Source organism: Phocaeicola paurosaccharolyticus JCM 15092, from assembly GCF_000613805.1.
GTDB classification, from domain to species: domain Bacteria; phylum Bacteroidota; class Bacteroidia; order Bacteroidales; family Bacteroidaceae; genus Phocaeicola; species Phocaeicola paurosaccharolyticus.
Genome location: NZ_BAJR01000026.1, coordinates 1 through 47,057, shown reverse-complemented (window position 1 = coordinate 47,057; position 47,057 = coordinate 1). Strand labels below are relative to the sequence as shown.

The 47,057-nt window shown below is 38.7% G+C and carries 34 protein-coding genes, 1 tRNA gene and 2 pseudogenes; 18 read left to right on the top strand and 19 right to left on the bottom strand.

Annotated elements, in window-relative coordinates; all coding sequences use genetic code 11:
- Together JCM15092_RS16660 and JCM15092_RS10720 are read left to right on the top strand one after the other, a co-directional pair.
- The coding region (locus tag JCM15092_RS16660; protein ID WP_024994665.1) for a transposase at window positions 1-643 on the top strand (643 nt) is incomplete at its 5' end.
- 70 nt (window positions 644-713) lie between these two features.
- Complete coding sequence (locus JCM15092_RS10720; protein ID WP_439645910.1) at window positions 714-1,697, top strand: ISAon1 family transposase; 984 nt, start codon at window positions 714-716, stop codon at window positions 1,695-1,697.
- Window positions 1,698-1,840: 143 nt separating this feature from the next.
- Here JCM15092_RS10720 and JCM15092_RS10715 read toward each other — a convergent pair.
- The 3 genes from JCM15092_RS10715 to feoB all read right to left on the bottom strand — a co-directional run bounded on the left by JCM15092_RS10715 (window position 1,841) and on the right by feoB (window position 4,694).
- A tRNA-Cys gene (locus tag JCM15092_RS10715) sits at window positions 1,841-1,912 on the bottom strand.
- Window positions 1,913-2,000: 88 nt separating this feature from the next.
- Window positions 2,001-2,189, bottom strand: a complete 189-nt coding sequence (locus tag JCM15092_RS17100; protein WP_148296647.1) for a DUF1206 domain-containing protein — start codon at window positions 2,187-2,189, stop codon at window positions 2,001-2,003.
- 30 nt (window positions 2,190-2,219) lie between these two features.
- Window positions 2,220-4,694: a ferrous iron transport protein B gene (gene feoB, locus JCM15092_RS10710; protein WP_024994663.1), complete on the bottom strand. Its 2,475-nt coding sequence runs from the start codon at window positions 4,692-4,694 to the stop codon at window positions 2,220-2,222.
- 152 nt (window positions 4,695-4,846) lie between these two features.
- Here feoB and tilS point away from each other — a divergent pair, with 152 nt between their 5' ends.
- Window positions 4,847-6,130, top strand: coding sequence for a tRNA lysidine(34) synthetase TilS (gene tilS / locus JCM15092_RS10705; RefSeq protein WP_024994662.1), 1,284 nt, complete (start codon window positions 4,847-4,849; stop codon window positions 6,128-6,130).
- A gap of 121 nt (window positions 6,131-6,251) precedes the next feature.
- Window positions 6,252-7,328 carry an endo-1,4-beta-xylanase gene (locus tag JCM15092_RS10700; protein ID WP_024994661.1) on the top strand — a complete coding sequence of 359 codons (1,077 nt, stop codon included), beginning with the start codon at window positions 6,252-6,254 and terminating at the stop codon, window positions 7,326-7,328.
- A 71-nt stretch (window positions 7,329-7,399) separates the two neighbouring features.
- On the opposite strand, the gene JCM15092_RS10695 is transcribed toward JCM15092_RS10700, so the two are convergent.
- Together JCM15092_RS10695 and JCM15092_RS10690 are read right to left on the bottom strand one after the other, a co-directional pair.
- On the bottom strand, window positions 7,400-8,641 hold the full coding sequence (locus JCM15092_RS10695; RefSeq protein WP_024994660.1) for an alpha/beta hydrolase: 1,242 nt from the start codon (window positions 8,639-8,641) through the stop codon (window positions 7,400-7,402).
- A 73-nt stretch (window positions 8,642-8,714) separates the two neighbouring features.
- Entirely contained in the window at window positions 8,715-9,824 is a 1,110-nt protein-coding gene (locus JCM15092_RS10690) for an alpha/beta hydrolase-fold protein (RefSeq protein ID WP_084488543.1), read from the bottom strand.
- 250 nt (window positions 9,825-10,074) lie between these two features.
- Here JCM15092_RS10690 and JCM15092_RS10685 point away from each other — a divergent pair, with 250 nt between their 5' ends.
- Complete coding sequence (locus tag JCM15092_RS10685) at window positions 10,075-11,538, top strand: carboxylesterase/lipase family protein (protein WP_024994658.1); 1,464 nt, start codon at window positions 10,075-10,077, stop codon at window positions 11,536-11,538.
- Between the two features lie 95 nt (window positions 11,539-11,633).
- Here JCM15092_RS10685 and JCM15092_RS10680 read toward each other — a convergent pair whose 3' ends face one another.
- From JCM15092_RS10680 to dnaN, 6 genes and pseudogenes are all read right to left on the bottom strand, one after another.
- Window positions 11,634-13,334 (bottom strand): trypsin-like peptidase domain-containing protein, encoded by a 1,701-nt coding sequence (locus tag JCM15092_RS10680; protein ID WP_034541909.1) that lies wholly within the window; start codon window positions 13,332-13,334, stop codon window positions 11,634-11,636.
- A 16-nt stretch (window positions 13,335-13,350) separates the two neighbouring features.
- A complete protein-coding gene (rlmB, locus tag JCM15092_RS10675) occupies window positions 13,351-14,106 on the bottom strand; it encodes a 23S rRNA (guanosine(2251)-2'-O)-methyltransferase RlmB (RefSeq protein ID WP_024994656.1) in 756 nt (251 codons plus the stop codon).
- Window positions 14,107-14,117: 11 nt separating this feature from the next.
- Window positions 14,118-15,785 carry a DNA repair protein RecN gene (gene recN, locus JCM15092_RS10670; protein WP_024994655.1) on the bottom strand — a complete coding sequence of 556 codons (1,668 nt, stop codon included), beginning with the start codon at window positions 15,783-15,785 and terminating at the stop codon, window positions 14,118-14,120.
- A 6-nt stretch (window positions 15,786-15,791) separates the two neighbouring features.
- Window positions 15,792-16,981, bottom strand: a pseudogene (coaBC, locus tag JCM15092_RS15810) (bifunctional phosphopantothenoylcysteine decarboxylase/phosphopantothenate--cysteine ligase CoaBC).
- Between the two features lies 1 nt (window position 16,982).
- Window positions 16,983-17,759 carry a 3'-5' exonuclease gene (locus tag JCM15092_RS10660; RefSeq protein ID WP_024994654.1) on the bottom strand — a complete coding sequence of 259 codons (777 nt, stop codon included), beginning with the start codon at window positions 17,757-17,759 and terminating at the stop codon, window positions 16,983-16,985.
- Window positions 17,760-17,773: 14 nt separating this feature from the next.
- Window positions 17,774-18,901, bottom strand: a complete 1,128-nt coding sequence (gene dnaN, locus JCM15092_RS10655; RefSeq protein WP_024994653.1) for a DNA polymerase III subunit beta — start codon at window positions 18,899-18,901, stop codon at window positions 17,774-17,776.
- Window positions 18,902-19,064: 163 nt separating this feature from the next.
- Here dnaN and JCM15092_RS10650 point away from each other — a divergent pair, with 163 nt between their 5' ends.
- Complete coding sequence (locus tag JCM15092_RS10650; RefSeq protein WP_024994652.1) at window positions 19,065-19,436, top strand: DUF3127 domain-containing protein; 372 nt, start codon at window positions 19,065-19,067, stop codon at window positions 19,434-19,436.
- Window positions 19,437-19,617: 181 nt separating this feature from the next.
- On the opposite strand, the gene rho is transcribed toward JCM15092_RS10650, so the two are convergent.
- Entirely contained in the window at window positions 19,618-21,654 is a 2,037-nt protein-coding gene (gene rho / locus JCM15092_RS10645; RefSeq protein WP_024994651.1) for a transcription termination factor Rho, read from the bottom strand.
- 392 nt (window positions 21,655-22,046) lie between these two features.
- Between rho and JCM15092_RS10640 the strand changes: the two genes are divergently transcribed.
- From JCM15092_RS10640 to JCM15092_RS10585, 12 genes and pseudogenes are all read left to right on the top strand, one after another.
- The gene (locus JCM15092_RS10640; protein ID WP_024994650.1) at window positions 22,047-22,424 is read left to right on the top strand and encodes a RidA family protein; all 378 of its coding nucleotides are present in this window, start codon (window positions 22,047-22,049) and stop codon (window positions 22,422-22,424) included.
- Window positions 22,425-22,513: 89 nt separating this feature from the next.
- On the top strand, window positions 22,514-23,704 hold the full coding sequence (locus tag JCM15092_RS10635) for a hypothetical protein (RefSeq protein WP_024994649.1): 1,191 nt from the start codon (window positions 22,514-22,516) through the stop codon (window positions 23,702-23,704).
- A gap of 95 nt (window positions 23,705-23,799) precedes the next feature.
- Window positions 23,800-24,537 carry an MBL fold metallo-hydrolase gene (locus tag JCM15092_RS10630; RefSeq protein ID WP_024994648.1) on the top strand — a complete coding sequence of 246 codons (738 nt, stop codon included), beginning with the start codon at window positions 23,800-23,802 and terminating at the stop codon, window positions 24,535-24,537.
- 2 nt (window positions 24,538-24,539) lie between these two features.
- A complete protein-coding gene (locus tag JCM15092_RS10625; protein WP_024994647.1) occupies window positions 24,540-24,920 on the top strand; it encodes a VOC family protein in 381 nt (126 codons plus the stop codon).
- A 17-nt stretch (window positions 24,921-24,937) separates the two neighbouring features.
- The gene (locus JCM15092_RS10620) at window positions 24,938-25,753 is read left to right on the top strand and encodes a DUF3805 domain-containing protein (RefSeq protein WP_024994646.1); all 816 of its coding nucleotides are present in this window, start codon (window positions 24,938-24,940) and stop codon (window positions 25,751-25,753) included.
- Window positions 25,750-27,615: an ABC-F family ATP-binding cassette domain-containing protein gene (locus tag JCM15092_RS10615; protein WP_024994645.1), complete on the top strand. Its 1,866-nt coding sequence runs from the start codon at window positions 25,750-25,752 to the stop codon at window positions 27,613-27,615. Before JCM15092_RS10620 ends, JCM15092_RS10615 begins: the two co-directional genes overlap by 4 nt.
- A gap of 375 nt (window positions 27,616-27,990) precedes the next feature.
- Complete coding sequence (locus JCM15092_RS10610; protein WP_439645909.1) at window positions 27,991-29,865, top strand: rhamnogalacturonan lyase; 1,875 nt, start codon at window positions 27,991-27,993, stop codon at window positions 29,863-29,865.
- Window positions 29,866-30,191: 326 nt separating this feature from the next.
- Window positions 30,192-33,428, top strand: a complete 3,237-nt coding sequence (locus JCM15092_RS10605; RefSeq protein ID WP_024994643.1) for a SusC/RagA family TonB-linked outer membrane protein — start codon at window positions 30,192-30,194, stop codon at window positions 33,426-33,428.
- A 22-nt stretch (window positions 33,429-33,450) separates the two neighbouring features.
- On the top strand, window positions 33,451-35,415 hold the full coding sequence (locus tag JCM15092_RS10600) for a RagB/SusD family nutrient uptake outer membrane protein (protein ID WP_024994642.1): 1,965 nt from the start codon (window positions 33,451-33,453) through the stop codon (window positions 35,413-35,415).
- 30 nt (window positions 35,416-35,445) lie between these two features.
- Window positions 35,446-38,280 carry a SusC/RagA family TonB-linked outer membrane protein gene (locus JCM15092_RS10595; protein WP_024994641.1) on the top strand — a complete coding sequence of 945 codons (2,835 nt, stop codon included), beginning with the start codon at window positions 35,446-35,448 and terminating at the stop codon, window positions 38,278-38,280.
- 26 nt (window positions 38,281-38,306) lie between these two features.
- Window positions 38,307-40,024, top strand: a pseudogene (locus JCM15092_RS15805) (RagB/SusD family nutrient uptake outer membrane protein).
- A gap of 65 nt (window positions 40,025-40,089) precedes the next feature.
- Window positions 40,090-40,887, top strand: coding sequence for a hypothetical protein (locus tag JCM15092_RS10585; protein ID WP_024994640.1), 798 nt, complete (start codon window positions 40,090-40,092; stop codon window positions 40,885-40,887).
- A 152-nt stretch (window positions 40,888-41,039) separates the two neighbouring features.
- On the opposite strand, the gene JCM15092_RS10580 is transcribed toward JCM15092_RS10585, so the two are convergent.
- From JCM15092_RS10580 to JCM15092_RS10550, 7 genes are all read right to left on the bottom strand, one after another.
- A complete protein-coding gene (locus JCM15092_RS10580; RefSeq protein WP_024994639.1) occupies window positions 41,040-41,456 on the bottom strand; it encodes a DUF3788 family protein in 417 nt (138 codons plus the stop codon).
- A 155-nt stretch (window positions 41,457-41,611) separates the two neighbouring features.
- Entirely contained in the window at window positions 41,612-42,382 is a 771-nt protein-coding gene (locus tag JCM15092_RS10575) for a hypothetical protein (protein ID WP_024994638.1), read from the bottom strand.
- Window positions 42,379-42,759, bottom strand: a complete 381-nt coding sequence (locus JCM15092_RS10570; RefSeq protein ID WP_024994637.1) for a GntR family transcriptional regulator — start codon at window positions 42,757-42,759, stop codon at window positions 42,379-42,381. The genes JCM15092_RS10575 and JCM15092_RS10570 overlap by 4 nt, the downstream gene beginning before the upstream one ends.
- 11 nt (window positions 42,760-42,770) lie before the next feature.
- Window positions 42,771-43,619 (bottom strand): hypothetical protein, encoded by an 849-nt coding sequence (locus JCM15092_RS10565; protein ID WP_051532539.1) that lies wholly within the window; start codon window positions 43,617-43,619, stop codon window positions 42,771-42,773.
- On the bottom strand, window positions 43,600-44,448 hold the full coding sequence (locus JCM15092_RS10560) for an ABC transporter ATP-binding protein (protein ID WP_024994635.1): 849 nt from the start codon (window positions 44,446-44,448) through the stop codon (window positions 43,600-43,602). The genes JCM15092_RS10565 and JCM15092_RS10560 overlap by 20 nt, the downstream gene beginning before the upstream one ends.
- A gap of 197 nt (window positions 44,449-44,645) precedes the next feature.
- Window positions 44,646-45,113 carry a DUF4625 domain-containing protein gene (locus JCM15092_RS10555; RefSeq protein WP_024994634.1) on the bottom strand — a complete coding sequence of 156 codons (468 nt, stop codon included), beginning with the start codon at window positions 45,111-45,113 and terminating at the stop codon, window positions 44,646-44,648.
- Window positions 45,113-47,057: TonB-dependent receptor (locus JCM15092_RS10550; protein WP_024994633.1), on the bottom strand; the 1,945-nt coding region annotated here is incomplete at its 5' end. The genes JCM15092_RS10555 and JCM15092_RS10550, both read right to left, overlap by 1 nt.

Here is a 47,057-nt window from a genome sequence, read left to right as displayed (position 1 = left end):
CTTGTCACAGATTAATGAATGTGATATTGTCATACAAACATTCTTGGATGAATATAAATCTGTTATTGATAGTTTCGATCTTTCTACTTTACATAGGTATAAAAGAAAGAAGAATTCACGTTCTAAAAATGCTCCAAAATTTGATGTTGAACAGTATGCTTATTGCTTGTGGGGAGTAAATGTTTTTAATATCCCAGGCTTGAAAGACAGTGCAGTAATGCAACTGTTAGGTGAACTCGGGCATGATTTCGTAGAAAAATTTGAAACAGCTGAAAATTTTTGTAGTTGGTGCAATCTCGTTCCAAATAATAAAATATCCGGAGGGAAAATATTATCAAGTAAGCTGCCAAAGAGAAAAAATCTTGTTGGCCAAATATTTAGAATTGCAGCTTCGCCGTTATCACGTGACAAGGGTGAAATGGGAAATTATTATAGACGAATGAAAGCTAAAAGTGGAGGTATACAAGCAAATGTTGCGACTGCACATAAGATTGCAAAAATATTCTTTACCATCGTAAAAAAGAAGATAGAATATGATCCTTGCAAAGTTGGAATAGACGAAAAGGAATTAATTAAAATCAAAATGGCCAGATTAGAGAATACTTTAGAAAAGCTGAATAGGAAACTTGCGGAAGCTAGTTAAAAAAACATAACATATTTATGTATATGTCTGATTATCCATTTGTTATAAAACTGTTCTATGGAAGCTATGGATCGACTCTCGAGCCATAAGCATTAGCTCATTGGCTGAACACTATCGATTAGATGCCAAGCAACTTGAATCACAATATAAGAATCATCTTAGTAATTACAGAGAATGGGAACAACTTCCTCATGCACAAGATTGGATCTTATTCGAGAAGAATATTGGTGCTTATGTAGGACTTGACGAAACGAGCCTTTCACGTGGCGAGCTATATACCATTCTTATCAATAAGGAAGCTAAAGGCAAGAAAGGAAGCATTATTGCCATGATTAAAGGAACAGATGTGAAAACCGTATCGAATGTGCTACTAAAACTATCGCGAAAAAGACGTTTTCAGGTACGTGAGATTACTTTAGACATAGCTTCTAACATGAATCAGATAGCACGAGTTTGTTTTCCTGGTGCTAAGCAAGTGATAGACCGCTTTCATGTACAGCAATTGGCTTTTGAAGCCGTACAGGAAATGCGCATTAAAGCACGCTGGGAGGCAATGGATAAAGAAAATATAGAGATTAGCCATTCCAAAGCTTGTGGAATCCAATATAAACCTTCTGTTTTTGAAAACGGAGACACAAATAAACAACTTCTTGCCAGAAGCCGTTACCTTCTATTCAAAAAAGAAACAGCTTGGAACAGCTCCCAAAGTAAACGCGCAACTATCTTATTTAGGGAATACCCTGACATAAAGAAAGCATATTATTTAAGTATGCGGTTAGGGCTTATTTATCATCAGTCAAGGCATGCTGACGTGGCTTTAACAAAGTTAGCACATTGGTATGATGAAGTAGACAAATCAGGATTCCTCTCTTTTGGTACAGTTGCAAGAACGATACAAACACATTATCTAAGAATCGTTGCTTTCTTTAGAAATCGTGCAACCAATGCGGCCAGCGAATCTTTTAATGCTAAAATCAAACAATTTAGAGCGCAACTCAGAGGAGTGAGAGATATTTCTTTCTTCTTATTCAGATTATCCAAAATTTATGCTTAAATCTTCAATCCCTCATAATTTCGGTATGATCCCTTAAATGGTGCTACGTGCGTGAGAGAGCGTAAAACGCTGATTAACAGTATAAAACGCAAAAAGCGGGTGATATTTCTATCACCCGCTTTTTGGCGGTTTTTGCCTTATAGAGGTTCCTGGCGGATTCGAACCGCCGTACACGGTTTTGCAGACCGCTGACTAAGCCACTCATCCAAGGAACCATGTTTCGCTATCGTTATAGCGTCGATTGCGGATGCAAAGGTACAACTATTTTTCAATCCTGCAAGTCTTGATTCAAAAAATATGGCATCAATGACAGCAATTTTTACGTTTGGGAGAGCAATCCTTCTTGAGATTACGCAAGGCACAATCGGAGGTACAGCCCTCACAAGGGTTCTTATTGTTGTTTATGTCCCTGAAATATTGGACGATACGATATATGGCATATGCTATGCAACCGAATGCCACTATCATTACTATTATCTGCTGTATTCCCATAATCAATAAATTTTTTATACTGACTTTTTATCAAAAAAACAACTTACCCACATTAAACACTATAAACGAGACTATCCAGGCTAGGGTAGTGGTGTACGTGGCGGCAAAGAGTGCCCATTTCCAACTGCCTGACTCTTGCTTTATAGCGGCAAGGGTGGCAATACATGGGAAATATATCAATACAAAGAACATAAACGACAGACCTGCTATAGGAGTGATATCTATCCTCTGAGACAGATTTGCATTCTCTCTATGATCTTCATTGGTGTAGAGAACACCGAGTGTACTTACTACAAGCTCTTTTGCTCCTACTCCTGAAAGAAGACCTATTCCAAGCTTCCAGTCGAATCCTAATGGTTTGATAGCTGGTTCTATTGTCTTTCCTATCTTACCAATATACGAGTTCTCCTGTTGCTCGGCTACGCTGTTGTAGCTGTTATGATTAGGATAGTATCCCAGAAACCATATTATTATTGAGGCTATCATTATGATTCCTCCCATCTTGCGGAGATATTGCTGTCCCTTTTCCCAAGTGTGACGTACCATGCTCTTCATTGTCGGCATACGATATGGAGGAAGTTCCATAACGAATGGTGCTTCATCGCCTTTAACAAGGAACTTGCTGAAGAGACGTGCCATAAGTACTGCAAGGATAATGCCGGTAGCATATATGCTTAACAGCACCAGACTTGCTGATTTTGGGAAGAGTGCTCCTACAAGTACAAGGTAGATAGGCAGACGCGCACTGCACGACATTAGAGGGTTTACAAGCATTGTGATAAGCCTTGACTTGCGGTCCTCGATGGTACGTGATGCCATGATGGCAGGTACGTTACATCCAAAACCCATGATAAGGGGAATGAATGACTTTCCGTGAAGTCCCATCTTATGCATTATCTTGTCCATGATAAAGGCTGCACGAGCCATATATCCTGAGTCTTCCATCATTGAGATAAAGAAATAGAGAAGGAGTATGTTTGGAAGGAATACAATTACTCCACCTACTCCGCCTATAATTCCATCTACTATCATATCTTTCAGAGGGCCTTCGCTCATGTTGCCATGTACTATATTGGCTATCTGGGCGACAATCCACTCTATTCCCTGCATAGGGTAGTCGCCAAGTACGAAAGTACCCTCGAACATAAGATAGAGGAGTATGAAGAAGATAGGATATCCCCATATCTTGTTGGTTACAATGCTGTCGATGACTCTTGTAACTTGCTCTTTCTGCAGATGATTATCTGTAAAGGTCTCTTGAAGTGCTCCTGCAATGAATCCATATTTAGCATCGGTGATAGCTTGCTCACTATCCTCCTTAGTCTCAAGTTTTATATGAGCAGCCTCTTTATCGCGTACTGCAAAAATATCCTTGCTGTTTGGCAACTCTTTAACCTCATTCTCAATATCCTTATCTCCTTCAAGAAGCTTTATTGAGAGGAAACGGGTGGAGTACTTGTAGCGTATTTCTTCATTCTTGCTAACTACCTTCTTAAGGTTGTCAATACTCTCCTCAATCTCAGGACCATGGTTGATATGGATATGACGATATATGTTATTTGGCTTCTCATCTTTCTCTTCCTCATGTGAACCGAAAGCATGGTCATTGGCATACTCCTTGTGCCAATCGAGGAACTCCTCGATGACCTCATTCTTCACATCTTTCTTTATCTTCTGAGATAAGAAGTCACTGCCCTCGTAAATACCTATGATGACGTGAAAGAGCATATCTATTCCTTCACCTCTCTTGCTGACAGTAGGGATGATAGGCACACCGAGCAACTGACCTAGTTTTACGTGGTCGAGTTCGTTACCGCTGGCTTTTAACTCATCGAACATGTTGAGTGCGATGACCATCCTCACGTTCATGTCAATAAGCTGAGTGGTGAGGTAGAGGTTGCGCTCCAGATTTGAGGCATCGACCACGTTTATGATGATATCTGGTGTCTCTTCGATGATATGCTTACGCACATAGATCTCCTCAGGAGTATATGCCGATAGTGAATATGTACCTGGCAGGTCGACAATACGGAATGTATAACCTTGGAAGTTGAAGAATCCCTCTTTGGCATCAACTGTTACACCGCTATAGTTGCCTACATGCTCATGAGCGCCGGATGCAATGTTGAAAAGTGATGTCTTACCGCAATTCGGGTTCCCTACGAGTGCCACGTTGATAGTTCTACGCTTCCCTTTTGCAAGTGCAAGCATTTCAGAATCGGTCATAACAATTTCCTCTTCCATAGAACCATGGTATGGAGTGTTTATGCTACGTGCCTCTTCCTCACTGACAACCTCTATCATATCGGCCTCATTGCGCCTTAATGATATCTCGTATCCTAGTATCTTATATTTTATCGGGTCTTTTAGTGGAGCGTTGAGGACTACCTCAACAGTTTTTCCCTTGATGAATCCCATCTCTACAATCCTTTTGCGGAATCCACCATGGCCTAATACTTTGACTATTACGCCCTTTTCTCCTGTTTTTAACTCTGATAAACGCATCCTATTGATATTTTTGCAAATATATAATATAGTGTATAATAAAGCAAACTATTTAGAATGTTTTTAAATAAGAGATTGAGATATATAATTAAAATATGTGTTTATTAAGCTTTTATTTTTGTAAGCAAATTATAAAACAATAATTTTGTGATATGTTTAAGCATGACGTATATAGATTTATTAATTCCAAATCTCTCTTTAATGAGAATGATAAGGTTCTGGTGGCATTGAGTGGTGGAGCTGACTCGGTCTGCCTGCTTCGTGTACTGTTGGCTCTGGGATATAGATGTGAGGCAGCTCACTGCAATTTCCATCTGCGTGGCGAAGAGTCTATGCGAGATGAGAACTTCGTTCGCGACCTGTGTACAAAACTTGGAGTTACTCTTAATAAGATAGACTTCGATACTACTGCTTATGCCTCGGAAAAGCATGTCTCTATAGAGATGGCTGCACGTGAACTGAGGTACGAATGGTTTGAAAAGGTGAGAGAGGAGTGTGGGGCTGCTGTGATAGCTGTTGCCCATAATGAAAACGACTGTGTCGAGACTTTTATCCTTAATCTTGTTAGAGGAACCGGAATAAATGGACTGAAAGGTATTCAACCGAAAAACGGATATGTTGTTCGTCCCATGCTTGAAAAGAGACGTGAGGATATTCTTGAATACCTGAGTTTTCTGAATCAGGAGTATGTAACAGACAGTACAAATATGCAGGATGAGTATATGCGAAATAAGATCCGTCTCAATATATTACCTATGTTGTCTGAACTCAATCCCCAGGCTTCTCAGAAGATTGCAGAGACATCAAGAAGATTGATGGAAGTTGCAGATATCTATAATTCTGAAATTGAAAATGCTAAAGAGAGAGTGATGATTGATGGTAGTATCTCTATTAAAGCTCTACTTAAAGAAAAGACTCCTAAATCTCTGATGTTTGAGATATTATATCGTATCGGTTTTAACTCAAGTCAGGTCGATGATATATATGAAACAGTAATTCATGAGCAGTCAGGTAAGCTATTTCGTAGTGAGAAATATGAGCTCCTTCGTGACCGTGACATGATTATTATAAGAGCTGTTCAAGAGGTGGAGAACCTGCCTGAACTTAATATTGAAAGAATCACAGTTGACTCATCTTTCAAGGTACCTCGTGATAGCAAGGTATGTTATGTAGATGCAGATAAGATTGATGGAGAACTCTATATCCGCAAATGGGAGAGAGGAGATAAGTTCACTCCTTACGGCATGAAGGGAAAGAAAAATGTCAGCGACTATATGACCGACAGGAAATTCTCTTTGTTTGATAAAGAGAAACAATTGGTGGTTTGCAGTGGTAAAAATATAGTATGGCTTGTAAACGAACGTAGTGATGATCGTTTCAAAGTTACACCTCAAACAAAACAAGTTATAAAGATTAATCTGCTGAAATGTAAATAAACTTTAATTGGCTGCAAATAACGGCTTTGTATTTAATATGTAAGCTTTTTTTGGTTATGTTTGCATATTGTATTTTATACAATAATGCTATCCGAAAAACATAATTAAATCTATTGGAAAAATGAAAAATTTACTGAAAATCTCTATTTGTGCTATGGCAGTGTTAGTTAGCACAGGTAATGTCTCTGCAAAAGGCGGTGATGACGGCCTAAAAGATGCCTACAAAAAGTACTTCAAAATTGGTGTAGCGGTCAATATGAGAAATATTGCAACACCTGAACACATCGCACTTATCAAAAAGAACTTCAACAGTATTACTGCTGAGAACGACATGAAACCACAGCCTACTGAACCTAAAGAGGGAGAGTTCAACTGGAAAAATGCTGATAAGATTGCAGATTTTGCTCGCAATAACGGCATTAAACTACGCGGACACTGTCTTATCTGGCACAACCAGACAGGTAAATGGATGTTCTATGATGATAATAATAACCTTGTATCAAAAGAGGTGCTTTTCGAAAGGATGAAAAAACATATCCATACTATCGTCAACCGTTACAAAGACGTTATCTATTGCTGGGATGTTGTTAACGAAGCTATGACAGATGATGATAAGGCTGAAAACCCATACCGCGAGTCTCTTTTCTACAAGATTGCAGGTGATGAGTTTATAGCTAAAGCTTTTGAATATGCTCATGAAGCTGATCCAAAAGCTATCCTTTACTATAATGACTATAATGCTGCCAACCCTGGTAAACGCGATAGAATATACAACATGGTTAAGAAGATGCAGGACGCAGGTGTACCTATCACAGGTATCGGTATGCAGGGTCACTATAACATCTATGAGCCAAGTATGGAGAATATCGATGCTGCAATAAAGAAATATGCTAAACTTGTGAAACGTATTCAGTTTACAGAACTTGATATCCGTGTTAACAAGGAGATGGGTGGTCATCTTCAGTTCAGCCGCGAAGGTGTGGAAATAAGCGATTCTATTAAAGCTATGCATGAGAAGAAATATACAGATCTATTCAAAGTCTTACGTGATAATAAGAAGGTGATTGACTGTGTTACTTTCTGGAACCTAAGCGATAGAGATTCTTGGTTAGGTGCTCGTAACTATCCACTTACCATAGATTCAAACTATCAACCTAAACAGGTTTACTACATGATCAGAGATTTCAAGAAGAAATAAATGCTGAACATATAACAAAAAATAGGAGTCTTATTAAGGCTCCTATTTTTGTTATGATATAACTGATTTTGTTATTTGAATACCAATTGAGAGAACTGGTATAGACTGCGTCTCCATGAATGCCACTCATGAGCTGTAAGAGGTGATACATAGAAGTGAGCGTTGATTCCTGATTTCTTCAACTCCTCAGTAGTAGCCTTAGGGTCCTGACCACCACGTGGGTTCTCAAGTTCACGGCTGCCGTAGCTTATGAATACAAGCTTGTTGTTCTCCTTGAATCCTTCAGAACCATTAACATCTTCTACAGAGATTGCACCACCGCTGAATATTCCCACATACGAGAATGTCTTAGGATTAGTAAGTGTGATGGTTCTTGTCTGCATGCCTCCCATAGAGAGACCTGCCATTGCACGGTGCTGGCTATCTGCTATAGTACGGTATTTAGCATCTACCATAGGGATAAGGTCATTTATAAGAATCTTCTCGAATCCATTAGCGAAACCACGACCAAATCCACCAGGGCGTTGTCCCGGTGCACCCTGAGGACGTTGTCCCGGTGCTCCTTGTGGAGGCTGTCCCGGAACTCCTTGAGGGCGTTGTCCCTGTGCTCCTTGAGGACGCTGAACTGGCATATTTCCTTTGCTTACGTTAAGACCATTCTCAATAACTACAATAAATGGAACAGCCTTTCCGTCTGCCATTAGATTATCCAATATGGCAGCTGTCTTTCCCTGATTAGGCCATCCATATTCATTCTCTCCCATACCATGTTGTAGATATAGTACAGGATAGCGTTTGTTGGTATTATTATCGTAGCATGCAGGAGTATAGATGAAGCAGTGGCGTACAGCATCAGTTGTTTTTGAGTAGTAATATACCTCTCTCATCGCACCATGATCTACGTTCTTTGTCTGGAAGAAGTCCTCATCATCGGCAGGAATCTCAATTCCACTGCCCCAACGACCTGCTCCATAGAAATAGAGACTGTTTGGATCGGGAACAGATGCTCCGTCAATGTTTAACTGATAGTAGTGGAAACCTTGATCTTGTGGAGCAGATTCACCAGTCCACAGTCCGTTAGCATCTTTCTTTAGTTCATACTTCACACCACCAATGTCTAGCTTTACACTGTTGGCCTCAGGAGCTAATACCTGTTCACGAACGCAACCTTGTGAGTTGACCATAGGGTATTGTTTACCTTGCTGGTTTGTTGTAGCAGGTTTGAAGTCCTCTGTAACCTGAGCAAAAGAGCTTACAGAGAATAACCCTGCAGCACATAATGTCATTAATGAACAATAAGTTTTTCTTTTCATAGAAATGGAATTAATGTCGTTTATATAAAAAAAGTAGAGCATGCGCATAACATACCCTACTTTTCTGTTTTATTTATTTAAAGAGTAGTGGAGCCATCTGATAGAGGCTTCTTCTCCATGTAAGGAACTCGTGTGCTGTATCAGGAGAGATATAAGAGACAGCATTGAATCCTGCCTGTTTCATATCTTCTGTAGCTTTCTTGATTCCATCAGGATTTTCTTTACTACCACAACTCATGAATATGCCCTTAACCTGGTTTTTGTCCTTTATATCCTTTGGAGCATAAACACCGCCGCTCAACAATCCGTAATAACCGAATGTTTCAGGACGTGAAAGTGTGATGTTCTTTGTCTCCATTCCACCCATAGATAGACCTGCCATTGCACGGTGGTTCTTATCAGCTATAGTGTTGAAGTTTGCATCTATATAAGGTATAAGTTCATCAACAAGCACTGTCTCGAATGTTTTGTAGTTGAAGCTGTTTATCTGACCGAATTTAGCCTCGTTAGTCATACCGTATGTCATTACAATGATAAAAGGTTTGATCTTGCCGTCTGCAAGGAGGTTGTCCATGATAAGGTTTGCATGTCCCTGAGTAGACCATGCTGTCTCATCTTCACCCCAGCCATGCTGAAGATATAGAACGGGATATTTGGTATTTGTTTTTCCGTAGAAAGGAGGAGTATATACGAATGCACGACGTACAGTATTTGTTGATTTTGAGAAGAAGAGTACCTGTTGTACATTTCCGTGAGGAACATTCTTCAAAGCATAGAAATCCTGATCTTTTGCAGGAATCTCAATACCGCTTTCCCAACGTGTTGAACCATAGAAGTTGTTTGCTCCCGGATCATTAAGAACGCCACCATCTACAGTGAGGTGATAGTAGTGGAATCCTTCGTCCATAGGACCTTCTGTTGTCCCAGTCCATACGCCATCTTCTCCCTTTACAAGTTTGGTTCCGCCTTTACCGCCAAGACCTAAGCTTACTGATACTGATTCAGCTTGAGGGGCATTTACACGGAAACGTGCGTAACCCTGAGAATTTACCATAGGGTATTGCTGACCAGGTTGATTTTTTGTTGAAGGAACAAAGTCCTCTTTTACTTGAGCATCTGCACTGATAGTGAACAGACCGAATGCTGCTAAAGTTAATAATGAAGTAAATTTCATACTTTTCATAGTACAATTTGTTTAAATAAATGTTGTAAAAACTTTAAGTAAGGTGCTTTAATATGGTTCAAACTTATATCTAAATCGAGATAAAAACAAAAGATTTTATTAAAAGAATTTGTCTTTTGTACAATAAGTTAATTATTTCTTGAGGATTGAAAATCTATGTAACATAGAGATAAAAAAATGTAAGATTAGTCTGAAAGGATTTATAAAAGTACATATAACTTTATCTCGTTAACAGATATATTTATTTACAATGAAGACTATTTTATTGCTTTTGGCTGCATTGCCTATGATGGCATATGCGCAGCAAAGTCCTCTCCTTAATATAGAGGGAGGAAAAGTACAAGGAGTCACCACCGAAAAGGAAGGTGTCTTTGTATATCGTGGCATTCCTTATGCTGCTGCTCCTATAAATGACTTGCGTTGGAAAGCTCCGCAACCTGTAAAGGCTTGGGATGGAGTTTTTAAAGCAGATAAGTTCGGACACCCGGGTTATCAGTCAGTACATTATCCTGGTGGATATACAACAGAGTGGGGCTATGGTGATGAGTCTCCTTACAGTGAAGATTGCCTTTACCTTAATGTGTGGACAAAAGCTCCTGGTGATGTGAACAAAAAACTTCCTGTGGCTCTTTGGATACATGGTGGCGGATATCGTGAAGGATGGGGATCAGAGCCTGAGTTCGACGGACAGGAATGGGCTGACAAGGATGTTGTCCTTGTATCTATCAACTATCGTCTTGGCGTATTCGGATTCCTGACACACCCTGAACTGATACAAGAGAGCCCTAATAAAGTGGCAGGAAACTATGGTATCATGGACCAGATAGAGTCGTTGAAGTGGATAAAGAAGAATATCGCACAGTTCGGTGGAGATCCTGACAACGTAACAATTTTCGGTCAGAGTGCAGGAGCGGGTAGTGTAAAGACTCTTTGTGAGTCTCCACTTACTAAAGGTATGTTCAATAAGGTCATTATAATGAGCGGTGGTGGTATCACTACTCCTAAGGCTGCTGAAGAGGCTGCAAAGAATGCTCCTGCTATGAACAGTCCTATGATGCGTGCTTTTGCTCCTATAACTATGGAGGAGTCGGCTAATCAGACTAAAGAGATTATGGACTGGGCAGGAATGACAGACCTTAAGAAGATGAGAGCTGCATCTACTGAGACTATTTATACATTAGGAAATCTATATAGTGCAGTAACAAAGAATTATAAGAGAATCGCTGCTTCTCCAATCATAGACAACTATGTATCTGTTCAAAGCTTCGATAATGCAGCTTTGAGCAACAAGCTTCCTAACGTTCCTTATATGATAGGTTTCACATTGAACGATATGGGTAATATGGCTCCAGGTATAGCTGATTTCTGCTTGAACAGAGCTGCTCTTGGTGATAAGGTATTTGCTTATCAGTTTGCGCGCCCTTTGCCAACAGACGGAAGAGCTAACGTTTTGAAAGGTGCTTTCCACTCTTCTGACCTCTGGTTTGTATTCAAGTCATTGAAACATTGCTGGAGACCTTGGACTAAAGGTGACTGGGATTTGTCGGAAGTAATGCTGACAGCTTGGACAAACTTTGCTAAGTACGGTGACCCTAACGGCCCTAAGAGTGGCAAGTGGGCTCCTTATTCAAAGAAGAATCCAAACTTCATGCTATTTAAACTTGATGGTAATGACGCTGAGGCTTCCGAGATGGGACAGCCTATCAAACCATAAGAGAATCATAGTTTAAAAGATTGAAAGAAAAAGGCTGAGTTCCGATTGTTTGAAGTGAACCCAGCCTTTTTATTGTATTGATAATTCCGATAAGATTATTTCATCTTCTCAAGTATTGTTCCTGCAACAGTATCACCCATCTCTTTTGCTTTGGTGAGGTTGGCAATACCATCTTTCTTGTTATTCGACTGTATCTGACAATATCCTATCATTCTATATACAGAACTCTCTTTAGGATCAATAGATTTTGCCTTCTCAAGTGCTGCAATAGCTTCATTGAACTGAGAGACACGCATATGTAAAGATCCTTTCTCTGCCCAGAGAGCAAAATTATCTGACTCAAGTTCGATAGCTTTGTTCATATCATCTATAGCCTGCTGGAACATCTTACACTGTATCTCAGACTGTTCTCTCTGGTAATAGAACTGTGCATTTACATTTCCTACAGCTATATCATAAAATGTATTGTAGTCGGCTACTGCTTCACGATGTTTTCCAATTCTAGCCTTAAGGTCTGCTCTTTCATAGAAATATGGTGCAGCATCGGCAGTGTATGGTTTAGTCAACCTTACAACAGCACTGTCAAGCAAGGCGAGTGCCTCGTTCATATCTGCACCTTCAGTAAGCTGTTTTGCTTTTGAAGCAGAGAAGAATGTAGAAGGGGCTGCAATAGGTGATTGGTTTACTTTCTGATAATTATCGAAAGCTTCAGCATACTTCTTCATTGCAAAGTAAATGTCACCTCTGTACTGTATGTATAGTGGCTGTGGATCGGATGCTATAGTGGTGTTGATCATGTCGATAGCTTTCTCGTATGTCCAGTTAGGATTATGTTTCTTATCACCTATAGATATGTTGTATGTGTAGATGAGCTTGCTTATGTTGAAGTCTGTTTCACTCTTCTTCTTTGATACAGAGTTAGCACTCTTCATATCACTATCTGCAAGTTTCCAACTGTTCTCATCATTTACATCCATATAGTATGCAGCTCTTCTGAGGTATCCTTCAGTACTCTCAGGGAACTTAGCTACGAAGTCATTCAGAATTGCCAGTCTCTCCTCGGCAGATATCTTACCTGTTGCCATCATGATATATATAAGTGCCTGATCTTCATTATCAGGAAGTGCCTTCTTGATATTTATCTTTGAGAGATATGTATCATTTATTGAGAGGGCAGATATATTCAATGCTTCAGCCAGACTTGCTCCGATAGCATAAATCTCTTTAGCATCCTCAGTGGCGCTTTTCTGTATAAGTCCGATAACCTGACCATTAGCATTCATAACAGGGCAGCTTATAGACTTTGACGAAGACTTTATGTCAAGAGTATAGTAGAAACCATTAGTACCAATACTGTCAACTTTCAATACTTTACCTGCCTCACAGTCGGCATATTTCTGTGTTGAATATGGTAGCAGATATACTGTCTCGCCAACTGCGGGAGCATTTTTGGCAACCTCAAGAGCAGGGTGCTTCTTTTCAGAAGATACTTTGAACTTGATGATATCGTACATGGCATTTGCACCCATGATAGACTCAACAGGTATCTCTTTACCATCTGCATTTACAATAACTGCTCTATTGGCACCCTCAAAAAGAGAATAGTCGGATAGAACAACACCATCTGCACTTATAAAGAATCCGTTGCCGGTACTCTTTATCTTATTTGAATTGTCGTATGTAATGACTGAAACAACAGCCTTTTTAGCTTTATCGGTCCACTTTGGTGAGTTCTGCGCATTGGCAGAGCTCAGACAAACCAGAATACCGATGATAGTAAATAGATGTCTTCTCATGATATTATGTGATAAATTATTCTTGATTATTATCAAATCCACGTTGCTTGAGGACTTCATAGATAAGAACTCCTGCTGCTACCGACACATTAAGTGATTGTATCTTTCCCATAATAGGAATCTTTACCCATTCGTCGCACAACGCAAGATGCTCGTATGGTATTCCTGTATCCTCAGCACCCATGATGATACATACAGGATTCTTGTAATCAGCTTTTGTATAGTCGTAGTCACCCTTTTCTGTAGCTCCAACAATGCGGAAACCGCTATCCTTGAGGAACTTTATTGTCTGGGTTAAGTTTGATTCACGACATACGGGAAGAGTGTGAAGAGCTCCTGCAGATGTCTTTACTGCATCAGCGTTAACACTTACGCTATTGCGTGATGGTATTATGACACCGTCGACTCCGGCACATTCGCATGTTCTTGCAATTGCTCCGAAGTTTCTGACATCGGTAATTCCGTCGAGAAGCACCAAAACAGGATTTTTACCCTCTTCGAAAAGGAATGGCACCAAGTCTTCAACTTTCTGATAAGTTATTGAAGAGATAAATGCTATTACACCTTGATGGTTCTTCATTGTTATCTTGTTAATCCTCTCAATAGGAACGCGCTGAACAGGTATTACTGTACCTTTTAGAGCAGCGAACAACTCCTTGGAAAGATCACTCTGGATATCTTTCTTAATCAATATCTTATCAATCTCTTTTCCGGCCTCGATAGCTTCAATAACAGCACGTACGCCGAATATCATCTCATTTTTTTCAAACATATTTATCTTTATTAATTTGTAATGCCTAAAAGTACTTTAGCGTTGTTCATCGCTGCTTCTGTCAAAGTAGAACCGCTAAGCATATTGGCAATCTCTTTTATTCTCTCATTTTGGTCTAACATCTTTATGTGACTGATAGTTCTAGTCTCGGTATCCTCCTTGTAGACCTTATAATGTGTTGTACCTCTTGCTGCAATCTGAGGAAGATGGGTTATGCTTATCACCTGACGGTTATGTTTGCCCATATCCTCCATGATGAGGGCCATCTTCTCGGCTATTGAGCCTGATACACCTGTATCTATTTCATCGAACACTATGGTAGGCAGCTTAACGGCACCAGCTATCATCGCTTTCAGTGAAAGCATTACACGGGCAATCTCACCTCCTGATGCAACTGTTGCCACATTCTGTAGTGTTCCGTTCTTGTTGGCTGAGAAGAGGAAGAGTACATTATCCATACCTTTAGTATCAGGCTCTTTGCGCTGAGTAACCTCTACACAGAACCTTACGTTAGGCATGCCAAGTGGCACAAGCAACTCCTGCATTTTCTTCTCTACATCCTGAGCAGCTTTTCTTCTCAGTGATGTGAGGACTTTTGCTTGAGCTAACAGGTCACTATATATTTTTTCCTTTTTACTCTCAAGTTCTGAGATTATCTGATCAAAAGATGTTATCTCGGTAAGTTGTGAACGATACTTCTCTGCAATCTCTATCAACTGCTCCACAGAATCAACATGATGTTTCTGCTCTAAAGAGTATATAGTGTTCAGCTTATCGTTCACAAACTCAAGACGTGATGGGTTGAACTCAACCTCTTCTTGTGCATTTGAGATTTCGTGGGATAGCTCTTTTATATCTATAAAGCATGAGTTAAGACGCTCAGCCCATTCAGATGCAGCAGGGTAGTGCTTTGATACGTTCTGAAGTGTCAAAATGGACTCTTTCATGGCAATAAGCATATTCATATCATCTTCTGCCATCATGTTGCTCACCTTGAAAAGATTTGACTTAATCTCCTCGGCATGTGCAAGCATCTCCGCCTCATTTTCCAACTCCTCCTGTTCTCCCTCTTTCAGAGAGGCATCGTCAAGTTGCTGAAGTTGAAAACGTATATAGTCTTCATCTTCTCTCTCTTTCTCTGCCTTTGCAATGGTATCCGCAAGTCGTTTAGCAGTCTCCTTATATTGATGATATATATCCGAATATTTGCCAAGCTCCTTCTCGTCTTTGGCAATTATGTCAAGCACATTCATCTGAAACTCCTCATTATTGAGGAGCATATTCTGGTGCTGGCTATGAACATCTATCAACTGCTCACCAAGTTCACGCATCTGAGCCAATGAAGCCGGGGAGTCATTGATGAAACCTCGGCTTTTGCCTGAAGCATATAGCTCTCTGCGAATAATGCAATCATTAGAATCAAATTCAAGGTCGTTCTCCTTGAAAAATGACTCCATATTGTATGATGATATATTAAATTTAGCTTCAACTATACACTTTGTTTCGCCACACTTAATGGCCTTGATGTCGGCTCTCTGGCCTAACAGAAGTCCTATGGCACCCAATATGATTGACTTTCCAGCTCCTGTCTCACCTGTAATCACAGAGAAGCCGGTGTTGAAATTGATATCCAATGTATCTATCAATGCATAGTTCTGTATATAGATTGACTGTAACATACCGAATTAAAATTCTTTATTTAGCTTGTCAATAATGTCTTTGGCAACCTCATCCTTTGATTTCAAAGGATATTCTGTGACACTCTCTTTGTCGATAATTGATATCTTGTTGGTATCGTGTCTGAATCCTGCACCCTTATCATTAAGTGAGTTGAGTACTATGAAGTTGAATCTCTTTCTTTCCAGTTTTTCACGTGCATTCTTCTGCTCGTTGTTTGTCTCAAGAGCAAAGCCCACGAGTATCTGGTTATCTCTCTTCTCTTTTCCAAGAGCAGCAGCTATATCTTGTGTAGGTTTAAGACGAAGCACCATGTCATCCTTTCCACGTTTTATCTTTGTTGGAGCACTCTCCTCAGGGGTGAAGTCAGCTACGGCTGCGCATAGTATTGCGGCGTCGCAGTTAGAAAATTCCTCTTTAGCTGCTCTGTACATCTCATCGGCACACTCAACATCAACTCTCTTTATAAGAGGGTTGTTCACAGAGAGAGAGACAGGACCAGATATAAGAGTTACCTCAGCACCTCTGTTGGCACACTCTTCAGCAAGGGCAAATCCCATTTTTCCTGAGGAGTAGTTGCCTATAAAGCGTACAGGATCAATCTTTTCGTAAGTAGGACCGGCAGTAATCATAACTTTCTTTCCCTTCATCGGTAAAGAAGAGGAGAAGAACTTCTCAAGCTGTTCTATTATGACCTCAGGTTCCTGCATACGTCCCTTACCTACAAGATGGCTTGCCAGAAAACCGTCGGCAGCCTCTATGATATGGTTGCCATACGACTTTAGAACTTCAAGGTTATGTTGGGTAGATGGATGTCTGTACATGTCCAGGTCCATAGCCGGAGCAATGAATACAGGAGCCTTCATTGATAGATAGGTTGTGATAAGCATGTTGTCGGCTATGCCGTTTGCCATCTTTCCTATGGTAGATGCTGTTGCCGGTGCTATCACCATGGCATCTGCCAAAGACCCAGATCAACATGGCTATGCCATGTGCCATCTCTTTGTGAGAAGAAGTCACTTATTACAGGCTTGCTTGTCAGTGCCGATAGCGTGATAGGGGTGATAAACTCCTTTCCGGCAGGTGTTATGACGACCTGTACCTCAGCACCTTTTTTGATAAGCCCACGAATTAGTATAGCCGCTTTATAGGCGGCTATACTTCCGGTTATACCTAATACTATTTTCTTTCCTTTCATCTTATTTAATCATGCCGCTTTCGCGCAGTCTGATTTTTGTCAATACATTTTTTGTATTGAGTGTAAAGTCACCATTAAGAATCCATCCATAATATCCGGGATCCCTCTGCAGTACCTCTTTTACAGAAGCACCTTTATACTTTCCAAAGTTGAAGACCTCTACGTCGTTATTGTCATATACAATTCTTCCGGCGAAGTCTACGTTGCGGTTGAAGCTTGAGTAGTCGGCAAGGAAAGCCATGTCATTCTTCAAATCCTCAGGATACATGTCAAGCTGTGCCTTCAATACTTCATATGTTGCTTTAGTATCAGCCTCGGCTGTATGAGCATCATCAAGGTCCTTTTTGCAGTAGAACTTATATGCAGCCGAAAGGGTGCGTTGTTCCAGCTTGTGGTATATCACCTGAACATCAATAAATTTTCTCTTCATCATATCGATATCTACATCTGCTCTGAGAAACTCTTCGGCAAGGACAGGGATATCGAAACGGTTTGAGTTGAAACCTGCCAGGTCGCAACCCTCAATATCTTTAGCGATATCTTTAGCTACCTCTTTGAACGTAGGACAGTTTTCTACATCCTTATCATAAATGCCATGTATGGCTGATGATGATTCAGGAATATGCATCTCCGGGTTAATACGCATGGTTTTGGACTCTTCATTACCATTTGGATAAACTTTAAGATAACAAATCTCTACAATTCTGTCGGTATTTATATTAACGCCGGTAGTCTCCAAGTCAAAGAAGACTATCGGGTTTTTAAGATTTAAATTCATTTACGTATTTTTATTTAGTCATTCAGCATCATTGGCATAAGGAGCATAAGAACATCCTCTTTTTCTTTCTCCTGTTCAGCCGGAACAATTACACCTGCTCTTGATGGATCGGCTAATTCAAAGATTACATCCTGTGATGCCATGTTACTGAGTATGTCGATCAGGAATGTAGACTTGAATCCGATACTCATGTTTGCACCAGTGTACTGACAGATAAGAGCCTCCTCTGCAGAAGTAGAGAAGTCTATATCCTGTGCTGATACCTGAACCAGATTCTCACTGAAGCGAAGCTTGATAAGACTGCTTGACTGAGATGAGAATACTGAAACACGACGAAGTGCACTGATCATCATCTGACGGTCTATAGTTGCACGGTGAGGATTCCCTTGTGGAATTACTGAATTGTAATTAGGGTAGCGTCCCTCGATAAGACGACATACCATATAGTATTTCTCCATTGTGAAGATTGCGTTTCTGTCATCGAATGATACTCTTACATCTTCGCTCTCTTTAGGAAGGAGGTTCTTAAGGATATTTGCAGGTTTCTTAGGCAATATAAATGCTGCCTTATCACTTCCCTTAGCTTCGAAAGTCATGCTCTTAACAAGCTTGTGACCGTCAGAAGCAACAAATGTGATGCTCTCAGGAGTGATATCAAAATAGATACCGTTCATCACAGGACGAAGTTCGTCATCTGCAGTGGCAAATATTGTACGGTTGATGCCGGAAAGAAGCAATGAAGCGCTTATTGAAAGCTCTGCTGCGGAATCACCAAGAGCAGGGGCCTGTGGATATTCATCTGCATTCTGACCTACAAGGTTATATTTACCATTCTGATACTGAACCATGATTTCCAGTGTCTCAAGATTTACATCAAAAGTCAAAGGCTGTTCCGGAATCTCTTTGAGTGCATCAAGAATAGTTTTTGAAGATATAGCAAAACGGCCATCCTTATCATACTCATTTACTTCGATAGATGTTGACAGAGTAGTTTCATTATCTGATGCGGTAAGTGAAAGAGTTCCATCATTCAATTCAACCAAGAAACAGTCCAAAATTGGTAGTGTGTTTTTTGAATTAATAACGCGGCTTATAGCTTGTAAATGACTGAATAAACCAGTACTTGAAACAATGAACTTCATAGCTTTTATATTATTGATTTTTTATTTTTTTCTTATTGTTTTTTAAACACTATTAATTGCCAAAGTTATAAAAAGATTATGTACTCTAATTAAAAAAATCTTTAAAAATTAGTATACTCAAAATGAAAACCTTAATTTCGTGACCTTTAAAAATGTAAAGACAATGGAATTGACAGGTAAAGTTATAGCTGTTTTGGAGCCACGCGGAGGCGTTTCAAAAACAGGAAATGAATGGAAAGTACAGGAATATGTTATAGAGACTCACGACCAATATCCAAGAAAGATGTGTTTCGATATTTTCGGTGCTGATAAAATAGAGCAGTTTAATGTGCAGATAGGCGAGGAGATTACAGTCTCTTTTGACGTTGATGCAAGAGAATGGAACGGAAGATGGTTCAACTCTATTCGTGCATGGAAGGTAGAACGTGTTGCAGCACAACCTGCAGGTATGGATCAATCATCACCATTTCCTCCATTGAATGCTGCACCTGTAGATTTTGCATCTACAGATGAGAAAGATGATCTTCCTTTCTAAGGAAATCTCTTTCGCTAAAAAAAGAAAATTTTGTCCATAACTTCAGTTTATTAATCCTAAGCCTTAGGATTAATATCCTAAAGCTTAGTTTAGATATCCTGAAGTTTGAGATAGTAAAATATTAATATAAAAGCCGCTGTTCCTTTCGGGACAGCGGCTTTTTCTTCTATAATGTTTTCTATTATGAATTCATGCTCATAAGGAACTCTTCGTTGTCGCGAGTATTCTCCAATCTGCTCTTTACGAAGTCCATTGCTTCGATAGGATTCATATCCGAGAGATACTTGCGTAGTATCCACATACGGTCGAGAGTTGTCTTGTCGAGTAGCAAGTCGTCGCGACGAGTACTTGATGCAACAATGTTGACAGCAGGGAATATACGTTTGTTGCTTAAGTTGCGGTCGAGCTGCAGCTCCATGTTACCGGTGCCCTTGAACTCTTCGAAGATAACCTCATCCATCTTAGAACCTGTATCAATAAGTGCAGTTGCAACGATTGTCAATGAGCCACCATTTTCAATGTTACGTGCAGCACCGAAGAAACGTTTTGGTTTGTGTAGTGCATTTGCATCGACACCACCCGAAAGTACCTTACCTGAAGCAGGAGATACGGTGTTGTATGCTCTAGCAAGACGTGTTATTGAGTCAAGGAAGATTACGACATCGTGACCGCATTCAACCATTCTCTTTGCCTTCTCAAGAACGATACCTGCAATTTTCACGTGTCTTTCTGCAGGCTCATCGAATGTAGATGCAATAACCTCAGCATTTACACTTCTTGCCATATCTGTAACCTCCTCAGGACGTTCGTCGATAAGGAGCATTATCATATATACTTCAGGGTGATTTGCTGCGATTGCATTAGCTATATCTTTTAGTAAGATTGTCTTACCTGTCTTTGGCTGTGCTACGATAAGTGCACGCTGTCCCTTACCGATAGGAGCGAACATATCTACCATGCGGGCAGAGAGGTTGTCAGCATATCCACCTTTGCAAAGTTTGAATTTCTCTTCCGGGAAAAGAGGAGTGAGGTGATCGAATGGAACACGGTCACGCACCAGTCCGGGATTAAGTCCGTTGATCTTCTCTACCTTTACAAGTGGGAAATATTTTTCACCCTCTTTTGGAGGACGTATAGAACCTTCAACTACATCACCTGTCTTAAGACCGAATAATTTGATCTGAGATTGTGATACATATATATCATCTGGTGATGATAGATAGTTGTAATCTGATGAACGTAAGAAACCATATCCGTCAGGCATTATCTCTAATACACCTGTTCCTGATAAAATTCCTTCGAAATCGTATGGCTTTTCAACCGGCTTTCTCTCTTGATGTGGTGCTGGAGTGTTCTCTGCTTCTGCATCCTTATTGTTCCTAGGCTGGTTGTTATTGTTGTTGCGCGGTTGGTTGTTGAACTTGTTGTTCTGGAAATCGCGTTGCTGACGAGGCTGATTTTGCTGATTCTGTTGAGGCTTGTTTTGGTTGTTTGCTGCTGCAGGTTGTGTTGTTGGAGCATTTTTTTTCGTAGCTTCAAACTTTCCGATAAGCTCGCTTGGAAGTTCTACATTGTCTGAAGGAAGGTCTTCGATAGGTATAAAGTCTTCATTTTCGTTTTCAAACTCCAATTCAGGAAGAATTGCCTCTGCTTTTTCTTCTACTTTTTCTACCTTTCTGGAAGCTGCTTTAGGTTCTTCAGGTTTAACCTCCTTTTGTTCTCTTACAATCTCTTCAGCTTTCTCATCAGTAATATTTTCACTCTTAGCTTTTTTAGAAGCATTGTTTTTTCTTGCAGGTTTCTTCTTTGCCTGTGTATCTTCTTTCTTTTCGACAGTCTCAACCTTTTCGGCTATTACTGTCTCTAAAGAAGGCTTTGCTTCATTAACTGTCTTTTCCTCTGCAGGTTTTGCTTGCGGATTAACATTAGAGTTGTTTGATTCTATTTTTTGTGCTTTGTCTTTAGAGGCTGTGTATACTTTGTCGCCCTCTTTCTTCACATTTATGCGTGATCTTTTTTTAGCCTGAGCATCTTTTCTCTCCTCATTGGATTTGATAGATGCGACTTTTTGAGTTGCACTTACAATTGCCTGTTCGTCAAGAATTCTATAAACAAGATCTTCTTTCTTTAAAGAGTCAATTTTGTTTATACCCAATTCTTTTGCAATTGATTGCAATTCCGACAAATTTTTGTCGTTTAATTGAATAATGTTATACATATAGTATTTTTAGTGAAATGTTATTTACTCATCACAGAGAGATCTCCTAGGAAATAATTATGGGTGAAAAATTAGAAAGGAGAAGTATGCTCTACGTTGAAATAGGATAAATTGATATAGTATTTATTTATAAGGGAAGTAAGCCTTACATTATACTTAAAGGATAAGTATAAACTTACAGAGCACAAAGATAGTAATTATTTCATATACACAAGTTAAAAGAGAAAATAATTTTAATTAATTTATATAATTGCTTGATTTATGAGTTGTCAATATTAGTAATTATTATCATGTTAAATGAACGTAAAAAGGAAATTTATTGCCTTTTGCTACCCGATTTCTTTTTTAAAACTATTAATTTAGCTTTGTTTTAATAAAATGATATAAATATTATGAAGAGTGTGATTTTTACTGAAAAGGCTCCTGCAGCTATAGGTCCATATAGTCAGGCTATTGAGGCAAATGGAATGGTATTCATCTCAGGTCAAATTCCTGTAGTACCTTCTACCGGCGTATTGGCTGAAGGAGGAATAGAGGAACAGACAAAGCAATCTTTTGAAAACATAAAAGCTATCCTTGAAAAAGCCGGTCTTACAACAGCTAATATTGTTAAGACAACAGTTTTTCTTGCGGATATGTCTCTTTTTGCAGGTATGAATAAGGTTTATGCTACATATTTCACTGAAGATTTTCCTGCTCGTTCAGCTGTTGCCGTAAAGGAACTGCCAAAAGGAGCTTTGGTAGAGATAGAGAGCATTGCTGTAAGATAGTATCTGTAAGTATAATATCATTATTAAAGTATGCATTTACTTAAATGCGTACTTATTTACTTTTAAATGGTCTCTTAATCATTATGATTATTAAAAAGTTGAATAAATGGCAGTGGAGTACTATCTCACTTTCAGGCATCATTTTCTTGATGCTGGCTTTCTATGTTTATAGGACAGATCCTTTTAGAGCAGATTTAGAAATAGAGATTCCTTTGGGAGGTAATATATTCCCATCTACCATATTATCTACAGCAACTACTGATTCCAATATTATTGAGCCCATGGATTCAGATTATGTGGGCAATCCGAAATCAGGAATAGCAATACGCATAAAGAATAACCATATTAATAGTCGCCTGCGCGTTGAAATTGCCCAATCACCATTCTTCTCAGAGTCTGTTTCTGAATTTATCCTGCCTAAATCAGGTAAAGAGTATATAGTATATCCAGATGTAATATGGAACTATCAGGCACTGCGTGATAATAAGCAGGCTGTTCCGGTAGCTATAGCTATAAAGGCGGAGCTTAATGGCAAGGAACTCGCTCAAAGACTTAAGACAGCATCAATGCGTAGCATAAACGAGTGCCCTATTGGCTATTATGACCATAATATGAAGCTGCATGATACAGGAGAGTTCTTTGCAGCTTATGTAAATGAAGATAATCCTCAGATAGATAAGATACTGCGTGAAGCTCTTGATACAAGGATAGTAAACAGATTTCTTGGCTATCAGGGTAGTAATGTACGTCCTGGAAATGTCGATCGACAGGTATATGCTCTGTGGAATGTACTTCAGAAGAGAAACTTCAGATATAGTTCTATAACAAACTCCAGTCTCTCCTCAAATGTGGTCTATACTCAGAGGGTGCGTACAGTGGATGATGCTTTGGCCTCTTCACAAATAAACTGTGTGGATGGAAGTGTTCTTTTTGCATCTCTTCTGAAGGCTATTAATATTAACCCTATACTGGTAAGAGTACCGGGGCATATGTTTGTTGGCTATTATACTGACAAGTCGCATAAGAAAATAAGTTTCCTTGAGACAACAATGATAGGTGATATAAATATGGATGATTTCTTTCCGGATGAAAAACTTGACTCAACGATGGTTGGCAAGTCGAAGAATCAGATGTCCAAACTCACATTCGAGAAGTCTAAGGAATATGCTACAAAAATCTATCTTCAGAATGACTCTCTCATACACTCAGGTAAGGTGAACTACATGTTCCTTGAGATAGATAAAAAGACCCGCTCGAAGGTGCAGCCTATAGGAAAATAAATTTTTATTGCTAAAGATTGTTCATAGTTTATGAGACACCGATTGATTTTCATAACTTTGGGAATATTTATATAGTATAAAGATATATTTTGATTATGGAGCTGGTTTATATTTTTCATAGTGGTTTTGCTCTTCTTGGTGATGGATTTACTGTGGTAATGGATTACTACATGGATTCGAAAGAGTATGGTGATGATGGAGTTCCGCATAGTGGAATTTTGCACGATGGTATTCTACAAAGAGAGGGGAAACTTTACGTGCTCTCTTCTCATTTTCATCCTGATCATTTTAATAAAGAGGTTCTTACATGGAGAGAAAAGAGACCTGATATAATTTATATCCTATCAAAAGATATCTTGAAACATCGTCGTGCTAAAGAAGAGGATGCTTTGTGGCTCAGGAAAGGAGAGGAGTATGTGGATGAAACTCTAAAGATAAAGGCTTTCGGATCTACCGATGTTGGCGTCTCCTTCCTTATTGAAGCTCAGGGAAAGACGTTCTTTCATGCAGGCGACCTGAATAACTGGCACTGGATGGATGAGAGCGATGAGGCTGAGTGGAAGAGAAATGAGAAATATTTTCTTTATCAGCTCGACTATATATACAGACAGGTAAAAGAGATGGATGTGGTGATGTTTCCTGTCGACCCACGATTGGGAAGTGAGTATATGCGTGGTGCAACGCAGTTTATAGATAAGATAAAAACTCGTACCTTTGTACCAATGCATTTTACACCTGAATATGACAAGGCAAATGCATTCGGTAAGATTGCGCAGGAGAAGGGAGTGGAGTTCATTCCCGTTACACATAGTGGACAAATAATAAAACTATAGATATGAAGATAAAAGGAAGATTCGATCATTTCAATATCAATGTGACTAACCTTGATAAAAGTATAGCTTTCTATGAGAAGGCTGTAGGACTTCATGTGGCTAAGAGAAAAAAGGCTGCTGACGGCTCTTTCGAACTTGTATACCTGGCTGATGATACAACTGGTTTCCTACTCGAACTGACATGGCTGCGTGACCATAACTCTGCTTATGAGTTGGGTGAAAATGAAAGTCACCTCTGCATCCGTGTTGAGGGCGATTATGACCAGATTCGTGAGTTTCATCGTGAAATGGGATGCATATGCTTTGAAAATCATGATATGGGACTCTATTTTATCAACGACCCGGATGACTATTGGATAGAGATTCTTCCTGTTAATTTTTAACTATTAAATAGGTGAGTATGAAATTTATATCTCCTGGAGGATGGTTCTCTATAGAGTTGCCTCAGACATGGAACGAATTTGAAGATACTGCTGAGAGCTTTCTTTTCTACAACCCGGAGAAGTGGGATGGAAACTTCAGAATCTCTGCATTCAAAGATAAATCGGATAAGTATGCCGAGGAGTGTATCAAGTTTGAACTAGACAATAACACGACAGCAACGATTGTGAATGTTGGCAACTTGAAGTGTGCTTATAGCTGCGAGAGCTTTAACGAAGAGGGAGTGTGGTACACTACACATATTTGGATAACAGGTGAAAAGAATACATCTATAGAGTGTAGCTTCACTGTATGCAAAGGAGGTGATAAGGGTGTTGCCGAGCAGATAATAAAATCGATTGTTGTACGCGATAACAGTAAAGTTACAAAAGAGATAATTCAGGCACGTCTTCTTGAGATAGAGGAGATAAATGCCGGCTTCGACTGGGCGGTATCAACTATCAAGAAAGAGCTCTCGAGAGATTTTACATCGCAAGAGAGTGATATTACAAGTATACAGAAGATGCTTGACAGTGGAAAATTCAATGTAAAACAGAAAGATCCTTGGGTATCCTTTGCAATGGCTTTCGGAACAATAATCATTAATGAGATGGATGGCATGGATTGGGCTACTGTTGTCGACGGCAAGAGTGAATATCCTGTGCTACGTTTCAAAAACACCGACTTTATTGTAGATCCTGTCGGCATTATATGGGGCAAGATAAAAGAGGGTAATAGGTGTAACCTGAATGAAGAGTTTGATAATATAGCAGAGAAAATTTCAGAATTATTATGACCCCATACATGCAAATTGAGGGATTGACCAAATCTTTTGGCGATCTTGTTTTATTCAATAAAATATCTTTCGGCGTGGCAGAGGGTCAAAGAATTGGACTTATAGCCAAGAACGGAAGCGGCAAGACTACATTACTTAATATAATTTCCGGAAAAGAGGGATACGACGAAGGAACTATCTCTTTCAGACGTGACCTGAAAGTGGGATACCTTGAACAGGATCCTCACTATCCGGAGGACTTGAGTGTTATAGAGGCTTGTTTCCATCATGGAAACAGCACCATACAACTTATAAAGGAGTATGAAGAGTGCATAGAGACTGAAGGTAATCCGGGAATGGAGGAACTTCTTGTCCGCATGGAGCATGAAAAGGCTTGGGATTATGAGCGCAAAGCAAAGCAGATACTCTCCCAGTTAAAGATCAGAAACTTCGATCAGAAGATAAAGCATCTTTCAGGTGGGCAGCTCAAGCGAGTTGCACTTGCAAATGTTCTTATTACAGAACCTGATTTCATAATATTGGATGAGCCTACCAACCACCTTGACCTAGATATGACAGAGTGGCTAGAAGGCTATCTGAGTCGTGGAAATATATCTCTTTTGATGGTAACTCATGATAGATACTTCCTTGACAGAGTATGCTCGGAGATTATTGAGATAGATAACAAGCAGGTATACTCATACAAAGGCAACTATAGCTATTATCTTGAGAAGAGACAGGAGAGGGTTGATGCAACCAACCAAGAGATAGCAAGAGCAAATAATCTGTATCGTACCGAACTTGAGTGGATGAGACGCATGCCTCAGGCACGCGGACATAAGGCAAGATATCGTGAGGATGCTTTTTATGAGATCGAGAAGGTGGCTAAGCAGCGCACAAATGACTCGAACGTGAGACTTGACGTAAAGGCTTCGTATATAGGTTCAAAGATTTTCGAGGCTGATCATCTTTATAAGAGCTTCGACAACTTTAAGATACTTGATGATTTCTCGTACATATTCTCTCGCTATGAGAAGATGGGTATTGTTGGCAATAACGGAACGGGAAAATCAACTTTCATAAAGATATTGATGGGAGAGGTGAAACCAGACAGTGGAACTATAGATATAGGTGAGACTGTGCGTTTCGGCTACTACTCACAGGATGGTTTGGAGTTCGATGAACAGATGAAGGTGATAGATGTTGTCACAAATATAGCAGAGGTTATTGAACTTGGTGACGGTAGAAAACTAACTGCATCACAGTTCCTGCAACACTTCCTGTTCACTCCGGAGACACAATACAGCTATGTTTATAAACTGAGCGGAGGAGAGAGACGTCGTCTCTATCTCTGTACAGTGCTTATGCGTAACCCGAACTTTCTTGTTCTCGATGAACCTACAAACGACCTGGATATAATCACACTCCAGGTGTTGGAAGAGTATCTTAGAAGTTTCAAGGGGTGTGTTATTGTTGTAAGTCACGACCGCTACTTTATGGATAAAGTGGTTGACCATCTTCTGGTGTTCAACGGACAGGGTGATATTCGCGACTTCCCTGGAAATTATTCCGATTATCGTGAATGGAAACAGAGTAAAGGGGAGAGCGAAAAACAGGAAGCAAAACCTGCAGAGGAGAAGGTGGCTAGAGTTCGTTTGAACGAGAAACGTCGTATGTCTTTCAAGGAGAGGCAGGAGTACGAGAGACTTGAGAAGGAGATTGCCGAACTTGAAAAGGAGAAGGCAGATATTGAGGCGGAGTTATGCAGCGGTAATCTTAATGTAGATGAGCTCACAGAAAAATCAAAACGCTTGCCACTTATTAATGATGAGATTGATGAGAAGAGTATGCGTTGGCTTGAACTTAGTGAGATTGAGTCGTAAAAAATATTCTCAATTTATAAGTAAGAAATAATAGGTCCTGAAATATGGATTTATATGAACCCCGAAAGTCCTGTAATGAGCTTTCGGGGTTTGTTATGTTAATGTCATTTGTTTAATGACAGACGAAATAGGTTAACCTTTGATTTTCTGCATGAATTTCCTCTATTTTCTATAGTGATGGATTATTTTCTATTGTTTATGAATGATTTTACTTAGTGTCTTTTTCCAAAAAAAGATTCTTTTGTAACTAGAAAATTAGTCTTTTTTGATAAAAGAAATAACCTATAATAGAATCTTATGAAAAAAACGGGCTTAAAAATAGCTTTCTTGCTTTTAGGAGCTTTGAGTTTAAACTCTTTTCAGATTTCAGCGAAAATGCCTACTCGTCAGATGGAGAAGTTGGGACGTGGGGTAGTCGCAGTTCGTAAATCAGCTAATCAAGTTTTTGTTACTTGGCGCTATTTGTCCGCCGATCCAATGAAAATATCATTTAATGTATACAGAAATGGGAAAAAAGTAGCTTCAGTACCTGCCAGCCAGGGAACTTACTACCTGGATTCCTATGGAGATATTTCATCTGCCGATTATCAGATTAAACCGGTAATGAAAGGGAAAGAGCTGACAGAAACTTGCGGTAAATATACTTTACCGGCAAATGCACCTATAGGTTATGTAGATATTCCATTAGTCAAACCTGCCGACGGAGTTACCCCATCGGGAGACACATATCAATATAATGCCAATGACGCTTCTATTGGCGATGTGGATGGAGATGGATCATATGAGATAATCTTGAAATGGGATCCTTCGAACTCTCACGATAATGCACACGACGGATATACAGGTAATGTACTTTTTGACTGCTATCGTTTAACAGGTGAAAAGTTGTGGCGTATTGACTTGGGAAGGAATGTAAGAGCCGGAGCTCATTATACACAATTCATGGTTTATGATTTGGATGGTGACGGATGTTCTGAAGTTGTGATGAAAACATCCGACGGTACAATAGATGGAAAAGGAAAGATTATAGGCGATGCTAATGCTGATTATCGCGAAGTAGGAGAGCCTGTCGATGTGGAAAAATTGGTCAATAAGGATCCCAATATTAATAAGGTTATAGAAAAGAATAAGGACTGGAAGCCTACAAACAAGAATCAGGGACGAATTCTTACTGGTAATGAATACCTGACAGTGTTTAGTGGATTGACAGGCGAAGCCATGAAGACCATTGACTATGTTCCTGCACGTGGCAACCTATCCGATTGGGGAGATAACCGTGCCAACAGAAGTGACCGTTTCTTAGCTTGTGTTGCTTACTTGGATGGAGTTCATCCTAGCGTGGTGATGTGTCGTGGCTATTATACACGTGCGGTTTTGGCTGCTTATGATTGGGATGGAAAAGAGTTGAAAAGCCGTTGGGTATTTGATAGTAAACAACCAGGTAACGAAGGATGGTCAGGACAAGGGAATCATAACTTACGCGTTGCCGATGTGGATGGTGATGGTTGTGATGAGATAATTTACGGACAGTGTGCTATTGACAATAATGGTAAGGGACTTTATACTACAGGTATGGGGCATGGTGACGCAATGCATCTCACTAAGTTTGCTCCGGACATGGAAGGTTTTCAAATATGGGGCTGCCATGAAAACAAAAAAGATGGAACTAGTTTCCGTAATGCTGCTACAGGTGAAGTTATCTTCCAAGAAAAGAGCAGTGATGATGTAGGCCGTTGCATGGCTGCAGATATTGATCCTACTAATTATGGATTGGAAATGTGGTCTTGGCAGTCGAAAGGTATACGCAATATAAAAGGTGGAACAGTGAATCCTAATATGAGGACACTTTCGGTGAATATGGCTGTATGGTGGGATGGAGACTTAATGCGTGAGCTACTTGACAAGGCAGCTGTGAGTAAATATGATTGGAAGGAGGGTGTATGTAAACCTCTGCAACAGTTTGAAGGCATCACATGGAATAACGGAACCAAAGCAAACCCATCTATTCAAGGTGATATAGTAGGGGATTGGCGAGAGGAAATCTTATTCCGTACACCGGATAGTTCATCGCTACGTTTATATGTATCTACCTATCCAACAGAGTATCGTTTCCATACATTCATGGAAGATCCTTTATACCGTTTGAGCATTGTAACTCAGAATGTGGCTTATAACCAACCTACTCATCCAGGCTTTTATTTCGGTCCGGACTTGAAAAAATGTCTATTCAGAGGTTATCTGTTTAAATAATTAATCATAAACAGAAACCAGATAAATCAAATTTGTTGCAATCATTCTATTCAAAATGGATGGAGATAGTATAACGAGTGTATAATTAATTTAAGACCAGTTAAATCTGTAATTACCTCTTATTACTTATTAAATAGTATCTAATTGGTCATTTTGAGTAGAAATGTATATAATAATCTATGTATATGTACAATTTTGCATTTAACACTTTTTTTATATAGAATATATTTGCATTAACCTATGTAGATGGAAATCCAGCATCTATATAGGTTAAATATTTTTGAACCAAATTTTTTATAGAGATTCTAATACTAAACAATTAAAGCATGAGACACAGAAAAGAAAAAAATCTGTATGGCTACCGTGTAAAGTCAAGGTGGCTTCTTCTTGTTTTTTTGCTGTCTGCACCTTTTGCTCCTGTTCTTGGGGCGGAAAGCAAAGCTGTAACTAATAGTTACGAGCAAATGCAGCAGAAAAGAACCATTACCGGTACCGTCATGGACAAAAATGGAGAACCCATTATTGGAGCCAATGTTGTAATCGAAAAAACGACTATTGGTACCATAACCGATTTTGATGGAAAGTTCAGTTTAGGGAATGTACCTGACAAGGCTAAATTAGTCGTTTCATTCATTGGTTACAATCCTAAAGTGGTAGTAGTAAGTGGAACAAATCTGAACATTGTACTTGATGAAGATACACAAGTATTGGGCGAAGTCGAAGTTGTAGCTTACGGTACTCAGAAAAAAGTATCAGTAACAGGATCATTAGCAAGTGTTGGTGGTAAAGAATTGGCAAAAACACCTACCGGTTCTATATCAAACATGTTGACTGGTCAGATGGCTGGTCTTACTACTGTACAGTATTCAGGTGAGCCTGGAAGTGATGCTGCATCTATCTTTGTACGTGGTAAAGCTACATTTAATGATTCAGCTCCTTTGATTCAGGTTGATGGTGTTGAACGTGATTTCAATAGCATCGACCCGAATGAAATTGAGAGCATCTCCATATTGAAAGATGCTTCTGCTACAGCTGTATTTGGTGTTCGTGGTGCCAACGGTGTAGTTTTGATTACTACTAAACGTGGTGCTGAAGGTAAAGCGAAAATATCATTTTCTACTTCAGCCAGTATTATTGCCCCAACTAAGCCATTGGAAATGGCAAGTTCATACGAATATGCTACTTTCTATAACCAAATGCAACGCAATGATGGTGTAGAAAATGTAATGTTTACTGATGCGGTTGTTCAGAAATTCAAAGATGGTTCTGACCCAATCCGCTTCCCTAGTACAGACTGGATTAGCTACTGTTTGAAAGATGCTACTTTGCAGACTCAGCACAACGTAAACATTTCGGGTGGTACAAAATCTGTTCGCTACTTTATTTCGGCAGGTGCATATACTCAAGGTGGTTTGTTCGATAATTTTGGTTTGCCATATAGTGTAGACTATTCTTACAAGCGTTTTAACTATCGTAGTAACTTGGATATTGATGTAACAAAAACTACTACTTTATCTATGAATGTTGCAGGTAGTGTAGACGATGCCAATAAACCTTACACAGGTCAAGGTAGTGCTGGTATGCTTATTAATATGTACTATTCTACTCCATTCTCAAGCCCGGGCTTGGTTAATGGCCACTTGATTGCTTTGACAGATGAACCTTATGCAGACAATCCTGATTTACGTCTTCCTTTTGTAGGTGCAGCAGGTATGAGTTACTATGGCGTAGGTTATATGCAGAGCAGCAACAACAAACTTACTTCTGATGTGAAGTTGGAACAGAAGTTGGATTTCATTACAAAAGGTTTGAAATTCCACATAAAGGGTTCTTATAACAGCAGTTTCTCTGCTCAGACTCAAGCTACACATTCATTAGCTTCTTATACTCCAATTGTATCTACAGATGATCAAGGTAACATAATTTATGATGCAAACGGACAACCTCAATTGGTATACCGCAAGAATGGTAATGATAAAGAGGTTACTTTCGATAGTGCAAGAGAACCTGGTAAGGCTCGTGACTGGTACATGGAAGCAGCATTTAATTGGTCTCGTACTTTTGGTGATCATGCTGTTACAGCTTTAGCATTGTATAACCAAAGTAAGGAGTACTATCCAGGATCTTATTCTGATATCCCTCGTGGTTTGGTTGGTTTTGCAGGTCGTACTACTTATAGCTACAAAAACCGTTACTTGGCTGAGTTCAATATAGGTTACAACGGTTCTGAAAACTTTGCTGAAGGAAAACGTTTTGGTACTTTCCCTTCAGGATCATTTGGTTATATCATCAGTGAAGAAAAATTCTTCAAACCATTGAAACCATTAATTAGTTTCATGAAGTTAAGATACTCTATTGGTTTGGTTGGTAATGACCGTGGTGTTACACGTTTTATGTATACTGCTGACCCATACTATACTAATGATACAGGTTTACTTCCTCGTCATGGTAATGGTTATGTCTTTGGTATCAATAATGGAACAGTTAGTCCTGGTGCATTCGAAGATGGTAAGAACAACCCTGATGTAACATGGGAAAAAGCGTTGAAGAACAACTACGGTGTAGACATGAACTTCTTCGATGATCATCTATCAACATCATTCGATTACTTTACAGAAGATCGTAAAGATATCTTGTTGTCAGATGGTACAGCTCCTGGTATACTTGGTTTTAACTTGCCTACTGCAAACTTAGGTCGTGTTAAGAGCTGGGGTTGGGAACTTTCTTTAAAATGGAACGATAAGATAGGTAGTGATTTCCGTTACAATGTCGGCGTGAACTTGATGTACAACCAGAATAAGATTGTTGAAAACAAGGAATCTCCTAAAGATTTTGAATACATGAGTTTGAAGAACCGTCGTATCGGTGTTCGTTCACAATACCAGTTCTTTGAATACTATAACTCTGAGACAACTCCACAACGCTATAAAGATGTATATGGTGCTGAAATGCCTGTACAGTTAGCTGGTGAGAACTTAAAGAATGGTGACTGTGTGTATGTAGACTTAAGTGGTGATGGCATTATTTCGGATAGCGATATGTCTCGTGACTTAGGATTCACTGACGATCCTGAATATATGGCAGGTGTAAACTTAGGCTTCAGCTGGAAAGGCTTTGACGTTTCTATGTTGTGGGCAGGTGCTTGGAACGTAACAAGACAAATCTCTAATGTATTCCAACGTCCATTTACTAACCGTCAGACAATTAACGATGGTGGTTTGTTGAAATTCCACACAACCAATACTTGGACAAATGAAAATCCTGATCCAAATGCTGAATTTCCACGTGCAACTTTCGAAAATGGTAATAACAACTATCAAAGTTCAACATTGTGGGAAAAAGATTCAAAATATTTGCGTCTGAAAAACTTGCAGGTTGCTTATAACTTCAATTTCCCTTTCATGAAGAAATTGAAGCTTAATACTTGTCAGTTATCTTTGACCGGTTATAATTTACTAACATTTACTCCTTATGTATTTGGTGACCCGGAATCAAGAGCTAGTAACTCTCCAAGTTATCCGTTGACTAAAACTTATTCATTGAGTTTGAAACTTGGTTTCTAATCTTTAAATCACATTGAAAAGTATGAAAAAAAATCATAAATATATCTTTAAAGCTGCTTTAGGCTTGATGTTGACATCTGTCGTTGCTTCATCGTGCGTAGATGATATCAAGTTCGGAAATGCTTTCTTGGAAAAAGCCCCCGGTGGGTCAATTACCAAAGATACTGTATTCACTAATGCTGAATATACTCGTCAGTTCTTGACAAACCTATATACTTACCAGTATTATGGACTTGGAATTAATAACTCCGGTCGTATGACACAATTTGAAAGTGCAAACCCTTATGTAGGTAAGTTGGATGCACTGACAGATCTCTATATCTTTACATATAGCTCTGGTATAAAGGGCAGTTATTATAAAGGTAACCTATCTGCTTTACATGGAGTTCGCTCTGATCGTTTCGACTATCTTCGTAATTCAATATGGACAGCTATTCACAACGCATATCTGTTAATGGAAAATATTGATAAAGTACCTGGTTTGAGTGATGATGAAAAGAAATCAATGGTTGCTCAAGCTAAATGTATTGTAGCAACACGTTACTTCGATGTATTCCGTCACTATGGTGGTGTTCCTATCGTAGAGAGTACTTTTACAGGTTTGGATGCTAGCTATAATCTTCCTCGTAATACAGTAGAAGAGGTAGTAAACCACATCGTGAAATTACTTGATGAAGCTACTCCTAATCTTCCTTGGTCTGTAACAGACCCTGATACTGAGACCGGACGTTGGACTAAAGCAGCTGCTATGGGTATGAAGTGTAAAGTGTTGCAGTTTGCAGCTTCACCTCTATTCAATGATAACGAAGCTTACTACCCAGGTGTTACTGATCTTACAGTTTGGTATGGTGGATATAAAGCTGATTTGTGGAAACAATGTTTGAAAGCATGTCAGGAATTCTTTACCATGTTGAAGAGCAATGGTTATTATGAATTGACTCAAGCAACAAAGACTAATGGTACAATCCGTCCGGAAGATTATCGTTTGGCTTATCGTTTGGGCTATATGGAGCAGAATAGCCGTGAAATTATTCATAGTGTACGTGCTAGTGGTACTACTTACAATGGCGACTCTAAATATACATTCATGTATTGGACAAACATCGGTCGTGGTTACTGTTCTACAGTAGAATACATGGAGATGTTCCCTTGGGCTGACGGTACTCCATTTAATTGGGCAAAAACTGAAGCTGATGGTAAATTGGATCAAATGTTTATGACTGGCAATCCAACAAAGAGCCCTGTCTTGACGCGTGACCCTCGTCTGTACGAAGAGATGCGCGTAAATGGTCAACCAGCTGTATTGGATGGTGTTACAGGTAATATGTCGGGTGACCCAACAGAAGCTTGGGTATATGGTTATCATGCCGGACAAAATCCTGTTCAACAAAAAGGTATGATTGCTACAGGCTTTGGAGCAATGAAGTTCTGGTGTATCAATGATTACCAACGTAAATATACTCAATGGATAATGTTGCGTTTGTCGGATATGTATTTGACTTATGCTGAAGCTTTGTTACAAGCAAACAATGACTTTAAAGGTGCTCTTGAACAAATTAATATTGTACGTGCACGTGTAGGCTTGGGCAAACTCGAAGACTGCAACCCTTCTTTGAATCTTACTAGTAATAAAGAGAACTTGATTAATGAAATATTGCGTGAACGTGCTTGTGAGATGGGTATGGAAGATACTCGCTTCTATGATTTGTTACGTTACAAACGCGCTGATATCTTCTCTAAACAGTTGCATGGTTTGGTAATGTACCGTTTGGATGGTTCAGGTAATGAAGTGAAGAAATCTTGGAAGAAGGATACTCCTAAGGAAGCATATCCTACTAAGTTCAAGTATGAAATTGTTAACATCGATCAAGATGAACAATCACGTATATGGTGGACTCAGGGCTTTGATCCAAAATGGTATCTCTCTCCATTCCCTGCTGCAGAGGTTAATAAAGGTTATGGTCTTGTCCAAAACCCAGGATGGTAAATCGATTATCCAATTGAAATTTGACAAATTATGAAGAAAAAAAGAATAATGATTCCTATGGTCCTGGCTTGTTTATCTGTACAAGTAGGAGCACAAGAATATAATGACAGCCTTGCGACCACTGGTTATGCAAAGACACAGAGCGCTGCTGAAAGAACTTCATCTGTTTCTATAATTAAGAATGAAGATTTTAATAAGAGGAGTGCAAAGAATATTGGCAACTCACTCTTTGGCCAGGGTGCAGGTCTGATGACTCTGCAGGGTAATGGCCAATACTCTAATGCAGAACCTACTTTCTACATACGCGGTTTAAAGACTATGTCTAAAAATAATCCGTTGATTTTAGTAGATGGTATTGAACGTGATATAGATAAAATCACTTCAGAAGAGGTAGAAAATGTAATTGTATTAAAAGATGCTGCAGCTGTAGCCATCTATGGTTATAAAGGTATCAATGGTGTAATCAACATTGAAACAAAACGCGGTAAATACAGAACTAAAGAGGTAAACGTATCTTATGAACACGGTTTCGAGTGGCAAGCTAGAAAACCTCAGTTTGTAAACAGCGCGACTTATGCCACAGCAGTGAATGAAGCATTGGCTAACGATGGTATGTTGCCACGTTATAGCCAAGATGAACTGAATGCATTTAATTCGGGTACTCTTCCTTATCTTTATCCTAATGTAAACTGGGTAGATGAGACTATGGGTGAACTGGCATCGACTAATATTTATAATGTTAGCTTCCGTGGCGGTGCTGATAAGTTCCGTTATTATGCATTAGGTAGCTTGATTAACAACAAAGGATTTATTGGCAGTCCAAACGAAAATGAAGGTTATTCTACTCAAGACCAATATTCAAAGGCAAACTTACGTATGAACTTGGATATCGACTTGACTAATAACACAAAGTTGAAATTGAACATATTGGGTTCATTGATGGAAACCAGAAGTCCGGGTGCTATCGATACAAATATTGATGATACAAGTGGTGACTTGAATATATGGTCAAGTATGCTTTATGTGTTGCCTTCTGCTGCATTCCCTATTAAGTTGGAGGATGGAACATGGGGGGGTAATTCTACCTGGAAAGGTACATTAAATCCTATTGCAATGTCGCAAGGAGCTGCATACAGCAAACAGCATGAACGTTCTGTTTTTGCCGATATGACCTTGATTCAGAACTTATCATCTATCACTCCTGGCTTAGGCGCAAGTGTGATGATATCTTATGATAACACTGCTCTGTTCCGTGAAAACCATTCTAAGACTTTCGTTTATGGAAGTGATATAGTTACTTCTTGGGAAAATGGTGTACCTGCTACTACCACTCACTTTAGTGAAGGTAAAGACAGTGATATGGGTAGTGCTGCTAAAGTGACTACTTATAAAAAAGCATTCAATGTATCTGGAACTTTGTATTATGATAAGGCTCTTAATGAGGATCATCATTTATATAGCCAGTTGAAGTGGGATTATGAAAGCCGTAAATTTATAGGTTTAAATACCACTTACTACCGCTATAACACCTCTCTTTATACTCACTACGGATATAAAGATAAGATGTTTGCTGACTTGAGCATCTCAGCTTCTGCTTCAAACAGAATGGCTCCTGGTAGCAAATGGGCTATTTCTCCTACATTGTCATTAGCATGGGTTATTTCAAAAGAAGATTTCATGAAAGATAATGAATGGATTAACTTCTTAAAGTTAAGAGCATCAGCAGGTGTAATCAACAGCGACCAATTACCTTTGGATAGCAATGGTAATGAAGTTTATAATTATTTTGAACAGACTTATGGTGGTGGTTCAACATATCCATTAGCTCCAAACGACGGTTTGTTGGGTAGCTATGTATTAGGACGTTTGGCTTCTCCTTCATTGAGACATGAGAAGGCTTACAAATACAATATTGGTGTAGATGCATCTTTATTCAATAGCTTGGATATCACTCTTGATGGTTACTATGAACGTCGTTCAGATATTTGGGTAGATTCTAAAGGTAAATACTCATCTATCTTAGGTTTTGATACTCCATTTGAGAATGCAGGTATTGTAGATAGCTGGGGCGTTGACTTTGGTGCTAACTATACCAAGAAGATTGGTGAAGTGAAACTTAATACAGGCGCTAATTTCCTATTTGCTAAGAACAAAATTGTAGAGCAGTTGGAAGAGGCTCGTCTATATTCAAACTTGGTTACTACTAATGACCCATTGAAACAAACCTACGGTTTACAAGCTATTGGTTTCTTCAAGGATCAAGCTGATATTGACAACAGTCCAAAACAGTTGTTCTCTGATGTAAAAGCCGGAGATATCAAGTACAAAGATGTTAACAAAGACAATGTAATTGATAGCAATGATAAAACAGCAATCGGATACAGTACTACTGCACCTGAGATTTATTATTCATTCCATTTGGGAGCTGACTGGAAGGGCTTAGGTTTCGATGCTATGTTCCAAGGTACAGGCAGATATTCTGCAGTTCTAAATACTAAGAGTTTATTCTGGCCTTTGATTAACAATACTACTATTTCTCAGGAATACTTTGATAATCGTTGGACTCCGGAAAACCAGGATGCTAAATATCCTCGTTTGAGTTCACAAAGTAATGATAACAACTACCAGACTAATACATTGTGGTTAGCAGATCGTTCTTTCTTGAAATTACGTAGTGTAGAAGTATATTACAAACTTCCACAATGTTTGTTACAGAAGACCAAAGTTGTACGCAATGCTAAACTTTATGTAAGAGGTATTGACTTGCTTTGTTTTGATAATGTTAAGGTGGCAGATCCTGAATGTTATGGAGCTGGTTATCCATTAACTCGTAGCGTTGTAGCTGGTGTGTCAATCGGCTTTTAATTATTAATTTTTTAAGAGTAAAAATTATGAAGATAAATAAAATAGTAATAGGAGGATTTACCCTGCTGCTCTCTATTTCTGCCTGCGACAATCTGAACTATAAAGAATATACCAGTCAGAATGAAGATTACATGAAGGTAACCTATGAACGTGTTACTGGATTGCTGAATAATGTGTATACTAAGTTAGACACAGACTTTGGTAATAACTATAGCGGAGGTATGTTGGCTTCTGCTTGTGATGAGGCTGATTATGCTTACGCAAATAACAGTGTTTGTGATTTTACAAATGGTAACTGGAGTCCAACTAATGCACTATCGGTACTTGGACCAACAGCTATGAAGCCATTCAAATATGTAATGAATACTTGGCTAACTACCAGGGATTGACATTCGACGAGTTGAAACTAGACCCTGATTATAACAAGAACATGTTCGCTTATAAGAACAGCTTCAATGAGGCTCGTTTGCTCCGTGCATATTTCTATTTCAGTCTGGTTCGCCAATATGGTGATGTTCCTTATTTCAAGGATTTCGTTAAGGTAGATGCTGTCAATACATTGACTCGTACTCCAATGCAAGATATCTTGACAGACTTGATGAAGGAATGTGATGAGATGGCTGCTGTTCTTCCAGAAGATTATTCTAAACTAGGCGTTACAGGTTTGAACGAGCCTGGTCGTGTGAATAAATATTTTGCGTTGGCACTGAAAGCTAGAATAGCTCTTTATGCAGCAAGTCCATTGTTTAACAAAACAAATGATAAGCAGGCATGGTTAGTAGCAGCACAAGCTAATAAAGCTTTATTGGATGCTTGTACAGCTGCTGGAAAAGGTCTTTGCAAAAGTTATGCAGCACTATGGGCTGAGACTAATCGTACAGACCCAAATACTAACTTAGAGATCATCTACTTGCGTCGTCCAAATGCGAACTCTGCTAAGAGTGACATTGAAGGATGGAACTATCCAATCGGTGTAACAGGTGGAAAATCAGGAAACTGTCCTACACAAGACTTGGTTGATGCATACGAAATGAAAGCTAGCGGTAAGTTGTGGAATGAAGATGGAAGTGGTTATGATCCAGCTAATCCATACGATGGTCGTGACCCACGTTTCTACTTGACAATAGCAAAGAATGGTGATGAGAAATGGCCAACTACTAATACATTGCCATTGGAAACATTCTTCGGAGGTATCAATGGTGAACCTACTGCAGGTGCTACAACAACAGGTTACTACTTGAAGAAGTTCTTGGTTCAGTCTATCGACTTAAGTGAAAGCAGTAAGAAGAAGAATGCAATCCACTCATGGGTAACATTCCGCATGGCAGAATTTTATTTGAACTATGCTGAAGCAATCTTCCGTTATACAGGTTCAGCTGATGATGCCAGTTCATTAGGTATGACAGCTCGTGAAGCTGTTAATATCATTCGTAACAGAGAGGGTGTTAAGATGCCTGCATTGCCTACCGGACTTTCGGCAGCAGCATTTTGGACTAAGTACAAAAATGAACGTATGGTTGAGTTGGCATTCGAAGGTCATCGTTTCTATGACTTGCGTCGTTGGAAAGAAGGAGATGAGCTGAAATCTATCACCCAAATGAAACTCACAAAGAACTTGGATGGCTCTTTGAATTACGAACGTAAAGTTGTTAATCGTGTCTGGGATGAAAAGATGTATTTCTTCCCAATTCCTCAGACTGAAATCATGAAGAATCCTAATTTAACTCAAAATATAGGATGGTAATTCCGTAAATTATCTTTGAGGGTGGAATTATTTTCCACCCTCTTCTTTAACTATAAAAACCGGCAATGATGAAAATTCAAAAATTATGTAAGCTTTTTGGCACTCTGTTTGCTGCACTTCTCATAACTACAGCATGTACAGAAGATGAGACGGTGGATTATCCTATCTTTAATGGCATGTATGTTACCATACAAGGTGATGAATTTAGTGGTTATAAGTTTTATACAGATAACGATGCCGTCCTTATTCCTACCAACATAAGTAAATATGAACACTTAAAAGGAGTGGATAGAGCACAAATCAGTTTTAATATGGTTAATGGTATTACAGATGTTACCCAAATTAAGTCTGGTAATAAGTATGAAATAATTTTAATGCCTTCCGGAGTGAATATGGAAATTCCTACATACCATTTGAATGTAGATGTCACCTCAGATGACTATTTGGTAAATGGGAATGACTCTATTAATACAAATAATAGAATGATTCACTCTTTCGCTAAACAACAAGGTGCATTTTATGTTCAGAATGGTTATCTAAATATCATCCCAACATTTGCTTATTCACCAACAGCACCTGTTTATTTCGGGCTTTATTACGATGGAACTAAAGACATAGATGTAGCAAATCGCAAACTGACTTTGCACCTCTATTTCAATAACCATACAACACAACCATATGGTACTACTACTTCTGTAATAAGCTTTAGGATGTCGGAAGATATATACAATAAATTTTTGTATGAAGGCTATGATAATAATTCCCAGATTACTGTTTCTCTAGAAGGTCAATCGCTAGATTTGAGTGAGAATAGATTGGAGTATGTAACTACTCTTGGTGACTTTTTACTCCCTTCAGAATAGTAATCCGATTTATTCAGTACTGACTATTTAATCATTGCTATAATAAAATAGGAATCGGGATTTAGTTTGTTGCTATATCCCGATTTTATATTATAGTAGGCACAATATAATCTGCTTACTTACTTTCGTGATAATGATACTAAATCATATCACTATTTTAATGTCTTCTTCAGCAATATCATCTCAATAATATCATTATTAATAGTCTCTCCGGATGTAACTATAGTCATAGGAGTCAATTTTCCCCATGATTTGCTGACATAGAAAGCCTCTTTGGTAGTCTGTGAGATAGGCGATTTCTCCACATCCTCAAGATGTCGTTCTAAGAAATAGCAGGTCACAATGAATGAGCCCTCATTGGCTGAGAGCCATGCCAGGTTTTTCTTCTTTAACAATAGCTTGCATAGCCAACACTTAGTATCATTGTAAAAGGTCCACTCTGGAATGATGTTATACTCCGATAGTCTTTCCCTCAGTTCACTAAAAGCGATGTAGCTTTTCCCTAGAATATTCTCAAGTACTTCATCATTGGGAAAAATCTCTTTAATACTTAATACTTTTTCTTCCATCTTCTAGACTTCATTTAAATAATTTAGTAATAATGTATTGGCTCTTTTCTTAGGTGCTGCAATATACAAAAAATAATAGAGAACATGAGATAAATTATAAATCTCATATTCTCTATTTATGACAAATTATTTCTTAATGTTTTATAGTCTCTTACCTATTTGCAAGGCGTGATAACAGCCTTGGCGTCAATAACAAATTTGGCATCTTTGCTTTTTGGTATCCATACAATTCGTTTGCACTCATCCTTGCCGTAGTGGTTGTCCACATAGCTGCTTCCGGTAATGAATTCAGTATTTATTTTACACTTTTCCACCTTCCAATTATTATAGTTGTCCGTATCGATGTAGAGTGAATCAATAGTCGACTCATTAGCAGTAAAGCTATATGAATTTCCTTTTAAGTCTATTGATCTGTACTGTGATTTGTTTAAATAGAAGCCTCCATTGTTTAGATTGACTGAGATACTGTCTCCCTTCATTCCATTAATACCTCCATTGAAACAGCGGTCCGTCATTATATATTTGAGCTTATTTGATGTCTTAATATTTATGAATGTTGCAGGCATATTATTCACTATTGTGGTATTATCCATATTTTTAATTTTTAAACTAACAATAAGGGTATCTCCAATCATATATGATTTAAAATATTTATTGTCAGGTAGAGAGATGGTTGTTATGTCACTTTCGGAAGGGCTTATCTCTGTGTTACAGTTGATGATATAGCCCGAGTTCTCTTTATTAATTAACTTGATGGCAGTAATACCTTTATACTCTTGTTTAATCATTTTGTTGTTTATACTAATCTCTTTAATAAATGATTCAATTTTATCATCTGCAAATTTTCTTATTATGCATGGAGATAGCACAATCAACACCGCTAAAGTCAACAGAGTTGCTAATAATATATATGTAGTCTTTTTCATAATGATTCATTGTTTTGTTTTGAAATATACTCTTTATACATTGAGATAAGCTCTTCTTCACTTATTCCAAGTGTATAAAGCTGATTGAAGAGGTGAAATATTTCATCTTTCATAAATGTCTTTTTACGATAGTTCTTTATTGTCTTTTTTGCACCTTTAGAGATGAAATATCCTATTCCACGTTTATTGTATATAATGTCATCCGTCTGAAGGAAGTCGTATGTTCGCATAACTGTATTCGAGTTGACCTCGACCATTGAAGCATACTCCCTTACCGAAGGTATCCTCTCATCCTCTTTGTATTTATCAAGGAGGATTTCGTCGCATATTCTGTCGGCTATTTGGAGGTAAATTGATTTATTCTCTTTAAAATTCATTTGTTGAAGGTTTACATACGGTTTATAATCTCGGTCTCCTTAAATCTGAAGTATGAAATTACCCAGTCGAATATTGCAAAGAACGATGCGACAGCTATAAATATTATTGACATCGTATCATCATTATTACTATCGAAATTAACATTATTAAAATCTTTGTAACTGTAATATATCAATGCCATGCCTATGCATATTATTGTAACGATTGCAGCAAAGGTCTTAATGAATGCGCCTTTCGGCCATATTGTACCACCTAGTATAAAGAGAGATTGTACAAGCATATATCCTGAGACTGCTATACCTAATTCATTCCATGAACTAAATATAGTATAGCTCTGAGAGTTACTAAAGTCTATCAATCCTGAGTAATTAAACATTGCTATGTGAGTATTTCCCGGATAGATTATTTTGTATATCAATACCTTAGTACTATCAGCCCAGATAAACAACGCCATGAATACTATTAAGAACAGAACAGTGTAGATGAACCACTTCATAAAATATTTTTCGAATGGTGTGGACGGATTCATAAGAAATGATATTTTACTTGTCTTATTCTTAAGTTCCTCCATAACGAATGATGCACTTATAGCTCCGAAAATAAAGAGTGTCCACATAAAAAGAGGGGCCATAAATGAGGCAGTCGGTTCGTTGTAGGCATCAGAATAGATGTATTTATATGAATAGTATCCATTCCATATCATAGCGATTGCAAGGGTACCATATACAAGTAGAATTCTTAATCCTATAGCTTTCCAATTTTCTCGTATATTCTTTTTTATAAGAAGTTGGACTCTGTTCCAACTGAAAAATGTATCTTTTATCATACTGTTCCTATTATTAATCGTTATGTTTTTCATACTTAGATGTTATTGCTCCAAAGAGAAGCTCCAGGTTTATCTGCGACTCTTCACCATTTTCGTTTGGAAGAATAACATAGTCTCCTTGTAACGAAGGTATAGAGTACAATGCGTTATTGATTATATCTTTATTGTCTGTTTCAAGGAAGAGGTATTTTCTTGTTATCTCTTCCATAGATTCATCAAGAAGTATCTTGCTATCTTCAAGAATAATGACATGATCGATTAGCTTATCAACATCTTTCACCTGATGTGTAGATATAAGTATTATCTTCTCATCGTTCATACCTGAGGAGATAAACTTCCTGAACTGGCTTTTTCCCGGAATATCAAGTCCGTTTGTTGGCTCATCCATTATAAGTACAGAAACATTAGTAGCAAGTGCAAAACTCATGAATACCTTCTTTTTCTGACCCATAGATAGAGCTCCAAGATTCATATCTAGATCCAACTCAAAGAAATGAAGGTATTTTATCATTTCATCTTTATTGAATTTAGGATAGAAAGCAGAGTTGATATCTATATAATTTATCAATGAGATAGAAGGGAGTTCAAACTCCTCGGGTACGATAAACATATCCTTAAGAGTTAATGGCAAACGACGACGTACATCAGTACCATTCATCAGTATATTACCATTTTTGGGTGTCAGAAGACCTGATATAAGATGTAGTAAGGTAGACTTACCTGCTCCATTTTTACCAAGAAGACCATATACTCTGCCTTTCTCTAGAGAAAAGCTTAAATCATGGAAAATCTCTTTTCCTGTTTTATAGAATGCAAACCCTGTTTTTGGGTATACAAAGGATAAATTATTAATTTCTACCATCTTATGCGGTTATTGAATTAGTGTATTAGTGTGATAGTACACCGCAAATGTAGTATTGATTTTTTAATTACCAAAGCTTTTCATAAAAAAATGCAAAAAAAAATCAGCCACCTCTCTATTACAGCTACAAAAAATTGGTTTTGAGCTCTGTAGAGTATGTGACAGATTTGTAATGGAAATAAGAAAGTGTATCTTACTTAATCAATATCAGCTGCAGCACTATTCGAAAGGACTATATCGCGTGCCACATATGCTTCATTTCCTGCTTTGTCGGTGCAATATATTATCAGATGATATTCTCCTGGAGTGGCATTATCGGGTACCATGACATCGTGATGGTGGATATGTATATTTCTGTTTTCCGATATGTCGTACGATTTATTGAATGTGAAGTCTGTTGTTGCCGATCTCGATGTGTGAGAGTGGTGGTCGAAGTTGTTGTGTATCTCAATCTTGTACGATTTCAGCATGACATTATCCGAAAGATCCATCTCGATATGCATTCCGTTCTTATCGCCAATCAGGATCTCTTTATCATTTTCCGGCTCTGTTATAGTGATTGTAGGTTTGGTAGTATCGCTTATCTCATCATCTTTGCTGCATGATGTAGAAGTTAATACTAAAGTCATTGATAAAATTGCTGTTATGTAGTTAATCTTTTTCATTATAATAATTTTTTAAATGGTAAGTTTATTAAAATCTGTATGTTTCTTCCAGGTTCAGGTACCTCTATTTTTCTGTAATAACTCAGGTGGTTGTAATAACGTCTGTTGGTTATGTTATGTACACTCACTGTTATTTCAGGAGTCAGTGAACCTATTTTTATTTTGGCTGTCGAGCCCATGTTCAAAAGAAAAGCTCCTCCGGTAACTTCTTCGTTTCTGTCTACCCTTGATTGCTTTGCAATAGCCACTCCCTCTGCATGAATAGAGAAGACATCATTTTTCCATGTTACTCTGTTTCTCAACGTAGGTTGTGGTGAGAAACTTAGAGGTATCTTCTCTTTGCAGTTGTAAGTGTATATATACTCGGCACTGAGTTCATAGAGCCAATTCCTGTTCAGGTTAATATTCATCATAAGTTCTCCACCGGCTATGACAGCTCTTGTTGATGTGAACCTATATATCTGACCGGCATGGGGTAGGATAGACCACTCACCCGATGGGCGCAGGAATATATAGTTCTCGAAATAGTTGAAGAAAATGCTTGGGATAACCGTAACTTTCTTGCTCTCCATATTGTATGATATACCGAGTTGCCATCCTTTTTCCGAATCAAGGTTCGATGAACCCTGTTCGTGACGGAATGTACCATGATGAACGCCATTTGCCGATAGCTCATTTGCCTGAGGAGTCCTGAAGCTACGTCCTATATTCACAAGCAGTTCCTGCTGAGGAGAGATTGCATACTTTGCTCCCAGCGAGAATGACATATCCGAAAAGTCTCTCTTTATATCCCTGCTGTTCCATGAATACTCCTCAATATCTTTATCGGAATAACCTTGTTGCAGAAGATACTCAGCCAGATACCTGTCCTGATGAGACTTGATGTCAATTCTTGCATTGTCATATCTGATACCTCCAGAGAAAGAGAATCTATTACTCTTGTTGTATCTGAAAGTCCATGCTATAGCTTCTGAATTCTGTCTGAAGTCAGGCAGAAGGAATGAGTATCCTCCAGAACCATTCTCCTGATGTTTTATCTCAACACCAATAGTATGTTCGAATGCAGTCGATGGTATAAACCTGCTCCTAACGTAAGCATCAACAGTCTGCAAGGTAAAGTCCAACTCTTTATTTGGATCTTTTTCCGGAGCTTCCTGATTGCTGTAATGAGTATGGAACAGACTCATCTCTCGTCTATGGTTATTCTGATAACCTATGTTGGCTGTCAATATGGCACTATTTATATTAACCTTCATCTCTGCAGACCCTTTGAAGTGGTTTACATCGCTGTAAGGAAGTTCAATATTGTATCTGTCGCCGTCATCTTCCAGTCTTGATATGTCGGGTATTCCATGAGCACCAGGGTAGAAGCCACTCTTCTGATAGACATCACTTATAGATGTCTCAAAATAGTATTGTTTCATGCTTTTTCTGTATGTTATACTGCCATCCCTCTCATATCCTGCAGTATTTTTTAGACTTCCATTATATACCGGAAGTTTCCTTGTGAGATATACAATGGTGTCGGCAGGAATCTTGTAGTCACCGAAATGACTTTCCGAATACCTAATCATCCAGAAATTGCTTCCCTTGTTGAGCCCTAGCATCACAGATCCGCCAAAATAGCCATTCACCGAGCGGTATAGAGTAGACACGTTTCCATAGATCATGTCACTCTTGGGTGTCTCTTCCCGATTGAGTTCTATAACACCTCCCATGGCATCACTTCCATAAAGCAATGACGCAGGACCTTTTATGACATTCACGCTGTTAACAGAGAAAGCATCCACCTCCAGTCCATGGTCTGCACCCCACTGCTGACCCTCCTGTTTTATTCCATTCTCGACAACCGAGACCCTATTGAAAGCCATACCTCTAATCATAGGTTTTGCAAAGCCTGAACCAATGTTCATAGCTCTTACCCCCGGTATGTTTTCAATAGTC

Bases quoted from the DNA above. Each gene is read 5' to 3' on its own strand.
- JCM15092_RS17100 (WP_148296647.1), bottom strand. From the start codon at position 2,189: ATGGGAATACAGCAGATAATAGTAATGATAGTGGCATTCGGTTGCATA.
- feoB (WP_024994663.1), bottom strand. From the start codon at position 4,694: ATGCGTTTATCAGAGTTAAAAACAGGAGAAAAGGGCGTAATAGTCAAA.
- tilS (WP_024994662.1), top strand. From the start codon at position 4,847: ATGTTTAAGCATGACGTATATAGATTTATTAATTCCAAATCTCTCTTT.
- JCM15092_RS10700 (WP_024994661.1), top strand. From the start codon at position 6,252: ATGAAAAATTTACTGAAAATCTCTATTTGTGCTATGGCAGTGTTAGTT.
- JCM15092_RS10695 (WP_024994660.1), bottom strand. From the start codon at position 8,641: ATGAAAAGAAAAACTTATTGTTCATTAATGACATTATGTGCTGCAGGG.
- JCM15092_RS10690 (WP_084488543.1), bottom strand. From the start codon at position 9,824: ATGAAAAGTATGAAATTTACTTCATTATTAACTTTAGCAGCATTCGGT.
- JCM15092_RS10685 (WP_024994658.1), top strand. From the start codon at position 10,075: ATGAAGACTATTTTATTGCTTTTGGCTGCATTGCCTATGATGGCATAT.
- JCM15092_RS10680 (WP_034541909.1), bottom strand. From the start codon at position 13,334: ATGAGAAGACATCTATTTACTATCATCGGTATTCTGGTTTGTCTGAGC.
- rlmB (WP_024994656.1), bottom strand. From the start codon at position 14,106: ATGTTTGAAAAAAATGAGATGATATTCGGCGTACGTGCTGTTATTGAA.
- recN (WP_024994655.1), bottom strand. From the start codon at position 15,785: ATGTTACAGTCAATCTATATACAGAACTATGCATTGATAGATACATTG.
- JCM15092_RS10660 (WP_024994654.1), bottom strand. From the start codon at position 17,759: ATGAATTTAAATCTTAAAAACCCGATAGTCTTCTTTGACTTGGAGACT.
- dnaN (WP_024994653.1), bottom strand. From the start codon at position 18,901: ATGAAGTTCATTGTTTCAAGTACTGGTTTATTCAGTCATTTACAAGCT.
- JCM15092_RS10650 (WP_024994652.1), top strand. From the start codon at position 19,065: ATGGAATTGACAGGTAAAGTTATAGCTGTTTTGGAGCCACGCGGAGGC.
- rho (WP_024994651.1), bottom strand. From the start codon at position 21,654: ATGTATAACATTATTCAATTAAACGACAAAAATTTGTCGGAATTGCAA.
- JCM15092_RS10640 (WP_024994650.1), top strand. From the start codon at position 22,047: ATGAAGAGTGTGATTTTTACTGAAAAGGCTCCTGCAGCTATAGGTCCA.
- JCM15092_RS10630 (WP_024994648.1), top strand. From the start codon at position 23,800: ATGGAGCTGGTTTATATTTTTCATAGTGGTTTTGCTCTTCTTGGTGAT.
- JCM15092_RS10625 (WP_024994647.1), top strand. From the start codon at position 24,540: ATGAAGATAAAAGGAAGATTCGATCATTTCAATATCAATGTGACTAAC.
- JCM15092_RS10620 (WP_024994646.1), top strand. From the start codon at position 24,938: ATGAAATTTATATCTCCTGGAGGATGGTTCTCTATAGAGTTGCCTCAG.
- JCM15092_RS10615 (WP_024994645.1), top strand. From the start codon at position 25,750: ATGACCCCATACATGCAAATTGAGGGATTGACCAAATCTTTTGGCGAT.
- JCM15092_RS10610 (WP_439645909.1), top strand. From the start codon at position 27,991: ATGCCTACTCGTCAGATGGAGAAGTTGGGACGTGGGGTAGTCGCAGTT.
- JCM15092_RS10605 (WP_024994643.1), top strand. From the start codon at position 30,192: ATGAGACACAGAAAAGAAAAAAATCTGTATGGCTACCGTGTAAAGTCA.
- JCM15092_RS10600 (WP_024994642.1), top strand. From the start codon at position 33,451: ATGAAAAAAAATCATAAATATATCTTTAAAGCTGCTTTAGGCTTGATG.
- JCM15092_RS10595 (WP_024994641.1), top strand. From the start codon at position 35,446: ATGAAGAAAAAAAGAATAATGATTCCTATGGTCCTGGCTTGTTTATCT.
- JCM15092_RS10585 (WP_024994640.1), top strand. From the start codon at position 40,090: ATGATGAAAATTCAAAAATTATGTAAGCTTTTTGGCACTCTGTTTGCT.
- JCM15092_RS10580 (WP_024994639.1), bottom strand. From the start codon at position 41,456: ATGGAAGAAAAAGTATTAAGTATTAAAGAGATTTTTCCCAATGATGAA.
- JCM15092_RS10575 (WP_024994638.1), bottom strand. From the start codon at position 42,382: ATGAAAAAGACTACATATATATTATTAGCAACTCTGTTGACTTTAGCG.
- JCM15092_RS10570 (WP_024994637.1), bottom strand. From the start codon at position 42,759: ATGAATTTTAAAGAGAATAAATCAATTTACCTCCAAATAGCCGACAGA.
- JCM15092_RS10565 (WP_051532539.1), bottom strand. From the start codon at position 43,619: ATGAAAAACATAACGATTAATAATAGGAACAGTATGATAAAAGATACA.
- JCM15092_RS10560 (WP_024994635.1), bottom strand. From the start codon at position 44,448: ATGGTAGAAATTAATAATTTATCCTTTGTATACCCAAAAACAGGGTTT.
- JCM15092_RS10555 (WP_024994634.1), bottom strand. From the start codon at position 45,113: ATGAAAAAGATTAACTACATAACAGCAATTTTATCAATGACTTTAGTA.